Source organism: Dietzia massiliensis (genome assembly GCF_018390595.1).
GTDB lineage: Bacteria > Actinomycetota > Actinomycetes > Mycobacteriales > Mycobacteriaceae > Dietzia > Dietzia massiliensis.
Genome location: NZ_JAHBAV010000024.1, coordinates 1 through 46,120, shown reverse-complemented (window position 1 = coordinate 46,120; position 46,120 = coordinate 1). Strand labels below are relative to the sequence as shown.

Annotated in this window: 42 protein-coding genes, 1 pseudogene and 1 riboswitch; of the genes and pseudogenes, 22 read left to right on the top strand and 21 right to left on the bottom strand. The window is 72.2% G+C overall.

Annotated elements, in window-relative coordinates; all coding sequences use genetic code 11:
- Positions 1-133 precede the first annotated feature (133 nt).
- Positions 134-343, bottom strand: coding sequence for a hypervirulence associated TUDOR domain-containing protein (locus tag KHA85_RS08800; RefSeq protein ID WP_213185498.1), 210 nt, complete (start codon positions 341-343; stop codon positions 134-136).
- Between the two features lie 287 nt (positions 344-630).
- Between KHA85_RS08800 and KHA85_RS08795 the strand changes: the two genes are divergently transcribed.
- Complete coding sequence (locus KHA85_RS08795) at positions 631-972, top strand: transglycosylase family protein (RefSeq protein WP_007628931.1); 342 nt, start codon at positions 631-633, stop codon at positions 970-972.
- A gap of 173 nt (positions 973-1,145) precedes the next feature.
- A complete protein-coding gene (locus KHA85_RS08790; protein ID WP_213185497.1) occupies positions 1,146-2,504 on the top strand; it encodes an MFS transporter in 1,359 nt (452 codons plus the stop codon).
- 48 nt (positions 2,505-2,552) lie between these two features.
- On the opposite strand, the gene KHA85_RS08785 is transcribed toward KHA85_RS08790, so the two are convergent.
- The gene (locus tag KHA85_RS08785) at positions 2,553-3,140 is read right to left on the bottom strand and encodes a dihydrofolate reductase family protein (protein ID WP_213185496.1); all 588 of its coding nucleotides are present in this window, start codon (positions 3,138-3,140) and stop codon (positions 2,553-2,555) included.
- A 148-nt stretch (positions 3,141-3,288) separates the two neighbouring features.
- Between KHA85_RS08785 and KHA85_RS08780 the strand changes: the two genes are divergently transcribed.
- Positions 3,289-3,783, top strand: coding sequence for a glutathione peroxidase (locus KHA85_RS08780; RefSeq protein ID WP_213185501.1), 495 nt, complete (start codon positions 3,289-3,291; stop codon positions 3,781-3,783).
- A gap of 170 nt (positions 3,784-3,953) precedes the next feature.
- Entirely contained in the window at positions 3,954-4,703 is a 750-nt protein-coding gene (locus KHA85_RS08775) for an alpha/beta hydrolase (RefSeq protein WP_308936901.1), read from the top strand.
- A 165-nt stretch (positions 4,704-4,868) separates the two neighbouring features.
- Here the strand turns inward: KHA85_RS08775 and KHA85_RS08770 are convergent, their stop codons facing one another.
- Positions 4,869-6,101 (bottom strand): pyridoxal phosphate-dependent aminotransferase, encoded by a 1,233-nt coding sequence (locus KHA85_RS08770; RefSeq protein WP_213185495.1) that lies wholly within the window; start codon positions 6,099-6,101, stop codon positions 4,869-4,871.
- A gap of 96 nt (positions 6,102-6,197) precedes the next feature.
- Between KHA85_RS08770 and KHA85_RS08765 the strand changes: the two genes are divergently transcribed.
- The 4 genes from KHA85_RS08765 (at position 6,198) to KHA85_RS08750 (ending at position 10,517) form a co-directional block, all read left to right on the top strand.
- Complete coding sequence (locus KHA85_RS08765) at positions 6,198-7,646, top strand: aminotransferase-like domain-containing protein (RefSeq protein ID WP_213185494.1); 1,449 nt, start codon at positions 6,198-6,200, stop codon at positions 7,644-7,646.
- A 99-nt stretch (positions 7,647-7,745) separates the two neighbouring features.
- Positions 7,746-9,206: an FAD-dependent oxidoreductase gene (locus KHA85_RS08760; protein ID WP_213185493.1), complete on the top strand. Its 1,461-nt coding sequence runs from the start codon at positions 7,746-7,748 to the stop codon at positions 9,204-9,206.
- Positions 9,203-9,982, top strand: a complete 780-nt coding sequence (locus tag KHA85_RS08755) for a Crp/Fnr family transcriptional regulator (protein WP_043569104.1) — start codon at positions 9,203-9,205, stop codon at positions 9,980-9,982. Before KHA85_RS08760 ends, KHA85_RS08755 begins: the two co-directional genes overlap by 4 nt.
- Before the next feature lie 133 nt (positions 9,983-10,115).
- Entirely contained in the window at positions 10,116-10,517 is a 402-nt protein-coding gene (locus KHA85_RS08750; protein ID WP_007633773.1) for a cupin domain-containing protein, read from the top strand.
- Positions 10,518-10,583: 66 nt separating this feature from the next.
- Here the strand turns inward: KHA85_RS08750 and KHA85_RS08745 are convergent, their stop codons facing one another.
- A complete protein-coding gene (locus KHA85_RS08745) occupies positions 10,584-12,533 on the bottom strand; it encodes a heavy metal translocating P-type ATPase (protein ID WP_213185492.1) in 1,950 nt (649 codons plus the stop codon).
- Between the two features lie 239 nt (positions 12,534-12,772).
- Complete coding sequence (locus KHA85_RS08740; protein WP_007633765.1) at positions 12,773-13,006, bottom strand: heavy-metal-associated domain-containing protein; 234 nt, start codon at positions 13,004-13,006, stop codon at positions 12,773-12,775.
- Between the two features lie 195 nt (positions 13,007-13,201).
- Here KHA85_RS08740 and KHA85_RS08735 point away from each other — a divergent pair, with 195 nt between their 5' ends.
- Together KHA85_RS08735 and KHA85_RS08730 are read left to right on the top strand one after the other, a co-directional pair.
- Positions 13,202-13,795: a class I SAM-dependent DNA methyltransferase gene (locus tag KHA85_RS08735; protein ID WP_213185491.1), complete on the top strand. Its 594-nt coding sequence runs from the start codon at positions 13,202-13,204 to the stop codon at positions 13,793-13,795.
- Positions 13,796-13,863: 68 nt separating this feature from the next.
- Positions 13,864-15,120, top strand: coding sequence for a glutaminase (locus KHA85_RS08730; RefSeq protein WP_213185490.1), 1,257 nt, complete (start codon positions 13,864-13,866; stop codon positions 15,118-15,120).
- Positions 15,121-15,315: 195 nt separating this feature from the next.
- On the opposite strand, the gene KHA85_RS08725 is transcribed toward KHA85_RS08730, so the two are convergent.
- From KHA85_RS08725 to KHA85_RS08715, 3 genes are all read right to left on the bottom strand, one after another.
- On the bottom strand, positions 15,316-16,245 hold the full coding sequence (locus KHA85_RS08725; RefSeq protein ID WP_213185489.1) for a patatin-like phospholipase family protein: 930 nt from the start codon (positions 16,243-16,245) through the stop codon (positions 15,316-15,318).
- 184 nt (positions 16,246-16,429) lie between these two features.
- Complete coding sequence (locus tag KHA85_RS18470) at positions 16,430-17,671, bottom strand: alpha/beta hydrolase (RefSeq protein WP_213185488.1); 1,242 nt, start codon at positions 17,669-17,671, stop codon at positions 16,430-16,432.
- 2 nt (positions 17,672-17,673) lie between these two features.
- Entirely contained in the window at positions 17,674-18,108 is a 435-nt protein-coding gene (locus tag KHA85_RS08715) for a pyrimidine dimer DNA glycosylase/endonuclease V (protein ID WP_213185487.1), read from the bottom strand.
- 102 nt (positions 18,109-18,210) lie between these two features.
- On the opposite strand from KHA85_RS08715, the gene KHA85_RS08710 reads away from it, so the two are divergent.
- Positions 18,211-18,888 carry a DNA alkylation repair protein gene (locus KHA85_RS08710; protein WP_213185486.1) on the top strand — a complete coding sequence of 226 codons (678 nt, stop codon included), beginning with the start codon at positions 18,211-18,213 and terminating at the stop codon, positions 18,886-18,888.
- Positions 18,889-18,933: 45 nt separating this feature from the next.
- On the opposite strand, the gene KHA85_RS08705 is transcribed toward KHA85_RS08710, so the two are convergent.
- Positions 18,934-20,049, bottom strand: a complete 1,116-nt coding sequence (locus KHA85_RS08705) for a glycosyltransferase family protein (RefSeq protein WP_308936900.1) — start codon at positions 20,047-20,049, stop codon at positions 18,934-18,936.
- A gap of 59 nt (positions 20,050-20,108) precedes the next feature.
- On the opposite strand from KHA85_RS08705, the gene KHA85_RS08700 reads away from it, so the two are divergent.
- The 6 genes from KHA85_RS08700 (at position 20,109) to KHA85_RS08675 (ending at position 26,611) form a co-directional block, all read left to right on the top strand.
- Entirely contained in the window at positions 20,109-20,984 is an 876-nt protein-coding gene (locus KHA85_RS08700) for a WcbI family polysaccharide biosynthesis putative acetyltransferase (RefSeq protein WP_213185485.1), read from the top strand.
- Positions 20,981-21,997: a glycosyltransferase family protein gene (locus KHA85_RS08695; protein ID WP_213185484.1), complete on the top strand. Its 1,017-nt coding sequence runs from the start codon at positions 20,981-20,983 to the stop codon at positions 21,995-21,997. Before KHA85_RS08700 ends, KHA85_RS08695 begins: the two co-directional genes overlap by 4 nt.
- The gene (locus tag KHA85_RS08690; protein WP_236885401.1) at positions 21,994-23,346 is read left to right on the top strand and encodes a glycosyltransferase; all 1,353 of its coding nucleotides are present in this window, start codon (positions 21,994-21,996) and stop codon (positions 23,344-23,346) included. Before KHA85_RS08695 ends, KHA85_RS08690 begins: the two co-directional genes overlap by 4 nt.
- Before the next feature lie 129 nt (positions 23,347-23,475).
- Entirely contained in the window at positions 23,476-24,588 is a 1,113-nt protein-coding gene (locus KHA85_RS08685) for a glycosyltransferase (RefSeq protein WP_213185482.1), read from the top strand.
- Positions 24,585-25,748 carry a glycosyltransferase gene (locus KHA85_RS08680; RefSeq protein ID WP_236885400.1) on the top strand — a complete coding sequence of 388 codons (1,164 nt, stop codon included), beginning with the start codon at positions 24,585-24,587 and terminating at the stop codon, positions 25,746-25,748. The genes KHA85_RS08685 and KHA85_RS08680 overlap by 4 nt, the downstream gene beginning before the upstream one ends.
- Positions 25,745-26,611: a glycosyltransferase family 2 protein gene (locus KHA85_RS08675; protein WP_213185481.1), complete on the top strand. Its 867-nt coding sequence runs from the start codon at positions 25,745-25,747 to the stop codon at positions 26,609-26,611. The genes KHA85_RS08680 and KHA85_RS08675 overlap by 4 nt, the downstream gene beginning before the upstream one ends.
- On the opposite strand, the gene KHA85_RS08670 is transcribed toward KHA85_RS08675, so the two are convergent.
- The 4 genes from KHA85_RS08670 to KHA85_RS08655 form a co-directional block, all read right to left on the bottom strand.
- A complete protein-coding gene (locus tag KHA85_RS08670; protein WP_213185480.1) occupies positions 26,593-27,384 on the bottom strand; it encodes an ABC transporter ATP-binding protein in 792 nt (263 codons plus the stop codon). The genes KHA85_RS08675 and KHA85_RS08670 overlap by 19 nt on opposite strands.
- Before the next feature lie 2 nt (positions 27,385-27,386).
- Positions 27,387-28,394 (bottom strand): ABC transporter permease, encoded by a 1,008-nt coding sequence (locus KHA85_RS08665; protein WP_213185479.1) that lies wholly within the window; start codon positions 28,392-28,394, stop codon positions 27,387-27,389.
- A complete protein-coding gene (locus KHA85_RS08660) occupies positions 28,391-29,371 on the bottom strand; it encodes an ABC transporter substrate-binding protein (RefSeq protein ID WP_213185478.1) in 981 nt (326 codons plus the stop codon). The genes KHA85_RS08665 and KHA85_RS08660 overlap by 4 nt, the downstream gene beginning before the upstream one ends.
- 116 nt (positions 29,372-29,487) lie before the next feature.
- A complete protein-coding gene (locus KHA85_RS08655) occupies positions 29,488-30,291 on the bottom strand; it encodes a siderophore-interacting protein (RefSeq protein WP_213185477.1) in 804 nt (267 codons plus the stop codon).
- 182 nt (positions 30,292-30,473) lie between these two features.
- On the opposite strand from KHA85_RS08655, the gene KHA85_RS08650 reads away from it, so the two are divergent.
- From KHA85_RS08650 to KHA85_RS08645, 3 genes and pseudogenes are all read left to right on the top strand, one after another.
- Positions 30,474-32,981, top strand: coding sequence for an MMPL family transporter (locus KHA85_RS08650; RefSeq protein ID WP_213185476.1), 2,508 nt, complete (start codon positions 30,474-30,476; stop codon positions 32,979-32,981).
- Positions 32,974-33,087 (top strand): annotated as a pseudogene (locus KHA85_RS19450) (TetR/AcrR family transcriptional regulator); the annotation flags it as partial. The gene KHA85_RS08650 and the pseudogene KHA85_RS19450, both read left to right, overlap by 8 nt.
- Positions 33,088-33,191: 104 nt before the next feature.
- Positions 33,192-33,647: a hypothetical protein gene (locus KHA85_RS08645; RefSeq protein WP_308936902.1), complete on the top strand. Its 456-nt coding sequence runs from the start codon at positions 33,192-33,194 to the stop codon at positions 33,645-33,647.
- Here KHA85_RS08645 and KHA85_RS08640 read toward each other — a convergent pair.
- The 5 genes from KHA85_RS08640 to ggt all read right to left on the bottom strand — a co-directional run bounded on the left by KHA85_RS08640 (position 33,644) and on the right by ggt (position 39,647).
- The gene (locus KHA85_RS08640) at positions 33,644-34,489 is read right to left on the bottom strand and encodes an MBL fold metallo-hydrolase (RefSeq protein WP_213185475.1); all 846 of its coding nucleotides are present in this window, start codon (positions 34,487-34,489) and stop codon (positions 33,644-33,646) included. The two genes, KHA85_RS08645 and KHA85_RS08640, sit on opposite strands and share 4 nt — an antisense overlap.
- Positions 34,489-35,376, bottom strand: coding sequence for an ABC transporter ATP-binding protein (locus tag KHA85_RS08635; RefSeq protein WP_236885399.1), 888 nt, complete (start codon positions 35,374-35,376; stop codon positions 34,489-34,491). The genes KHA85_RS08640 and KHA85_RS08635 overlap by 1 nt, the downstream gene beginning before the upstream one ends.
- Positions 35,373-36,401 (bottom strand): FecCD family ABC transporter permease, encoded by a 1,029-nt coding sequence (locus tag KHA85_RS08630; RefSeq protein ID WP_213185474.1) that lies wholly within the window; start codon positions 36,399-36,401, stop codon positions 35,373-35,375. Before KHA85_RS08630 ends, KHA85_RS08635 begins: the two co-directional genes overlap by 4 nt.
- Complete coding sequence (locus KHA85_RS08625) at positions 36,398-37,312, bottom strand: ABC transporter substrate-binding protein (protein WP_213185473.1); 915 nt, start codon at positions 37,310-37,312, stop codon at positions 36,398-36,400. The genes KHA85_RS08630 and KHA85_RS08625 overlap by 4 nt, the downstream gene beginning before the upstream one ends.
- A gap of 113 nt (positions 37,313-37,425) precedes the next feature.
- Positions 37,426-37,486: riboswitch (cobalamin riboswitch) on the bottom strand.
- Positions 37,487-37,622: 136 nt separating this feature from the next.
- A complete protein-coding gene (gene ggt, locus KHA85_RS08620) occupies positions 37,623-39,647 on the bottom strand; it encodes a gamma-glutamyltransferase (protein ID WP_213185472.1) in 2,025 nt (674 codons plus the stop codon).
- Between the two features lie 149 nt (positions 39,648-39,796).
- Here ggt and KHA85_RS08615 point away from each other — a divergent pair, with 149 nt between their 5' ends.
- The gene (locus KHA85_RS08615) at positions 39,797-40,237 is read left to right on the top strand and encodes a carboxymuconolactone decarboxylase family protein (RefSeq protein ID WP_070722508.1); all 441 of its coding nucleotides are present in this window, start codon (positions 39,797-39,799) and stop codon (positions 40,235-40,237) included.
- Positions 40,238-40,338: 101 nt separating this feature from the next.
- A complete protein-coding gene (locus tag KHA85_RS08610; RefSeq protein WP_213185471.1) occupies positions 40,339-41,973 on the top strand; it encodes a long-chain fatty acid--CoA ligase in 1,635 nt (544 codons plus the stop codon).
- 313 nt (positions 41,974-42,286) lie between these two features.
- On the opposite strand, the gene KHA85_RS08605 is transcribed toward KHA85_RS08610, so the two are convergent.
- The 3 genes from KHA85_RS08605 to KHA85_RS08595 form a co-directional block, all read right to left on the bottom strand.
- A complete protein-coding gene (locus tag KHA85_RS08605; protein ID WP_213185470.1) occupies positions 42,287-43,654 on the bottom strand; it encodes a cytochrome P450 in 1,368 nt (455 codons plus the stop codon).
- Positions 43,655-43,755: 101 nt separating this feature from the next.
- On the bottom strand, positions 43,756-45,435 hold the full coding sequence (locus KHA85_RS08600; protein ID WP_213185469.1) for an acyl-CoA dehydrogenase family protein: 1,680 nt from the start codon (positions 45,433-45,435) through the stop codon (positions 43,756-43,758).
- 43 nt (positions 45,436-45,478) lie between these two features.
- The coding region (locus KHA85_RS08595) for an acyl-CoA thioesterase (RefSeq protein ID WP_213185468.1) at positions 45,479-46,120 on the bottom strand (642 nt) is incomplete at its 5' end.

Sequence of the window (46,120 nt, the reverse complement as noted above, 5' to 3'; positions counted from 1 at the left end):
CGGCGATCCGCCCCTCGGATCTCGATCCGCCCCCGGAACCCCGGGGGCGGATCGCATTCGGAGGGGCGGATCGCCGCGCCTGCCCCCGCCGCGCAACTATCGGACCCCGTCTTCGCCTCCGGCTCCGCCCGCCCTAGTCGATCTTCTTCAACGCCGAGCCCTTGTGCATGGCCAGGTGGCCGGTCTTGTCGCTCTCGATCTCGTACTGCGGCTCGTCCTTGCTGCACCTCCGCATGCGTCCCTTGAACTCGACGTCCTCGGTGTGGACATCGCGGATCACTCCGCGCACCATCCCGGCCTCGGAGTTCCACTCGACGTGGTCGCCCTTCTTGAAGTCGCTCATGACGCCAGTATGGGGGCCGGACGACGACAAGGTGAGCCATCTCACGCACTCGATCCCGCCCGCCGTCGGATCTGCCGGACCTGTGCCGTGCGCTGCACGCCTGCACGTCAGCGGTCGCCCCGTGCACCGGTCGGGCTGACCCCGGATCCCGCTCCGGGGGTTGCGGGGCCCCTCCCGCCTCTTCGTAGTGTCGGCGGCCGTCCGACAAACGACGTCGAAGCAGACAAACCAGAAGCAGACGAACGAGTCGTGGAGCACGACACGAGACCTTCAGGAGGTCACGAGGGATGCAGAAGAAGCTTGTCCGAACCCTGACCGGTGCGATGTTCGCGGGAGGGGTGGCAGCGGCCGGCGTCTCACTCGCCACCCCGGCTGCCAACGCGGCCCCGGCCAGCTCCTGGGACCAGGTGGCCCAGTGTGAGTCCGGAGGCAACTGGCAGATCAACACCGGTAACGGCTACTACGGTGGCCTGCAGTTCTCCGCCCAGACGTGGAGCGGGTACGGCGGCGGCGAGTACGCCGCGACGGCCGACCAGGCCACGCGTGAACAGCAGATCGACATCGGCGAGCGGGTGCTCGCGGGTCAGGGCGCGGGCGCCTGGCCGAACTGTGGTGGGCCGCTCGCCTGATCCGAGCGCCACACACGGATATGCGCATGACCGGCGTCGGGGCGATCCTCCGGCGCCGGTCTTCCGTCTAGCCGGGGTGATCCTCCGGCGCCGGTCTCGCGTCTCTACACCGGCGGCCCGGATCGGGCGGGTGGCGGAGTGCGAGACGGCGGAGGCGACTAGTCTTCTGAACGGTGACCACCGCCGATCGTGTCTACTCCCGACTCGTCACCCGCTCCGACGACGCGGAACACGAGCTCCCCGAGCCCGTCCGACGCGACCTGCCGCGCAACGGCCTGCGACTCGTCGCCGCCAACACGCTGCAGTCGTCGGGGGACCAGACCGTCAACGCCTCCACGGTGCTGCCGTGGCTGTTCCACGTCCTCGGGGTGCCCGCGGCGTTCGTCGGCCTGCTGGTGCCGATCCGCGAATCCGGGTCGATGCTGCCGCAGGCGTTCCTCACCCCGCTCGTGGTGCGGGTGCGCCGCCGCAAGTGGGTCTTCGTCACCGGCGCGGCCGTGCAGGCTGCGTCGGTGGCGGTGATGGCCGTGATCGCCGCGCTGGGCCGGGGGACCGCCGCCGGCGTGGGCGTCCTGGCCGCGCTCGTGGTGTTCTCGCTGGGCCGCTGTCTGTGCTCGATCGCGTCGAAGGACGTGCAGGGCCGCACCATCCCCTCAGGCGAGCGCGGCCAGATCGTCGGTCTCGCGACGTCGGCGGCCGGCCTGGTCGCCATCACCCTCGGCGTGCTCATCCGGTTGCTGGGCGGCGAGGATCTCGACCGCACAGCGCTGGCGATCCTGCTGGCCGTGGGCGCGCTGTTGTGGGCGCTGTCGGCGTCGGTGTACGCGCGGGTGCGCGAGCCGGCCGGCGAGGCCCGCGACACCGACGAACCGGCATCCGGGGCGGACGATCCCGCGTCCGACGAGTCGTCGCCCTCCTGGTTCGCGGACGCGGCGCGGCTCTTCCGTGAGGACGCCACGTTCCGCAGGTTCATCTCCGTGCGCGGCCTGCTGCTGGTGTCGTCGCTGAGCCCGCCGTTCATCGTGACGCTGTCGATCGCCTCGGGGACGGGCGCGCTGGCCGGGCTCGGCGGCTTCATCCTCGCCTCCGGCGTGGCGTCCCTGATCGGTGGGCGCATCTTCGGCCGGATGGCCGACCGGTCGTCTCGCCTGCTCATGGCGGGCGCGGCGACGGCGGCATCGATCGTGGCGGTGGCCCTGGTGCTGATCGAGTCGATCCCGGGCTTCGACGGCGGATCATTGCTCGGCGCCGCGGTGTTCGTCGGCGCGTACTTCCTGCTCACGCTCCTGCACTCTGGCGTCCGCGTGGGTCGCAAGACCTACGTGGTGGACGTGGCGGAGGGCGACACCCGCACCGCGTACGTCGCGGTCGGCAACACGATGATGGGCGTCATCCTGCTCGTGGTGGGAGGCGTCAGCTCGGCGCTGGCGGCGGTGAGCGTGGACTGGGCGCTGGTGTTCCTGGCGGTGCTCGGCCTCATCGGGGCGGCGTCGGCGATCTCGATGCCCGAGGTCTCGCGCGGCGCCTCCTGACGGGCCCGGGAGCGTCGGCTCGGGCCGCGCTCGCCCCGCCCGCGGCGCTCAGGCCTCGGGGTCGAACCCGACCACGTCGTAGATGAGCTTCTGCACGCCGTTGCCGTAGGCCTCGCTCTCGACCAGCTCGAGCTTCTGCCGCGGCTTGTCGGTGTCACTCCACATGCGTTTGCCGGCGCCGAGGATCCACGGGAACACCAACAGGTGGTAGCGGTCGATGAGCCCCGCGTCGGACAGGTTCCGGGCCAGCGTCGCCGATCCGTGCACGAGGATCGGGGCTCCCTCCGCCTGCTTCAGGGCCGCCACCTCGTCGAGGTCGCGCAAGATCGTCGTCGTCCCCCATTCGTCCACCAGGTCGCTCTCGGCGAGCGTCGTGGACACCACGTACTTCGGCATGGCGTTGTACTTCGGGAACTCGTCGGTCATCTGCGGCCACACGGCGGAGAACGCCTGGTAGCTGACGCGGCCGAGGAGCATCGAGCTGGCCTCGTCCTGCTCGCGGGCCTTGAGGCCGTAGACCTCCTCGAGGAAGTCCACGCCGAACGTCCAGCCGGTGTTGCGGTACCCGGGCTCGCCGCCAGGGGCCTCGACCACGCCGTCGAGCGAGACGAACGCGGTGTAGATCAACTGGCTCACGGAGGCCTCCTCGCACGGGAGTGCCAGAGTACGCCCGCACGTGCGGTCTGGGAGCGGTGACAATGGCAGCGGCGAGTGTCACCGCGGTGCCGCCGGTCCCGTGTGACAGCGGCGTGTACGACGACGAGTACGACGACGAGGAGTTCTCCTGCCCGACGACCAGACCACCCTCGCGGACTTCGAAGCCAGCCTGCTGGACGGGAGCGAGAAGGACCTGTCCGACTACCTGGGGCAGGTCGTCCTGGTGGTCAACACCGCGAGCAAGTGCGGGTTCACGCCGCAGTACAAGGGGCTGCAGGCGCTCTTCGAGGAGTTCCGCGACCGCGGCTTCGTGGTACTGGGGTTCCCGTGTGACCAGTTCGCGCACCAGGAGCCGGGCACGGACGAGGAGATCGGCGCGTTCTGCGAGCGCAACTTCGGCGTGGAGTTCCCGCTGTTCTCCAAGATCGAGGTCAACGGGTCGGGCGCGCACCCGCTCTACGACTGGCTGAAGTCTGAGAAGTCCGGGGTGTTGGGCGGGCGGATCAAGTGGAACTTCACCAAGTTCCTCGTGGGCCGCGACGGCCGGGTGATCGACAGGTTCGGGCCCAACCGCAAGCCCGAGGACCTGAGAGACGCCGTAGCCGACGCACTGCGGGGGTGAGCGGAGCGGTGCGCGGTTAACACCCCGAACTCAGTCGGGATTAAGGTTCCTCAGACACTACTCATCACTCTTTGGAGCCACATGTCTTTCGGACTCCGGGTCGGGGCGCCGATCACCAGCACCGGGTGGGCTCACCAGGCGGAGATGCCGACCGTCTCAGAGACGAGAACGTGCACGTGGTGAACCCGGCGGGCGCCTACGCGTCGTACTACACCGACTGGGAGGAGACGGACCCGACGCTCGGCCACAACAAGTGGGAGACGTTCCTCACCGAGGAGCTCCCCGCCGTCGTCGAGCAGCAGCTCGACACGACCGCCAAGGCCGCCGTCGGGGGCATCTCGATGGGCGGCCAGGCCGCGATGCACCTCGCCGCCGCGCACCCCGATGTCTACGACGCCGTGATGTCCTTCAGCGGCTTCTACTCCACCATGGACCAGCTCGGATACCAGACCGTGCGTCTGAGCGTGGAGACCCGCGGCGGCGATGTCGAGAACATGTGGGGCCCGCACCGCAGCAAGCGGTGGGCAGAGAATGACACCATCTCCCACCCGGAGGGCCTGCGCGGCAAGGCCGTCTACTTCTCGGCCGGCAACGCCGAGATCGGTGAGGCCGACCTCAAGCAGTACGGCGCGAACTACCAGAGCCTGCTCATCGGCCTGGTGCTGGAGAAGGGCGTGTACGAGAACTCCAAGGCGTTCGAGAAGGCCCTCGATCGCGCCGGCGTCGAGCACAGAGTGGACTTCTCCGACACGGGCCTGCACAACTGGCCGAACTTCCTCAAGAACTTCGACTCCGGCTGGGACCACATCAAGCCCGCCCTGTACGGCGGCGATGTCGAGTCCGGAACGGGGACCCCGGGTACCTCCGGTTCCGTGGGCTCGGCCGGGTCGTCGGGCTCGTCGAGCTCGTCCGGTTCCTGACCGACCGCTTCCGCGAGCGTGTAACCCCGGGCGTGTAACCCCGGGCGTGTAACCCATCGAGAAGACAGTTCCGCACACCGCCTCTCGGCCGATACGCGCTGAACTGTCTTCTCGATGAGGGCGGGGCCGTGCGGCCGCGGCGGTGGGCGGCGCTGGACCCGGCCCTCACGACACCGCGACCGTCAGCCGGCTCTCCAGATGGCGGGCGATCGCGCCGACCGCGCGCTCCAGCACACCGGCTTCGGGCAGGCAGACGATCCGGAAGTGATCGGGGCCCGGCCAGTTGAAGCCCGTGCCGTGTGTCACGAGGACGTGTTCCGAGCGCAACAGGTCGAGAACGAACTCCTCGTCGTCGTCGATCCCGTACATCTCCCGGTCGATCCGCGGGAAGCAGTACAACGCTCCGCGCGGCGCCACGCAGCTCACGCCGGGGATCGCGTTGAGCCTCTCCGCGGTGAGGGCCAACTGCCGCTCGATCCGGCCGTCGGGGTCCACGACCTCCGGGCCCCACGGGGAGTCCTCGGCCAGGGCGACAGGGATCGCGAACTGGCCGGGCACGCCGGGGCAGACCCGCATGTTCGACAGCAGCGTCAGCCCCTCGAGCAGGTCGGTGGCGCGGTCGAGCGGCCCGGTCGCCACCACCCAGCCGGCGCGGTACCCGCACACCCGGTACGCCTTGGACAGTCCGCCGAAGGTCAGGCACAGCACGTCGTCGCCGGCCGCGAGCGCGGCGTGGTGGTGCACGGCATCACCGAAGACCAGCTTCTCGTAGATCTCGTCGGACAGCAGCACCAGTCCGTACCGGCGGGCGATGTCGGCCATCCCGCGGACGGTCTCCTCGCTGTACACCGCGCCGGTCGGGTTGTTGGGGTTGATCATCACCAGCGCGGTGGTGCGCGGGGTGATGCGGGACTCGATGTCCGCCAGCGACGGGTTCCAGCCGTTCGCCTCGTCGGCCAGGTAGTGCACGGGCACCCCGCCGGTGAGATTCACCGCGCCGGTCCAGGTGGGGTAGTCGGGTGCGGGGACGAGGATCTCGTCGCCGGGGTCGACCATCGCCTGCAGGACGAGGGTGATGAGCTCGCTGACCCCGTTGCCGCAGAACACGTCCGCCGGCGAGACCCCGCGGACGCCGCAACGGCGGTAGTAGTCCGCGACGGCTTCGCGGGCCGCCGGGATACCGCGCGAGTCGGAGTACGCCTGCCCGTCCTCGAGGCTCCGCGCGACGGCGTCCACCAGCTCGGGCCGGGCGTCCAGACCGAACGGGCGCATGTTTCCGAGGTTGAGCCGGAGCACGTCGTGCCCCTCGGCCTCGAGGCGCATCGCCTCGGTGAGGATCGGTCCGCGCACGTCGTACCGGACGTCGCGGAGTCGGCGGGACTGACGGTAGGTCTGCATGGCGTCCATCTCAACCCGGAAGTGGCGCGCGCAGAAGATCCACTTCGCGCATATCCGCGGGACCACTTCGCGCCCGGCTCGCCTACGGTGGAGCGCATGGCCCGTCCCGCCGACCCCGCACGTCGCACCCGCCCCGTCTCCCTCGTCGTGGGCGAGGTGGCCGGCGCGGCCGACCTCGTGGACGGGATCATCGACCGCATCGCGGAGGGGGCGCTGGCCGACGGCGACCGCCTTCCCTCGACCCGCGCACTCGCCGAGCAGACCGGGCTCTCGCGCGGCACGGTGGTCCGCGCGTTTGACGAGCTCGCGGCGGCGGGCTTCGTCGAGTCCGCGCACGGCTCGGGGACTCGGATCAGTGCCGGTGCCGGGCTCGCTGCGCGGGCGGGCGCGCGCACCCGCGGCCACGCCGATCCCATCGCGCCGCCGACCCCCGAGCCCCGCCGGGGCCGCTCGCCGCGGGACCTCCGGCCCGGCATCCCGGACGCCACCCTCGTGGATCAGCGCGCGTGGCGGGCCGCGGTGCGGGCGGCCGCCGCGCAGGGGCTGGCCGGCCTCAACCCGTGGGAGGAGCCGAGTCCTTCTCTGCGGGCCGCGCTCGCCGGGCACCTGCGTCGTCACCGCGGCATCGCGGGCGCGGAGCCCCTGCTGTTCGACAGCTCGCGCTCGGCGATCGCGGCCCTGTGCGCGGCGTTCGCCGCCGCGGGCCCCGACCGGCCACCCGCGGTGTTCCATATGGAGGACCCCGGTTACCGCGGCGCGCGACTGATGGCCCGCGAGCAGGGCCTCGAGGCGCGCCTGCACCCCGCCGAGCCGGGCGGCCTCGACGCCGCGCGCCTGGGCTCCGAGCGCGCGATCGTGTTCACGACGCCCGCGCACCAGTTCCCGCTGGGGCACCGCATGAGCGTGGACAGGCGGGTCGCGCTGGTGGAGTGGGCGCGGCGGACCGGCTCGCTGGTGATCGAGGACGACTACGACGGCGAGTTTCGCTACGGCGTCGCACCCCTGCCGGCGCTGGTCACGCTGCCCGGCGCGGCGGATCACGTGGCGTACGTGGGCACGTCCTCCAAGTCGGTGGCGCCCGACCTGCGGGTGGCGTGGTGCCTGCCGCCCGCGTCGTTGCGGCGCGAGGTCGAGCGGTGGCTGGTGGTCCACCGCCGGGGCCCGTCGTCGTTGCCGGCCGAGGCGCTCGCGGCGTTCCTGGAGTCGGGGGCGATGGACCGCCACCTGGCGCGGGCGGCGCGCGTGTACGCCGATCGTCGCGGCCGCCTGGTGGCGGCACTCGCGCGCGAGTGTCCGGGACTGGAGGTGACGGGCGTCGAGGCGGGCCTGCACCTGTGCGTGGTGCTACCCGGATATGACGACGACGAGGTGGTCCGCGCGCTCGAGGAGACGGGGTGGCGCACCCGCCCGCTCAGCGGACAGGCGGAGAGCCACGCGGCGGCCGGACTCGTGCTGAGCTATTCGAGGCTCACCGCGCGGGACGCGGCCGCGTTCGCGTCGGACCTGCGGCGGGTGCTCGAGAGGCTCGGCTCCGGCTACTCCTGAGGCCCGCGCCCGCGCCTGCCGAGCGGGTGCGGGCACATACGGCCTGTCTTACAGTGAGCGCCAGCGACATCCGCGGCGAGAGCGCAGAGGAGACGCACCATGGGCACATCATTCTGGCGACGCACGACGATCGACCCCCCGGCGGCGGAGTTCTCCGAGGGCGAGCACGTGGACCTGGTGATCGCCGGCGCAGGGTTCACCGGCCTCATCACCGCCCTCATGGCGGCCGCGCGAGGCAAGTCCGTGGTGGTCTTGGAGGCGCACACCGTCGGCGCCGGGGCGAGCGGCGCGACCACGGCCAAGGTCTCGGTCCTGCAGGGCACGCGACTGTCGACGCTGCGGTCGAGGCACGGGCTCGAGACCGCCCGTCACTACGCCGAGGCCCATCAGTACGGGCTGGACTGGTGGGCGGAGTTCTGCGAGACGCACGGCGTGTCCGCCCAGCGCAGGCCCGCGCTCAGCTACTCGCGTGGCGCCCTGGGGACGGCATCGTTGCGCAAGGAGAAGCAGACGATGGACGACCTCGGTCTCCCCGCCCGGTGGCACGACCGACCGGATGTCCCGTTCCCCGCCCGATCGGCCGTGGAACTGCCCGACCAGCTGCAGATCGATCCCGTCCAGGCGCTGGCCGCGCTGGTCGAGGCCGTGGACGCGCTCGGGGTGCGCGTCGTCGAGCACTCCCGTGTCACCAAGGTGACCCCGCGCGGCGACGGCGCGGACGCCCACGCCGAGGTGCGCAGTGACCGCGGGATCCTCACCGCGCGCGACGTGCTCCTGGCGACGTCCGGGCCGTCACTGGACCGCGGCCCGACGGTGGCGACCATGGAAGCCGAACGCTCGTACTTGTGCGCGTTCGAATACGACGGCGGACTGCCGGAGGGCATGTACGGCTCGGTGGAGACACCGGTGCGCTCGCTGCGGACCGTGCCGACAGAGAACGGGGAGGTGCTCTTCGTGGGCGGCAACGGCCACCGCACCGGAACCGCCGCCCCCACCGGATCCAAGATCGAGTCGCTGCGGGAGTACGCGGAGAAGTACTTCCCCGGCGCGCGGATGACCCACGGGTGGTCCGCGCAGGACTTCCACCCGGTCGAGATGGTCCCCAGGTCGGGACCGCTGCCGTGGGGGAAGGGCCGCGTGCACTACGCCGGCGGCTACAGCAAGTGGGGGGTCAGCGGGTCCGCCGCGGCGGCGGGGATCATGGTCGACCGCCTCGAAGGGCTCGACCCGCGCGTGTCGTTCGGCAAGCCGTCGCTGACCGGCATGGTCAAGACCGCGCCCTCGATGTACGCCGATCTGCCCGTCCACATGGCCGCCGCCGCGGCGAAGTCGGTGGTCCGGAAGCCGCGGCCGAGCGTCCGACCGATGGGCGAGGCGACGGCCGATGACGGCGAGAAGTGCACTGTCGGCCTGCTGTGCCCGCACATGGGGGCCGTGCTCAGCTGGAACGACGTCGAGCGCTCGTGGGACTGCCCCTGGCACGGGTCCCGCTTCTCGGCGTGTGGTGAACTCATCGAGGGCCCCGCCACGAGCGACCTGAAGCGCCACGATACGACGTGACGGCGATCCCCGGACGCCGCCGGACACCGCTGCGACCGACCTGCGCACAACCTCACGCCTGCTCGATCGACGTGCGGCTCGCGGTCCTGCACCGCACTCCGTTTTTCGCCGACCTCGACGCCGACGGGATCGCTGAGGTGGACCGGCGTGCGGTGTCCCTGTCGTGGGGCTCCGGCGACGCCGTGTATACCGAGGGCGAGCGCTCCGGGTACCTCTACGTCATCGCCCACGGTCGCGCCAAAGCGTACCGGGACTCCGAGGACGGCCGGACCGTCGTCGTCGACCTGCTCGCACCGGGTGATTTCGCCGGTGGTGTCGACTCGCTCGGCACGCCGCGGTACGGCGAGACGGTCGAGGCGATCGACACACTGTGCGCGCTGCGGATCAGCGCCGAGGACTTCCGCGACCTCCTCACCCGATTCCCGCAGGTGGCGCTGCGCGTCGTCGACCACCTCACGGGGCTGCTCGAGGACGCGCGGACCACGGTGACGCACCACGCCACCCGTACCGTGGCGCAGCGGGTGGCCGGGACACTGCTGCGTGTCGCCGACAAGTTCGGTGAGGCCCGCTCCGGGTTCGGCGACGGCCGCGCGGCGGGAACGCTGCTGGAGCTACCGCTGACGCGATCCGACCTGGCAGGGATGACCGGGTCCACACCCGAGTCGGTGTCACGGGTGATGAGCAGGCTCCGGCGGGAGGGGATCATCGATTCCGGTCGCCGCTGGACCGCCGTGCTCGACCGCGAGCGACTGGCCGAGATCGCCGAGCCGCGCTGAGCGCCCGCGAGCGTTCGCGGGGCGTTGCACAGCCTGTCCTTGGTTGAAAGTGGCCCGGGAGTGACCGAAACTTGGGAGGACAACATCGGCCGCCGGCCACAGTGTGTACCCGCCTACGGAAGCAGGAGTATCGATGAGCCCCACTGACCAGGGTCCGAACCCGTTCGTCGTCGACATCGAGGACGCCACCCTCGCCAACGACAACTACCGGACCACCCTGTGGACGGGATCGCACATGCAGCTCACCGTGATGAGCATCCGCCCCGGGGACGACATCGGTCTCGAGGTCCACGACGACCACGACCAGTTCCTCCGCGTCGAGGCCGGCACGGGTCGGGTCGAGATGGGGCCGGCGAAGGACCAGCTCGACTTCGTCCGCGAGGTCTCCGACGACTGGGTAATTCTCGTGCCCGCCGGGAGCTGGCACAACGTCACCAACATCGGTGATGACGACCTCAAGGTGTACTCGCTGTACGGCCCGCCCGAGCACGAGCACGGCACCGTTCATCAGACCAAGGCGGACGACGACCACTGATCTGACGAGACACCGCGGGCCCGGGCCGGTCGATCTTCCGGTGCGGGCCCGCGGTGTCGCGTCAGGTCAGGCCGAGACCGCCTCGCGGTGCCGCCCCCGGCGATCCGGGTCGGCGACGGTGCGGTGGACGTCGACCCGCCGGCGCAGGAGACGCATCGCGTTGACGATGACCACCAGGACGGACGCCTCGTGGATGAGCATGCCGATCGACATGGTGACCCCTCCGGCGAAGACACCTGCCAGCAGCGCGGCCACGGTGATCATCGCGACCGCGATGTTCTGACGCATCACCGACACGGTGCGCTTCGCCAGACCGACGGCCTCCGGCAGCTTGAGCAGGTCGTCACCCATGAGTGCGATATCCGCGGTCTCCACCGCCACGGCTGACCCGGCGGCGCCCATCGCGACACCGATGTCCGCGGTGGCCAGCGCGGGAGCGTCGTTGACGCCGTCGCCGACCATGGCCACGGTGTGGCCCGCCCGCTGCAGCTCGGTGACCGCGTGCAGCTTGTCCTCCGGCAGCAGCCCCGCCCGGACCTCGTCCACCCCGGTGGCCGCGCCGACCGCCTCCGCGACCAGCGGGACGTCACCGGTGAGCATGATGACCTTCTCGACACCGGAACCGTGGAGCCGGGCGATCATCTCGGCCGCATCGGCACGGACGGTGTCGGCCACCGCGATGACGCCGGCCACCTCGTCGTCGACGGCGATGATCATGGGGGTCTTGCCGTCGCGGGCGAAGTCGTCGGCCGCCAGTGCCGCGCCGCCGTCGTCGGCGATCCCGAACTCGTCCAGCAGCGCCTGGTTGCCGATCAGGACGCGATGCCCGTCCACCTGCGCGGTCAGACCCTTGCCCGCGATAGGCCGGACCGATTCGGGAGTGTCGTAGGCGACCCCCTCGGCCGAGGCCGCCTCGAGGATCGGCCGGGCCAGCGGGTGTTCGGAGCCCGCCTCGCCGCCTGCCGCCAGGGCCAGCACGTCGGCGCGGGACCTGTCAGGGGCCAGCACGAGGACGTCGGTCAGTTCGGGTCGTCCCTCGGTGAGGGTTCCGGTCTTGTCCACCGCGACGACGTCGATCTTCGCGGAGGTCTCCAGGTACTCCCCGCCCTTGATGAGGATGCCGTTGCGGGCCGCCCTGCCGATGCCGGCGACGATCGCGACCGGGATCGAGATGACCAGTGCACCGGGGCAGCCGATCACCAGCAGGGTCAGCGCCAGCACCACATCGCCGCTGATCAGGCCGGCGACCAGCGCCAGGACCATGATGCCCGGGGTGTACCACGCGGAGAAGCGGTCGATGAAACTCTGGGTACGCGCCTTGGCGTCCTGCGCCTCCTCGACGCGGTGGATGATCCGCGCCAGGGTGGTGTCGGCACCGATGCCGGTCGCCAGGACGTGGAGGAATCCCCCGCGCGACACGGTGCCGGCGAACACCTGGTCGCCCTCGGACTTCTCCACGGGAATCGACTCGCCGGTGATCGAGGCCTCGTCGAGCGCACCGGAACCGGCCACGACCTGGCCGTCGACGGGGACCTTGGCGCCGTTCTTGACCAGTACGATCTCACCCTGGCGGACCTGGCCGGCCGGGACCTCCACCTGTTCGCCGTCACGCATCACCACCGCGACGTCCGGTGCCACGGCAACCAGCTCGGCCAGCGCGGAGCGGGTCTTGTTGAGGGTGGCCGACTCGAGGGCGTGACCGATCGCGAACAGGAAGGTGACCGCGGACGCCTCCCAGTAGTTGCCGATGATGATCGCGCCGATCGCCGCGACCGACACCAGCAGATCGATGCCGATGTGGCGGATGAGCAGGGCATCGACCGCCTTCTTGACGATGGGGGCTCCCGCGACGACAGCGGCGGCGAGCATCAACACGTCGGCGAGGACCGCGTTGTCCTCGAGCCCGCGGAAGTCCGAGCCGGCCACACCGGATGCGATGAAGGATCCGATGATGAGCAGCCCCGACAGGATCGGGACGAACCAACGCCCGTATATCCATTTACGGATGGTATTCATGACCTACTCCTCGATATCCGGGTCCAAATTTCGGTGCGGTGTTTCCGACACATCTCCTCGATCCGTCGGAATTACCATAAGAGCGTTCCGGTGAAGCGACCATGACGGTGATCAATTAACCGGCACGACCGGATACGGCAGGCCCGGCGGTGGGGGAATGTCCGGAAAACGCGGCTCCGCCGTCCCGGGCGAATCGGCGCGCGGGACGGCGGAGGGCAGGTGAAGGGTCACCGGTCCGGTCAGAAGGCGCTGGGACGTGCCCTGTAACCGGCCTTCGCCACGGCGGCCACGAGGTCATCGACGCTGGACACCCCCGGGTCGTGGTCGACCTCGATCCGCGAGGAGGCGAAGTGCACCTCCACCTTCTCGACACCCTCGAGTCGACCGACCTGCTTCTCGATCTTGGCCACACAGGACGGGCAGGAGAACCCCTCCGCGCGCAGGATGCTGTGAATGACATTCTTTACGGCCATGACGTTGTCCTTTCTTCTCGGTCCCGGTCGGCACCCGCCGCCGATTAATTCCCACGATAGAGACGGGCCGCTGCCGGAACATTGACGCGGATCACTTATCCGCACAATTCTTTCCGGTCGTGTCGCGGGGACTATTTCGAGGCGTGGTCCGCGTTGATCGACATGAGATCAAAGGAAAATGGGGGGATCAGGAACATGACATATGAGGACATCCCGAGCGCGTACGTGGCGCGGGCGGAGGTGCTGGCGGGCGTGCTGGGCAGGGAGGTCGCCCCGGACGATCCCGACCGCGAGGTCATCGAGGCGTGGGCGGGTGGTGTCCCCGGGCGCATCCTCGACGTCGGCTCGGGCACTGGACGGTGGGCCGGGCACCTGGCGGCGCTGGGGCACGCGGTGGACGGGCTCGAACCCTCCGGCCCGTTCGTCGACATGGCCCGGGAGAGCTTTCCGACCGTGGCGTTCCGGCACGGCGCGATCTCCGATCTGGACGGGACGGAGGAGCGGTGGGCCGGCCTGTTGGCCTGGTACTCGCTCATCCACATGGATGGACGGGAGCTCCCCGTGGCGCTGGCGACCCTCCACCGGGTTCTCGAGGCGGACGGGCAGCTGCTCCTGTCGTTCTTCACCGGACCCTGTCACGGTCGGTTCGCCCACCCGGCGGCCACGGCCTACCTCTGGCCGATGGACGGCATGGTCACCGCTCTGGAGCGCGCGGGCTTCAGGGTGACGGGCCGGCGTACGCAGCCGGGTGCGCCGCATGCCGTCGTGACCGCGCGGTCCGCCGCCTGACGGGCATCGCAGGCCCCGCGCCCGGGACTGATCGGCCCCCGCGCGGGCGGTCATGACACGCTGGTGACGTGAAGACGCCGGTACCTGACTATCTGCTCGAGATCCGCGACGCCTGCTCGGACGGCGGGGAGGGCCGGCTCGCCGACTACATCCCCGAGCTCGCGGCCGTGGACCCGGACCGGTTCGCGGTGGCCGCCTGCACGATGGACGGGGTCGTCTACACAGCCGGCGACGCCGACGCGGAGTTCACGATCCAGTCGATGAGCAAGCCGTTCGTCTACGCGCTCGCCCTCCGCGACCGCGGGATCGAGGCTGTCCTGGAGAAGGTCGAGGTGGAGCCGTCCGGCGACGCGTTCAACCAGATCTCCCTCAACCGGGACACCGGCCGGCCGCGCAACCCGATGATCAACATCGGTGCGATCACCACGCACACGCTCGTCGGCCCGCCCGGTGCCTCGGAGGACGAGCGCAGCGAGGTCATCGCGGACGGGTTGTCGGCGTTCGCGGGCCGGCGTCTCGAGGTCGACGGCGCCGTGTGCGAGTCCGAGCTGCGGACCGCGTTCCGCAACCGCGCGATGGCCAACCTCGTCCGGGCCGGCGGGATCATCGAGGAGGACCCCGACGAGGCCGTGCGCGGGTACACCCGGCAGTGCGCGTACCGGGTGACGGTGCGGGACCTCGCCGTCATGGCCGTCACGCTGGCCACCGGCGGCGTCAACCCGGTCACGCGCGAGCGGGTCGTGTCGGCGCCGGTCGCGCGGCAGGTCCTCGCCGTGATGGCGACGTGCGGGATGTACGACGCCGCCGGCGACTGGATGTCCACGGTGGGGATCCCGGCGAAGAGCGGGGTGTCCGGGGGCATCCTCGGCGCGCTGCCCGGTCAGGTGGGGCTGGGGGTGTTCTCGCCGCGGCTCGACGAGCACGGACACAGCGTCGAGGGCGTGCGCACCTTCGAGCGGCTGTCGCAGGACCTCGAGCTGCACCTCATGAACACCACGGTCACCGAGGTCGAGGCCGTGCGGTCGGTGCGGTTCGACGAGATCTCCGGCCGACGCACGTTCCGCCTGCAGGGCCCCATGACCTTCGCCAGCGCCGAGCAGGTGTTGCGGCGCCTGGCCGAAATCCCCGAGGGGCCGGGCGAGGTGACGCTCGACCTCAGCCGCGTGTCCTCGGTCAACGCGAGCGCCCGGCGGATGCTGCTCGAGGCGATGCGGCGGCTGTCCGCGGAGGGGCACACGGTGGGGCTCGCGGACCCGGGGCGGCGCCTGCCGGAGCCGGACCTCGGCGACGGCACCCGCCCGGTCACCCGCCGGGCTGCCCGCTGACGGTCCCCGTGGTGCTCACCCGCCGTTGAGCCCGCTGACCGGTGCGAACTCGTGCCCCCCGCCGGCGGCGCGCGACGTTCCAACGTCCCGTAGCGACTAGCGATCACCAGGGGGTCGTGACGCGGACGCGGTCGGGGGATAGAGGGTGACAGCCGGCGTCGAGAGGTTCAGTCGCATATCGCTGAGTCGGCCCAGTCACACCCCGGCCCCGTTGGCGGCGAGCGCGGCTCGGACCGTGTCGGGGGCGGTGGTCACGGAGTGTTCGAACGCCTGCGTGCGGCGCGCGCCGTTCATGAAATGCGCGCTCAGGCCGGCGAGGTCGGCGTGGGTCGGCAGGATCGGCACGACGGTCGTGCCGCGGGCGCGGACGGTGGCGATCTCGGCGTGCAGGACGGTCGACATCGGGCGGCGGATCATCCGGTACTCGAGCGAGCCACCGGGGCCGGGGATGCGGACGCCCGGTGCCGACGCCATCGGGGCGATGACGTAGATGAGGTCCGCTTCCTCCGGACCGATGAGGTCGACCGAGGCGGTCGAGCCCATCCCGCCGTCGACGAAGATACGGTCCCCGATCGGCACCGGCGGCATCCAGCCGGGGGTCGCCCAGGACGCGCGCAGCGCCTCGCCGACGGTCGCGTGGGGCGACCCGGGTGCGCCGAACACGACCCGCTCCCCGGCGCGGACGTCGTAGGCCACCATCCGGGCCGCGGGGTGGGGGAGCCAGGCGCCGACCTCGAACTGCTCGGCGAGTCGCTGCAGCCACCCCGCGTCCGCGCGCCCCGTGGGGGCGATGCCGGTGAGGCCCGCCAGCCCGGTGCGCTTGCGCAGGAGGCCCGGGTTGAGCAACGGAAGCCGCGGCAGCGGCGGCACGCTGGGCGGAGTGGAGGCGATGTGGTCCCGCAGCCTCGGGTCGGTGGCCCGGCCGTACTGCATGTCGACCAGTTCGGAGACGGAGACGCCGCCGGCGAGCATGGTGACGAGTTCGGCGCCCGCGGAGGTGCCGAGCATGACGTCGGCCTCACGCGGGTCGAAACCGGTCTGCTCGCCCAGGGCGTGCATGGCCGCGATCGCCCAGGCGGCCCCGATGGTGCCGCCGCAGCCGAGCACGATCGCCGTCCTGCTCATGCGTCGGACTCCTGAGGTCTGCGACTCACGTCCGCGCCCACCATTCGTCGCGCTCGGCGCCGGTGACCTCGCGCGCGGTGTAGTCGCCGACCCGCGGGGGTTCGTATCGTCCCGTCAGCGGCATGGAGTCTCCTCGGATCGGCGATGTCCTGGCAGTGAGTGGAACCTTACGCGGCCGGAGCGCTCAGGCGTAACGGTCCGTGAACCGGGCGACCGCGTCGACCACCGCGAGGTAGCGCGGCGAGCACACCGCGTCGAAGCCGTGCTGCGCGCCCGGCAGTTCGGTGTAGATCACCGGGTTCGGCGACCCCGCGCGCAGGTGCCGTACGAGCCGCCGCGAGCCCTTGACCGGCGTGTACGTGTCCAGCGTGCCGTGGATGATCGCCACCGGCGGCGCCCCGGAGGCCGGATGCCGCACGGGGTCCGAGACGTCCCTGGTCGCACTGCCCAGCCGGCCGTAGTACCCGTAGAGCCCGACCGCTGCGGCCAGCGTGGTGTCGACGTGCTCGAAGCCGGGCTGGAATCGGGGATCGTTCGCGGTCAGCGCGGTCATCATCGCGATGTGGGCGCCTGCCGAACTGCCCGCGACGACGATCGGCGCATCGGCCGGGATGTCATGTGACGGGCCCTCGACGCGGATCCAGTGGAGGAGCCGCTTGATGTCCACCAGGTGCTGCGGGAAGCCCGCCTCGGGGGTGGGCGACAGGGTGTAGGTCGCGCTGAGGGCGGCCCAACCGCGACGCGCGTGGTCGAACAGCATCGCGCGGGACTCGCGGCTCGGTGCGCCCGCGCGGAAGTGACCGCCGTGGATGTGTACGAGCACACCGCGGACCCCGTCCACCCCCGCGCCGAACTCACCCGCACGGGACCCGGCCCCGCCGTCGCCACCAGGGCGGAGGTCTGCACGGGTGTAGAGATCGAATCGGTTCGCCACGGGGTCCGGACCGTAGACCATGCCCCGGCGGGCCCGCACCCCGTGCGGCGGCAGCGGCCACGGACGGACCAGAACCGTCGGCCAGGGCGTGCGGTGGCGTGGGGCGGAGCTCGTCGTCGTCGCCGTGCCGCGCCCCTCCGTGCCGGCCTGCAGCGCACCGTCCCCCGGCGCCCGCTCCCGCAGCGCGCGGTCCAGGACGGGCCGCGCGGCGAGGTGGCGCGCGAGCACGACCCCCAGCCCCGTGCAGGTCAGCGCGGCCATTCCCGCGCCCACCACGTCGGACGGTCGCCGCTCCCGGCGGCCCAGCGCGGTCGCGGTGGCCGCGCCCACGAGTGCGCCGATGTGCAGCGGCACCTCGAGCGCCGGCAGGCTCATCACCCACCCCGCGGTGGCGGCGGCGAACGGCCGACGGATCGGGCGCAGGGCGAGCGCCGTGGACACCGCGGCGGGCGCGACGAGCGCGGGCAGCGGGACGCGGGTGGGACGTGGCACGGTCACTCCTCGGGCAGGTCAGCGCGTTCCCAGGCCGCGACCGGGCCCGGGATCAGGTCGAACATCGGGTGCGGTCGCGGGGTGACGAGCCGGTCCAGCCACGGCGGGTCGCGCTCGATCACCTTGGCGCGCAGGTGCGCCCACTCCAGCGCGAGTTGGCCGTCGGTGAGCGGCAGGCGCTCGGGCCCGGGCGGCAGGACGACGCGCGTGCGGTCGAAGCGGTAGCCGCGCGCGTCGGCGGCGTCGGCGAGACCGTGCAGCCATGTGGCGATCCCCGCGACCGGGTCGGCGAGGGTGCGGAACCGCTCGAGCTGGGGATGCGCGCGATAGCCCTTCGTCATCCCGCGGAGTACCTTCTGGGCCAGGAGCCCCTCGCGCCAGCCGGCGATGAGCGCGGCGCGGTCGAGCAGGTCGGGATGGATGCTCCACAGGCGCACCCCGGCGAGTATAGGGACGCGCCGCGTGGCGGGGGCCGGCGCGCGTGGCGGCGGGCCGACAGGTGGCGCGGCGGGCGCGCCCGGAGGGGAAGGGACGAGACCATGACGACGACGACAACGCCGACGCTCGACGAGGTGATGGCCGAGCTCGCCGGTCTCGAGGACGCCCGGATCCGGGAGGTCAACGCCCGGCACGGTGACGACCACGGGGTCAACCTCACGGCGTTGCGGGCGGTGGCCAAGCGGGTGAAGAAGAACCAGCCCCTGGCGGTCGAACTGTGGGCGACCGGTGACTCGGCCGCGCGGCTGCTGGCGATCCTCGTGTGCCGGCCGAAGGAGTTCTCCGCCGACGAGCTCGATGCCATGCTGCGTCAGGCGCGCACCCGGAAGGTCCACGACTGGCTGGTGGGCTACGTGGTGATGAAGGGCCCGCACGCCGAGGACCTGCGCGTCGCGTGGCTCGACGATGCCGACCCGGTCGTGGCCTCCGCCGGCTGGGCGCTCACCGCCGACCGCGTAGTCAAGAAGCCCGAGGGGCTGGACCTGCCCGGGCTGATGGACGTGATCGAGGCCGAGATGGCCGACGCCCACGAGCGGCTGCAGTGGGAGATGAACACCTGCCTGGCGCAGATCGGCATCCACCACCCGGAGCTGCGCGCGCGGGCGCTGGAGATCGGCGAGCGGCTCGGGGTGCTGCGCGACTACCCGACGCCGCGCGGCTGCACCTCGCCGTACGTGCCCGAGTGGATCGGCGAGATGGTCCGCCGGCAGGAGGGCTGACGCCGCGCACTCTCGGCGAGTGGTCACAGACGCCGATTCCCGGCGTCAACGTCCTGGGTGAGTTCCAGTGGTCAGCGCTGCGCGGTAGATCGCGGCGTGGGCGGCCGCGACGGCGGCGTCCTCGGCGTCCGGCGAGCGCGCGGGAGCCGGCGGGCTCCCGAGCGCGGTGCCCAGTGCTTCACGGAGCCCGGCGGTGTCAGGTGATCCGGCGTCGTACGAGGCGACGTCGTGGCCCCACTGCTCGACCAGATAGCCGATGCGCGGGATGACGGGCGGCAGACCCAGGTCGCGGCACAGCTCCAACCAGCCCGAATGCGTGCCGTGGCGGTGTGGGAGCACGAGGGCGTCGAACCCGGCGAGGGCAGCACACAGATCGGACTCGGGCAGGTGGTCGTGCGCCCGCACCTCCACCTCGGGGCGGCTGGCGAGACGGTCGAGCACGAGCGCGGCGGCATGCCGCGGGTGGCCGGGATCGCGGGCGGCGGCGAGGGCATCGGCGCGGATCATCACGATCAGCCGGGTGTGGGGCGGGAGCGCGTCGGCGAGCGCGGGCAACAGCTGCTCGGCCGCGACGCCTGCGCGCAGTGAACCGAGCACCACCCCGACCGTGCGGACGCGACCGGGGCGCCGGCCGTCGTGGCCGGCTGAGGCGCGGGCTCGGCGCAGCGGCTCGGTGACCGCGGCCGACACGAGGCGAGGATGCGGGATGACCTGCGCGTCGACGCCCCACCGCTTGCGGATCTCTGCGGCGGCGCCGACGGTCAGCGTGAGGACGGCGAAGGCTCCGCGAACGAGATGACCGGTGCGCTCGAGATGGGCGGTGGGGTCGGGCTCGTGCGGGTTGGTCAGGTCGTGGACGGTCACCACCAGCGGCATCGCCCGCGCCCGTAGTGTCGCGACGAACTCGGCGATCTGCTCGGGCGAGCGGTGCTCGTACCCGAAATGCACGTGCACGAGGTCTGCGTCGTCGAGGACCTCGGGTCGCTCGGCCGACTCCAGCGCCGGATGGGGCCACCACCGGGCGGGGTCGGCCGGGTCCAGCACCGGGTCGTCGAGCACGACGACATCGGTGGCGGGTCCGAGGGCGTGGCGGACGTAGTCGTGCCCGGCGGGCACCGAGCGGACCCGCATCGTCGGGGCGGGGGAGGCGCCAGAGTTCACCTCGACACCGTGCCATGCGCCCCCGGGGCATCGACCCCGGGCCTACTACTGTCGACGCGGTGAGCACCCCCGACCGGCCGACCGTCATGGTGATCGGCAACTGTCAGGCCGACGTCTACCGCGACCTGCTGCGCGCCTCGGATGAGGTCCGGGTCGTGGACGTGCGGCCGGTGTACGAGATGACGGCCGCCGACCTGCCCGCCCTGCACGCCGACCTCGCGCGCACGGACGTGCTGATCGTCCAGCCCGTCCGCGACGACTACCGCGACCTACCGCTCGGGCATCGCCAGCTCGCCGCGCATCTGCCGCCCTCGGCGACGGTCGTCCTCGTCCCCGTCCTGCGCTACGCCGGTCTGCACCCGTACCAGGTGTTGGTCCGACCGCCCCACGACCGGTCGCTGGTCCCGCCGCTCGCCCCGTACCACGACCTGCGCACGATCCTCGCCTCCGCGACCGGTGACCGCGGTGTGCTCGAGGCGGCTCCGACCGCCGGGCAGGCCCTGGCGGCCGCCCGCGACTCGGTGGAGGCCCTGCGGGTCCGTGAGCAGGCGCACGGCACGCTGACCGCCTCCGATCTGCTCGACGGATTCCCGCGCTGGCACACGATCAACCACCCCGACCGGCACACGCTGGCCACGGTGTTCGAGCGCATCCTCGAGCGGCTGCCCGCGGGGATGCTGACCGACCCGCCGCGGATCGGAGACCGAGAGCCCCTCGGCGCCACCCGCGCGCCCGTGGAGCCGGCCGTCGCCCGCGCCCTCAACGTGACCGGGCTCGACGTCACCGCGCCGGGCGACTGGCTCGTCGACGGCGCGCCGGTGCGCACTCAGGACATCATCGACGCGCATCTGGCCTGGTACGCGGCCACGCCCGGCGTGGTCGAGGAGGGCCTGCGCCGCCACGCCGACCGCATCGACCTGCTGGGGCTGCGATGACGGCCGCGGACCCCGGAGCCCCGCTGACCATCGCCCTCGGCCCGCCCGAGCACGGGGTGACCCGCTTCGCCGTGGACAGCGCGCGCGCCGCGGGCACGCCGGTCCTCGAGGTCGAGGAGGTGGCCGCGCTTCCCGCCGCGCTGGCCGGGTGGGGGCGCGTGCCCGTGCACCTGCACATCACCGACCCCCTGTTCGGCCGCACGCCGGACAAGGCCGCTACGGCTGTAGAAGCTGTGGCCGCTGACCGGCCCGTCGGCGTGACCCTCCACGACGTGCCCCAGCCTGCGGAGGGAGTCGAGCGGTGCCGTCGCCGCACGCGGACCTACCAGCGCATCGCGCGCGCCGCGGGGCTCGTCGTGGTGAGTTCCGAGCACGAGCGGCGCCTCTGCGCGGCCGCCGGCATCGCCGTCGACGCCGTCATCCCGCTGCCCGTCCCCGACCTCGGGCCGCCCGCCGACCTCACCCCTGACGAGCGGTCGGTCGGGGTGTTCGGGTTCCTGCACCCGGGCAAGGCCGTCGACGTGGTCGCCGAGGCCGTCGCCGCCCTGGCCGCTGGGGGTGACGCCGACATAACTCTACGGCTGTTGGGCGCCCCCGCTGACGGGCACGACGACTACGTCGACGCCGCGCTACAGACCGTCCGCGCCGCCGGTGGGCGCGCCGAGGTGACGGGACGGGTCGACGACGAGGACCTCGCCCGCGTGCTCGGCGAGGTGACGGTGCCCGTCGCCCTGTTCCGCAACGTGTCGGCGTCCGGGTCGCTCGGCACGTGGGCCGCGGCCGGCCGGCGCCCCCTGGTCTGGGACTCGGACTACATCCGCGAGATGGAACACGACCGCCCCGGCTCCCTGCTCATCACTGACGGCACCGACCTCGCCGGCGACCTTCGGCGACTGCTCGACGATCCCTCGCCCACACGCATCCCGCCCCCGCCGCCGGGAATCGAGGAACTCGGACGCGCGTACCGCGCGGCGTGGGCGCAGTGGCCGGCGGGAACCAGGGGGCCCGCATGACCCCGAGTACCTCCGTGCGCGGTGGCATCGACGTGGTCATCCCGTACTACCGCGACCAGCGCATGCTCGACCGGATCCTCGCCGCCCTCCGCGGCCAGACCGGACTCGACCACCGGGGCGCGCTGCGGGTGATCGTCGCCGACGACGGCTCGCCCACCCCGCCGACGGTCCCGCCCGACGTCACCGTCGTGCGGCAGGACGATCGCGGTTTCCGTGCCTCCGCCGCACGCCACCTGGGGGCGCGGGCCGGGGACGGGGAGCTCCTGCTCTTCCTCGACGGGGACACCGTGCCCGGGCCGGGGTACGTCGCCGCGATGTGTGAGGCGCTGGAGGGTCGACCCGATCTGCTGGTGGTGGGGCGGCGTCGGTACGGGCGCTTTCCGCACCCCGCAGAAGAAGTGGAGCCCGCCGAGATCCTCCCGGACCCCGAGTGGCCGGCCGCCTACTACGCCGAGACCGCGAACCTCACCCGGGGCGAGGACCTGTGGCGCGGCGTGCTGTCCGCCGTGTGCGGCCTGCACCGCCGCCTCTACGACCTGGCCGGCGGCTTCGACCCCGCCATCATCGGCTACGGCGGCGAGGACTGGGACCTCGCTTGGCGCTGCGAACAGGCCGGAGGCCGCCTGCTGTACGTCCCCGACGCCGTGGCCTGGCACGACGGCCCCGACTGGTCCGGCCGCGCCGACGCAGGGGAGCGATCCGAAACCGGCCGCACCGGCGCGGACGGGGAGCGGGAGGCCGCCGACCACCTCGCCCAGAAGAACGCCGAGACCGCGCGCCTGGCCCCGCTCATCGCCTCACCGCTCACCCGGCCGGCCGGCGGCATCTACGCGCTGCCCTCGATCGCCGTCCACGTCCACGCCGCCGACCAGGCGTTCAGCGGGACCGGCACGGCCGCCGCCACCAGCGCATCCCTGCTCACCTGGGGTGATGTCGCGGTGACCGTCGACCCCGCCACATCCGACGCCGCCGTGATCGCCGAGCTCTTCGCAGACGATCCACGCGTGGACCTCCGCTCGCGCAGCCCGTGGTGGCTCCCGGGGACGCCGGGGGCGGGTCCTCGTCGTCGTCCCCCCGTCCTCGTCGACATCCACCGTCCCTGCGCGCTCGGGCCGCTCGACGCGCGGCGGCTGCGCGCCCTGTGCCCACCCGAGGGGAGCGTGATCCTGGACGACGACGAGGGGCGCACCCTCGCGCGGATCCGCAGCTCCCGGGCCCTGGCGCGCGAGCAGGAGTGGGGCGAGCGGCCTCCCGCTGCGCAATCGATCGCCGCGTCGGGCGTCGGGGTCCGCAGCCTCGGAGGCGATGGCGCCGGTGTACGGCTCGAGCGGATCATCGCGGGCTGGTGACGGTCGGCCGGTGCGACGGGGGTGACGCGCCGACGACGCAGCGGTGGCGCGGGGGCCCCCGACAGGACACTATTCAATGTTCTGGCAGCGCCCGGACCGGTCGGGTGCCACGAGAGGACGAGGGGGGCTGTGGACGCCCGTAGCGAGCAGCGTCTGGACATCGCCGTGATCGGGCCGTCCCGGTTCCCCATACGGGAGCCGTACGCCGGTGGGCTCGAGGTCGTGGTGGCCAAGGAAGTCCGGGCCCTGCGCGCCCGCGGCCACCGGGTGACCCTGTACGCCGCCGCCGGCAGCGAGGGGCACGACCCGCGCTTCGAGTTCACCGCCATGGCCACCGCCACCGGCCGCGGCGACAGCTACTACCCGCCCGGCGGCTACGAGGCGGACTCCGCCGAGTTCGAACGCCTCATGGACCACGTCGCCGTGGCCGGGTACGACGTGGTGCTCAACCACAGTCTCAGCCACGTCCCGCTCGTGCGCGCCGCCGAGATGGACACGCCCATGATCACGACGCTGCACTGCCCGCGGCTCGAGCCCATGCAGGAGGCGTTCGATCGGCTCGGCGAGGCCACCGGTCATGTGCTCGCCGTGAGCAGATCCGTCCTCGGTACCTGGCGCGTGCCGCAGGGGGCCGACGTCCTGCCCAACGGCGTCGACCTCGCCACGTGGCGCCCCGGGCGCGCGACCGGATCCCTTCGCGCCGCGCCGCACCGTGCGGTGTGGACCGGCCGGATCGTGCCCGAGAAGGGCCCGCACCTGGCCGTCGAGGCGGCCCGGCTCGCGGGCATGCCGCTGGACCTCGCCGGCCGCGTCGGCGACGACCGGTACATGCGTCGAGTCCTGAGACCCCGGTTGCGCGAGGCCGGCGACCTCGTGCACCACCACGGCCCGCTGGGGCGCGACGCGCTGGTGCCGCTGGTCGCGAGCGCGGCCGTCGCCCTGGTGACCCCCTGCTGGGAGGAGCCGTTCGGACTCACCGCCGTGGAGGCGCTCGCGTGCGGCACCCCGGTCGTCGCCCTGGCGCGCGGCGGCATCCGCGAGATCCTGCGCGGGCAACCCGGCGTGAACCTCGTCGACCCCGGTGACGACCCGGCGTCCGCGCTGGCCGCCGGCATCCCGGCCGCGCTCACGCTCGACCGGGCCACCACCGCCCGCGCCGCCGCGGCCGCGTTCTCCCACGACGCCCGCATCGACGCCCTCGAGGAGCGACTCCGGGCCCTACTGGTGGGCGTGGCGTCATGATCGGGATCTACGCCCACCACCACGGCAGCGGCCACGTGCAACGGGCGCTGTCGGTGGCCGCCGCGCTCGACGACGAGGTCACCATCCTTACCTCCGCCCGCATCCGCGACAATGCTGTTCCCGATTCCGGGCGCGTCCGGGTCGTCTCGCTGCCGCTGGACGTCGGAGGGTCAGCGGACGGCGCGGCGTCGGATCCGACCGCAGGAGGGCGCTTGCACTGGGTCCCGCTGCGCAACGCCGGGCTGCGCCGCCGGATGGCCGTGCTCGCCGAGTGGATCGACCATCACGCGCCGACCGTGTTCTGGTCGGACATCTCCGTCGAGGTGACGCTCGGCGCCCGGCTCACCGGCACGCCCGTGGTCTCCACGGTGCTGCCGGGCCGCCGTGACGACGCCCCGCACCTGCTCGCCCACGGGGTCTGCTCGGCGTTGGTCGCCGGGTGGCCCCGCGCGGCCGGCGCGCCCGTGCCCGCCGGGGCCACGCGTCCGCTCGTGCCCGTCGGCGGCGTCTCGCGGTTCGCCGGTCGGGACCCGGGCCCCGGTGCCGGCCGGGTCCGGGGTCGGGGGGAGCGGCCCCGCGTGCTGCATCTGCGCGGTTCAGGCGGGGACGGCCACGACGGACGGTGGGATGCCGTGCGCCACGAACTGGGCGAGGTCGACTGGGTGTCCCTCGGCGGCCCCGGCGGCCGTTGGGTGGCCGACCCGTGGGACGAGCTGTGTCGCGCCGACGTGGTGATCAGTGCGGCCGGGCAGAGCTCGATCGCCGACCTCGCCGCCGCTGACGCGCACGTCGTCGTCGCACCAGAGGAACGGCCCTTCGACGAGCAGGACGCCACCGCGGCCACCCTCGCCCGGCTGGGCCTGGCCGAGGTCGTGCGCCGCGATGACCCGGTGGGCCAGCTGGTGGAGGCCGTCCGGCGCACCCTCGAGGTCGCCCGCTGCGCGCCGGGCGCGGGCTCCGGGCTGCGACAGGCGTGGGAGGTCGACGGCGCCGCCGAGCGGCTGGCCGGTGTCCTCGAGGCGGTGGCCGAGGGGCGGGAGGACGGAGTCGAGCGGCGCGGGCCGGAGTTCGCCGGGCGCGAGCGCGGGCGGGAGCCGGAGCTCGCCGGGCACGGGCTGGGCGCGCCTTCCGCGGAGTCGACGGTCGGAGCGGCGCGATGACCACCGCGGCGTCGATCGCCGTGGTGACGGTCTGCACGCCGGGCCGCGCCGAACACCTGACGTCGCAGCGCCGCGCGATGGCCGCGCACCTGCCCGGTGCCCGGCACGTGCTGGTGCTGCCCGACAGGCCCGGGAGTCGGGAACTGGCCGCCGAGCTCTCCGCCGAGGGCGTCGAGATCGTGGAGCTGCCGGCCGGGCCCGACCTGCCGATCGCCCGCAGCCGTAACCTCGGTGGCGACCGGGCGGCCGAACTGGGCGCCGATCTGATCGTCTTCCTCGACGTGGACTGCATGCCCGGCCCGGAGCTGGGGCGGCGGTACTCCGAGATCCCCGACGGCGTCGTGGGGCTCGGACCGGTGACCTACCTCCCGGAATCCGCCGGCGCGCCCGATCCGGCCGACCTGCCCGCGTTCACCGACCCGCACCCGGCCCGACCGTTCCCCTCCCGCGGGACGCGGCGCCTGGAGCCCGACGAGTTCGGGATGTTCTGGTCGCTGTCGTTCGCCGTGCGGCCGGACCTCTGGCTCAGGATGCGCGCGGACTTCGGTGGGTTCGACGAGGACTTCACCGGATACGGCGCCGAGGACACCGATTTCGGCCGCAGGCTGCTCTACCGGCGCGTGCCGGTGGTCCTGGTGGCCGGCGCGCACGCGTATCACCGGTGGCACCCGGTGGCCGATCCACCGGTCGACCACCTGGCCGACCTGCTGCGCAACGGCGCGCATTACGCCGCGCGGTGGGGGGACTGGCCCGCGCCGGGCTGGTTCGAGAAGTTCGAGCGGATGGGTCTGGTGCGCAGGAGCGGCGACGGCTGGGAGGCCGTGCCCGGCGCGTCGCCCGGCGGTCAGCCGAGGAAGGCCTGATCCGACAGGGTCGCGCCCTTGATGTTGGTGAACTCGCGCAGCAGGTCCTGCACCGTGAGCTTGGATTTGGTCGCGTCATCGGCCTCGTACACGATCCGACCCTCGTGCATCATGATGAGCCGGTTGCCCAGGCGGATGGCCTGCTCCATGTTGTGCGTGACCATGAGCGTGGTGAGACCGCCCTCGCGGACGATGCGCTCGGTGATCGACGTGACGAGTGCCGCCCGCTGCGGGTCCAGGGCCGCGGTGTGCTCGTCGAGCAGCATGATGCGCGGCTGCGTGAAGCCCGCCATGAGCAGCGACAGCGCCTGCCGCTGACCGCCCGACAGCAGCCCCACCTTGGCGGTGAGACGGTCCTCGAGGCCCAGTTCGAGCATCGCGAGCTGCTCGCCGAACCGCCCGCGCCGCTTCTTGCTCAGCCCACGCCCGAGACCGCGACGCTGACCACGGAGCAGCGCCAGCGACAGGTTCTCCTCGATGGTGAGGTTCGGGGCGGTCCCGGCGAGCGGGTCCTGGAACACGCGGCCGATGTACTTGGCGCGCTTGTGGTCGGGCAGACGGTTGACGCGCACGCCGTCGATGTCGATCGCGCCGGTGTCGACCGGAAGCTTGCCCGACACGGCGTTGAGCAGCGTCGACTTGCCCGCGCCGTTGGAGCCGATCACGGTGACGAAGTCGCCCTCGCCGAGCGTCAGTGTGAGGTCGTTGAGCGCCCGGCGCTCGTTCGCGGTGCCCGGGAAGAAGGTCTTGGACACTCCGGTGACGGACAGCATCGTCAGACCTCCTTGGTGCCGGGGGCGGTGGAGTCGGGCCCGGCGGACCCGGTGGCGACCGCGTCGGCAGCCGTGCCGGGACCCGGATCGACCGCGGCGCCGACCCCGGCCACGGCCCGCTCGTTGGCGGCGACCGGTGTGGTCGGCTTGCGACCGAACCGGCCGCCCACGGACTTCCAGCGGGGCAGCAGCAGCGCGATGACCACGAGCAGGGCGGTGATGGCCTTCATGTCGTTGGGGTTCAGGCCCACCTCGAGCGCCGCGAAGATGATGAGGCGGTACAGGATCGCGCCCACGACCACGGCGAACACGGCCAGCCACAGGCGACGCTGGCCGAGGATCGCCTGACCCAGGATGACCGACGCCAGGCCGACGAGGATGAGGCCGATGCCCATCGAGATGTCTGCGAAGCCCGAGTACTGCGCGATCAGCGCACCGCACATGCCCACGAACCCGTTGGACAGGGCCAGGGTGAGCGTCTTGGTGAAGTCGGTGGAGACACCGAACGACGAGATCATCGGCCCGTTGTCGCCGGTGGCGCGGATCGACAGGCCGAGGTCGGTGGTGAGGAACCAGAGCACGACCAGGCCGAGCAGGATGACGGCCACCGCGAGGACGGCGACGCCGCCCCAGGTGCCGAGGATGCCGGCCTCACGCAGCGGCGTGAACGCCGTGTCCTGCCGCAGCAGCGGGACGTTGGCCCCGTCCATGATCCGCAGGTTGACCGACCACAGGGCGATCATGGTGAGGATGCCGGCGAGCAGTCCGTCGATCCGACCCTTGGTGTGCAGCAGGCCGGTGACCATGCCGGCCAGGAACCCGGTGCCGAAGCCCGCGAGCGTCGCGAGCACCGGGTTCCAGCCGGCGAGGAGCCCCATCGCCGCGGTGGCGGCGCCGGTGGTGAAACTGCCGTCGACGGTGAGGTCGGGGAAGTTGAGCACGCGGAAGGTCAGGAAGACCCCCAACGCCATGACCCCGTAGATGAGGCCTACCTCGACGGCCCCGATCACTTGCGCTCAGCCTCGGCGAGGATGTCCTCGGGGATGGTCACGCCCTGACGCTCGGCGGCGGCCTCGTTGACCACGTAGGTGAACTCGGTCGCGGTCTCCACCGGCATGGTGGCCGGGTCCTCGCCGTCGCGCAGGATGCGCAGCGCCATCTCACCGGTCTGGCGACCCAGCTCGGTGTAGTCGATGCCCAGGGTGGCGACGGCGCCGCCCTCGACGGTGCCCTCCTCCGCTGCGATCACCGGGATCTGCTTGTCCTCGGCGACCTGGACGAGCGAGGCGATGCCGGCCACGACCATGTTGTCGGTCGGCACGTAGATGGCGTCGACGTCGCCGAGCGCCTCGACGGCCTGCTGGATCTCGTTGACGGTGGTGACGGTCTGGGTGACGATCTCCAGCCCGAGCGGCCCGGCGGCCTCCTCGGCCTGGTCCACCTGGACCTGCGAGTTGACCTCGCCGGAGGCGTAGACGACGCCGACACGCTCGGCGTCCGGGACGAGCTCCTTGAGCAGCTCGAGCTGCTCTTCGATGGGAGCGGCGTCCGAGGTGCCGGTGACGTTGGAACCCGGCTCCTCCATCGAGTCGACCAGCTCGGCCGAGACCGGGTCGGTGACCGCGGTGAACAGGAGCGGGATGTTGATGATGTTCTGGGCCATCGCCTGCGCGGCGGGCGTGGCCACCGCGAGGGTGAGGTCCAGGTCGTCGGCGGCGAACTGCTGGGCGATGGTCAGCGCGGTGGCCTGCTCGCCGTTGGCGTTCTGCTCGTCGAACTCCACCTCGACACCGGCCTCGGAGAAGGCCTCCTTGAACCCCGCCGTGGCCGAGTCCAGAGCCGGGTGCTGGACGAGCTGGTTGATGCCGATGCGGTAGGACTCGCCGCCATCGCCGGCGGTGTCGTCACCGCCGCCCGAGCAACCTGCGAGGACGAGAGCCGAGGTGGCGACCAGTCCGGTGAACAGCTTCGCGCGAGTGAATGCCATGTGCCATGCCTTGTCTGTGCCGTCTGGGCCTCCCGGGTGGGTACGCGAGGGGCCGGATGCGTGAACGGTGCTGGCACATGAGGGTACCGGGTCGCCCCGACACGATGAGCCCGGACTCACCTGACGGGCTGCGGGCCCTCCTCCGACTCGGCCAGTTCGCGCTTCCAGGTGCGGAAGCCCTCCTCGGTCCGGCCGCGTCGCCAGTAGCCCGAGATCGACGCCCGGGCGGCGGGCACGCCGCGCTCGCGTCGCAGGTACGGCCGCAGGTGCTTCATGACCGTCTCGGCCTCGCCGTGCACGAAGACCTGCACGTCGCCGCCCGGCCACGGCAGGTCACGCACCGCGCCGACCAGCGGGGCGTCGCCGTCGATCAGGCCCGGGCCCGCGTCCGTCGAGGGGGTCCCGCGGTGGATCCACGTGACCTCCATGCCCGCCGGCGCGACGAGGTCGACCTCGTCGTCGTCGCCCCCGACCTCCAGGAACACCGCGCCCACGGCGTCCTCCGGCAGCGACTCCAACGCCGCGGCGACGGCCGGCACCGCCGTCTCGTCCCCGGCCAACAGGTGGAAGTCGGCCTCCGGGTCCGGACGGTAGCCGCCGCCCGGGCCGCGCAGCGCGACCCGCGTGCCCGGGGTGACCGAACGCGCCCACGGGCCGGCCACTCCGGCGTCACCGTGCACGACGAAGTCGATCCAGATCTCCCGCGCGACCGGGTCGCACCGCCGCACGGTGTACGTCCGCACGACCGTCTCGCCTGCGTGGGGCAGCTCGATCTTGACGTAGCTGTCCGTGTCGGCGCGGGCGGCGAACGAATCGAAGCCCTCGCCACCCAGGACCACCCGGACGAGATGGGCGGTCACCGTCTCGGTGCGCAACACCGTCAGGACGGTCGGGGCGGGGGGCTGGCGATCGCGGGCCACTCATACTCCTTCGACGGGGGTTAGGTGACCCTATCCTCCCAGAGAGTCGCCCCGCGCGGCCGGGGACGACCGCGCGGGGTGTCGTCCGCCACACAACCTTGCACGGGCTGTGCAATCGTGCAGTGTCCGTGCAAAACTGCGGGGGTTCGCGAGTCGCACCCACGCCCCGAGGAGCCAAGCGCATGGCGTCATTTCTCTACCGGATCGGCCGATCGGCCTACCTGCACAGGTGGAGGTTCATCGTCGCGTGGTTGCTCATCATCGCGGGCATGGGCACGGCCGCCGCCACCCTGTCGCAGCAGACCACGAGCAGCTTCGAGATCCCCGGCCTCGAGTCGATCGAGACGCAGGAGGAGATCCAGGAGCGGTTCCCCGGCTCACCCAGCCAGCTCGACGCGCCGACGGGCACCGTCGTCATCCGGGCGCCCGAGGGCAGCACCCTCACCGACCCGGCCGTGGCGGAGGACGTCGACGCCTTCCTCGCGGAGGTGCGCGAGCTCGACTTCCTCACGGGTACCGAGGCGATCGTCAGCCCGGTGATGGCCGCTGAGGGCATGCGTCAGCAGATGACCGAGGCCAAGGCCGCGCAGGGCATCCCGCAGGAGCAGATCGACGCCGACTTCGCCGCGCTCAGCCCCCTGAGCGAGGACGAGACGACCGGCACCGTCCAGCTCCAGTTCGCCGCCGAGACCACCATGAACGTCGAGGCCGAGGACCGCGAGGCGTTCGCTGACCTCGTGGCCGAGCACCAGGACGGCCTGACGATCGCCTACTCGGGCAACGCGTTCCAGACCTCGGAGATCAGCGCGACCGGCGAGATCATCGGTATCGCCGTCGCAGCCGTCATCCTCACCATCACCTTCGGCTCGCTCATCGCGGCGGGACTGCCCCTGCTCGTCGGCGTGGTGGGCGTGGGCATCGGCATCGCCGGCATCTTCGCCGCCACCTCCTTCACGGACACGATCAGCAACTTCACGCCGACCCTGGCGTCGATGATCGGCCTCGCCGTGGGCATCGACTACGCCCTGTTCATCGTGTCGCGCTTCCGCACCGAGCTCGTCAAGCACATCGGCGGTAACGATCTCGAGCCGAGGGAACTGGCGCAGCAGCTCAAGACGATCCCGTTCCGGGAGCGAGCACACCTCGCCGGGCTCGCGGTGGGCAAGGCCGGTTCCGCCGTGGTGTTCGCCGGCCTGACCGTGCTCATCGCGCTCGCCGCGCTGTCGATCATCAACATCCCGTTCCTCACGGCGATGGCGCTGTCCGCCGCCGCGACCGTCGCGATCGCCGTCCTCGTCGCGATCACCCTGCTGCCGGCCGTCCTCGGCGCCGTCGGCACCAAGGTCTTCGGCGCCCGCGTCCCGGTCGTCAAGGCGCCGGACCCGGAGGACGAGAAGCCGACGATGGGCCTGACCTGGGTCCGCCGCGTTCGCAAACACCCGATCCTGCACGCCGTGGTCGCCGTGGTGCTCCTGGGCCTGCTCGCGATCCCGGCCGCGCAGCTGCGGCTCGCCATGCCATCCGACGGCACGATGTCGCCCGGCACCCCCAACCGCACCGCGTACGACCTCACGGCCGAGGCGTTCGGCCCCGGCCGCAACGCGCCGATGATCGCCCTCGTCGACACCCTCGACGTCCCGGCGGAGGAGCGTCCGGCCGCGTGGGCCACCGCGGTCGAGGACATCCAGGCGGTGGACGGCGTCCGCAACGCGCAGATCATCGAGTCCAACGAGGCCGGCGACGCCGCTCAGGTGCTCATCACGCCCGAGTACGGGGCGACCGACGAGCAGGCCGCGACCGTGCTGGACAACATCCGCGCGGGCATCGGCGCGTTCGAGCAGGAGACCGGCGGCACATACTCCGTCACCGGCGTCACCCCGATCTACGAGGACATCTCCGAGCGACTGTCCGAGGTGCTCCTGCCGTACGTCGGCATCGTCCTGGCGCTGGCGTTCATCCTGCTCATGCTGGTGTTCCGCTCCATCTGGGTGCCGCTCATCGCGGCGCTGGGCTTCGGCCTGTCGGTGGCCGCCACCTTCGGCCTCACCGTCGCGCTGTGGCAGGAGGGCTGGGGCGGCATCATCTCCGATCCGCAGCCGATCATCAGCTTCCTGCCGATCATCCTCATCGGCATCGTGTTCGGCCTCGCGATGGACTACCAGGTCTTCCTCGTCACCCGCATGCGCGAGGGCTGGGTCCACGGCAAGACCGCGCAGAACGCCGTGTCCAACGGCTTCAAGCACGGTGCGCGCGTCGTCACCGCGGCCGCGCTCATCATGACCAGCGTGTTCGCCGCGTTCATGACGATCGACGAGCAGTTCATCAAGGTGATGGGCTTCGCGCTGGCCGTGGCCGTGCTGTTCGACGCCTTCGTCGTCCGCATGACGATCATCCCCGCGGTGATGTTCCTGCTCGGCGAGCGCGCCTGGAAGATCCCGCGCTGGCTGGACCGGATCCTGCCGTCCGTGGACGTCGAGGGGTCGGCGTTGGAGGACGTCGGTGCGGACGGTCCCCGCGGGACCGGGGACCGGGCCGGGTCCGGTGATGACGACGAGGTGGTCGATCCCGACGCGTTGGCAGAGGGCCGGCATTCCGCGGAGACCGTTGCCGCCCAGTCCCTGGGCGCCGGCAAGCACGAGCTCGGCGGCGACCGGGCCGACGGTGGTGGTGCCGGGCGAGCCGATGCCTAGCCTGCGCGAGCGGAAGAAGGCCGACACCCGCACCCGTCTCTCGGCGGCCGCCGTGGAACTCCTGGTCGCCGAGGGGGTGGAGGGCGCGACCGTGTCGGCGATCGCCGGGCGGGCGGGGGTCTCCACCCGGACGTTCCACAACTACTTCGCCCACCGCGAGGACGCGTTCGTGCACTTCTGCGCGAGCAGATCGCCGAGTTCGTGCGGCAGGTGGACCAGGCGGACGCGGACCTCACCCCCGTGGACATCTTCCGCACGATGTTCCGGGAGCTCTACGGGCGCTCGTCGGACGATATCGAGGCCGCCGACAACCTGCTCGTCGCCGGGGAACAGATCGGTCTGATGCTCTCCAGCGACGCCCGGTCGTGCATCGCCGAGCGGATCCTCGACCCGTTGTACGAGGCGATCAGCCGCCGGGAGCCGCAGCTCAGCGACTTCCGGGTCCGCGTGCTGGTGGACCTGAGCCTGGCCGTCGGTGCGTCGGTGCTGCGCCACCGCCCGCGCAGCGGTCAGGCGCCCGACGACGCCGAGCAGATCGGCACCGACCAGCTGCACGGCAACGGCGAGCAGAACGCGCTGAAGAGCCGCGCGGCCTACCTGGACGAGGCGTTCGATGTCCTGGAGAACGGCGCGGGCAACCTGCTGCGGGGCGACGGGCGCCGCTAGCGCGAGTCGCGGTCGCGGTCATTGGGGGCCCGGCGGCCGCGACCGCAGCAGACCACCTCGCCGTCGACACCGGCCCGGGCGCCGAGCCCGCGCAACCGCGCGGCCAGGACGTCGGGCGGCGGGTTGTGGTGGCCCAGGTGCACGGCCACCACCTCGGTCTCATCGACCACCGCGCCCACATCGCGCAGTCGCGCGAGCATGCAGGCGAACCGGGACAGGCCCAGGTGCGCGGGGGAGAGCTCCTCGCGGTCGCCGAGGGTCTCATCCATGAAGACCGCGTCGAAGCGGGCGTCACGGACCGCGGCGAACCAGTCGTCGTCCCACGGACCGGTGTCGGTGGCCCACAGCAGCCGCGCGCCGTCGGGTCCGGTGAGGTCGTAGAGCACGGCGTCGCCGTCGCGGAAGACCCGGTGCCGGGCCGGCAGCACCCGGACGTCGTAGCGGCCCACGGTGAGCCGGTCCCCGGCAACGACCGGGAGGAAGCGCACTGGGTCGTCCGGACCGATCCACGGCCGGCACACCTCGAGCGCGTCGGCGGGACCGACCACCTCGAGCCCGCCCACCCCCGGGACCCAGGAGCGGTAGAGCAACGCCTGCGGACCGAGATGGTCGGCGTGGGCGTGGGTGATGAGCAGATGTCTGACCGACGCCAGGGTGCGCCCGAGCCGCACCGCCGCGCCGGGGGCCTCCGGTCCGCAGTCGATGAGCAGCTCGTCGTCGACAAGCACGCAGGTCTGGCCGCGCACCACGCCGAGCCGACGTGCCTCGCCGCACGACGTGCACCGGCAGAACGGGTTGGGCCAGCCGTCGGCCGCGCCCGTGCCTAGCAGCACGACCTCCATCACGGCGCGCCTTCCCCGGGCTCCGCGCGCCCGGGCGCGCCCTCCTCGCCGGGCCCCGCTCCCGCGCCGCGCAGGGGCAGCACCGCCGGGCCGTCGGGGCGCGCCAGGACCTCGACGCGCGCGCCGTACACCTGCGCCACCCGCTCGGCGGTGAGGACCTCCTCCGGCCGACCGTCGGCCACGACGCGCCCGCCGTCGAGCAGCACCAACCGCTCGCCGTAGTGCGCGGCCGAGGTGAGGTCGTGCATTGCCGCGACCACCGTCAGCCCGCTCTCGCGGCGCATCGAGTCGACCAGGTCCAGCACCTGCTGCTGGTGACCGATGTCGAGGGCGCTGGTGGGCTCGTCGAGCAGCAGCACCCGCGGCTCCTGGGCGAGGGCCCGGGCCAGCACCACCCGCTGGAGTTCGCCGCCCGACAGGGTGGTCGCGGTGCGCGCGGCGAGGTCGTGCAGGTCCAGGCGGTCGATGACGCTCTCGACCATCTCGTGGTCGCGGGCGCTCTCGGTCCCGAAACGGGCGATGTGCGGCGTGCGGCCGAGGTGGATGAGCTCGCGCGCGGTGACGCCCTCCGGCACCACCGGGCGCTGCGGCATCATCGCCACCGTCCGCGCGACGCGGCGGCGACCAGCGCGGCGCGGCGCGAACCCGTCGACCTCGATGCCCCCCGACGCCGGGATGAGGCCCGCGAGCGCGAACAGCAGGGTGGTCTTGCCGGAGCCGTTGGGGCCGACCAGCGACACCCAGGACCCGGCGGGTACCGAGAGGTCGATGCCGTGCAGGACCGGCGTGCGGTCGCGGGCCACGTGGAGGTCCCGGCAGGACAGGGCGGGGCGACGCGGGTCGGCCGGGCTCGCGGGCTCCCGGCGGGCGGGGCGGGCCGGGCTCATATGTGCCCCCGGCTGCGGCGCAGGACCACCAGGAAGAACGGGGCGCCGATCGCGGCGGTGACCACGCCGATCGGCAGCTCGGCCGGGCTCATGGCGGTGCGCGCGACGACGTCGGCGAGGATGAGGAACGTCGCCCCGGCCAGCAGCGACGTGGGCAGCAGCAGCCGGTGACCGGGGCCGATGAGCATGCGCACGGCGTGCGGGATGACGATGCCGACGAACCCGATGAGGCCCGAGACCGAGACGACCGCCGCCGTGCCGAGGGTGGCGACGCTGATGAGGATGAGGCGCACGCGCGCGGGCGCGATGCCGAGCGTGGCGGCCTCGACGTCGCCGACCGCCATGACGTCGAGCATGCGGCGGAACAGGGCGATCACCGCCACAGAGACCAGCACGTACGGCAGGACCGTCCGCACGTCGGCCCAGCCGCTCGTGGTGAGGCGGCCGAGCATCCACGAGTACACCTGCCGCAGCGTGTCGTCGTGACGCTGCATGAAGAAGGTCTGAATGGCGCTCGCGAACGCGGCCACCGCGACGCCGGCGAGGATGATGACGACCTCGCCGCGGCCGCCGCCCACGCTGCGTCCCAGGGCGTACGTGGCCATCACGGCGATCATGCCGCCGGCGAATGCGGCGGGCGGAACCATCGCCGAGCCCATCGCGCCGCCGACGACGATCGCCAGCGTCGCGCCCAGGCCGGCGCCGCTCGAGACACCCAGCAGGTAGGGGTCGGCGAGCGGATTGCGGAAGACGCCCTGGTAGGTGGCGCCCGCGATCGCCAGCGTCGCGCCGACGATCGCGCCCAGAACGACGCGCGGGATCCGGATCTCCCACAGGATCACCTGCTGGCGCTCGGTGAGGCCGGAGTCCACCGCGATGAGCGGCAGGCGGTCGAGCAGGTCGAGCAGCACCCCACCGGCGGTGAGTCCGGCCGGGCCGATGAGGGTGCCCAGCAGCATCGCCGCTCCGAAGAGCAGCGTCGCCCCGCCCAGCACGAGGGCGTGGCGGGGCGACGGGCGTGTCACGGGGTGGGCTGGGTCGCGGGTTGGTCGGCGGGGATCTGCGCGACGATCGTGGCGACCTCGCGCATGAAGTCCACGATGCGCGGGCCCCAGCGGCTGGCCAGGTCCTCGTCCACCACGTGGACGCGGTCCTCGCGCACGGCGGTGAGCCCGTCCCAGCCGGGACGCTGCGCCACGGTCTCCGCGGTGACGCCACAGCACTGACCGTCGGCCAGGAAGATGAGGTCCGGGTCGGCCTCGAGGATGAGTTCCTCGGACAGCTGCGGGTAGGCGTCGTCGCCGGTGGCGATGGAGGTCAGGCCGAGCATGGAGTAGACCTCGCCGACGTAGGTGGCGTCGGTGACGGTGTAGTAGGTGTCGTCCAGCTCGTGGAAGTACGTCAGCGGCGTCTCGCGCTCGGGCACGGAGGCGACGATCTCGTCGATCTCGGTCTGCATTTCCGACACCAGCTCGGCGGCCTCGCCGATGTTGCCGGTGGCCGCGCCGACCTGCTCGAGCTGGGTGTACGTCTCGTCGAGGGTCTGGGCGGCGGGCAGCTGGAGCACCTCGACGCCCGAGCGCTCGAGCCCGGCCACGATGTCGGCGTTGTCGTCGGTGAGCACCACCAGGTCGGGGGCGTAGCCCAGGATCGCCTCGAGGTTGGGCGTGTAGCCCGACAGGTCGGTGACGGGCGCGTCCTCCGGGAAGTCGGACCGCTCGTCCACCGCCACCACCTGGTCGCCCGCGCCGACGGCGTAGAGCATCTCGGTGGTCGTGGGGCTCAGGGACACGATGGCCTGCGGCTCGTCGGCCGCCGCGCCGGTCTGATCGGCGGGGGCGGCGTCCTCGCCGTCGGAGCCGCTGCACGCGGTGGCGACGAGCGCCAGGGCGGCCAGCGGCGCGATCAGCAGGGAACGGGCTCGTGGGTGGGGCATGGCATCCTCCGCGGCTCGGAGGACGAAAACAGCTCGGGCCGCGGCGGTGGGCCGCTGCACGCGACCGTCCTTCGTCCGAGGTCAGTACGTACGGCTACCGCGGCACCGGCCGACCTGGCTCGCCCGTCCGGGGACGGGATCACAGTTGCGGGACAGCGTCGGATTCACACCGACTTCCGCCGAGTTGCCGCGGGGCGCCCGGCGCAGGTGGCCGGACCTCTCGAGGGTAGCCGAGCAGGTGCGGCGGGCAGAAGCCGCCGCCGCGCCGACCAGCGCCCCGCCGCCGAGCGCCCGAGCCGACGGCGCCGCGTCACCCGCCCAGCACGACCCCCTCGCGCCGCGGGTCGGCGCCGCCGATCAGCGTGCCGTCGGACTGACGCAGGATCGCCGAGAGGCCCGACGACTGCTCCTCGGTGGAGACCTCGTGGCCGCGCTCGGTGAGCCACCGGGTCAGCTCAGAGTCGCCGGTCACCGCCGGGTGCTCGTCGCCGATCGCGGTCTCGGGCGAGTTGATCGCCCCGAACGACGGGGAACTCACGGCCTGCTGCGGGTCGAGGTCCCAGTCGAGCATCCCGACGAGCGTCTTGACGACGAACTGGATGATCCGCGACCCGCCGGGCGACCCGACCACCGCCCGCAGTTCACCGCGCGCGAGGGGCGTGCCGTCGAAGACCAGTGTCGGCGCCATGGAAGACCGCGGCCGCTTGCCGGGCTGGACGCGGTTGGCCTGCAGCTGCCCGGCCTCGTCGCGCGGCTCGGCGGCGAAGTCGGTGAGCTGGTTGTTGAGCAGGAACCCCTCGACCATCTGGAAGGAGCCGAACGCGGACTCGATGGTCGTGGTGAGCGCGGCGGCGTTGCCCTGCGCGTCGACGATGCTGATGTGGGTGGTCCCGTGTTCGGGGCCGGTGAACACGCCGCGGGCGTCGAAGGGGAAGTCGCCGGGCTCGGCCTCGCCCATGGAGCGTTCGGTGTCGATGAGGCCTGCGCGTCCGGCGAGGTAGCCGGGTCTCAGGAGGGTCATCGCGGAGCCCAGCGGCGGCGGCACGAACCGGGGGTCGGCGATGTAGACGTCGCGGTCGGCGTAGGCGAGCCGTTCGGCCTCGGTGACCAGGTGCACGGCCTCGGGCGCGGGCAGGCCGCCGTCGGGGCCGACGTCGGTCGGCGGGAACGCGGCGAGGTCGGACTCGGCGAGCATGGCCAGGGTCGAGGCGACGGCGGTGCCCCCCGAGGACGGCGGCGCCATGCCGCACACGGCGTGGTCGCGGTACGGGCTGCACACGGGGTCGCGCGTGACGGCCTCGTATCCGGCCAGGTCGTCGAGGGTCATGGCGCCGGGGGTGATGCCCTCGCGCTCGGTGCTGACCTGCTCGACGATCGCCTCGGCGATCGCGCCGGTGTAGAACGCGTCGGCGCCCTCGGTGGCCACTGAGGACATGGTCTTGGCATAGGCGGGGGTGGTGAGGCGCGTCCCGGCGGGTTTCGGCGCGTCGCCGTCGAGGAAGTACCCGGCGGCGTCCGGGTCGCGGGCGAGGTCCTCGGCGGACGCGGCGATCGACTCGGCCAGGCGTGGGCTGATTTCGAAGCCGTCGTCGGCCAGCAGCACCGCGGGGTCGAACAGGTCGCGCCACTCGCGCTCGCCGTGGTCGGCGTGGGCCGATTCGAGCAGGCGGAGGATGCCGGGCACCCCGATGGACCGCCCGCTGCGCCGGGCGTCGGGCCGCGGTGCGGCGGTGTCGTCAGGCGAGATGTGCCGGAGGTAGTCGACGGTGGCGGCGGCGGGTGCGGTCTCGCGTCCGTCGTAGGTCTCGACCTGGCCGAGGTCGGCGTCGTAGTGCACGAGGAATCCGCCGCCGCCGAGTCCGGAGGACTGCGGTTCGACCAACCCGAGGACGGCCTGGGCGGTGACCAGGGCGTCGGCGGCGGTGCCACCGTCGGCGAGGACCTCGCACGCCGCCCGGGTCGACAGCGGGTGCGCGGTGGAGACCGAGTACGACGCGGTGGCGACGGGCCGCATCCCGGTTCGGAACCCGGTGGCGACCTCGGGATTCAACGAGATGGGCCCCTCGGGGCCGGCCTGGCCGTCGGTGGTCCGGCCCACGGGCGTGCCGCCGCCGTCCTGTGCGCACGGCGCCGTGTCCTGCACGGGGAGGGGCTCGCCGCCGAGCGAGCCGGGACGCGCGGAGGTGGTGCGGTCCGGGGGCGACGACGACGAGGTGGTCGTCGCGTTCTCCTCGGCACCTCCGGGCTCGGTCGAGCAGGCCGACAGCGCCAGGGCGGGCGCGAGTCCGAGGGCGAGGACCGCGCGTGCGATTCGTCGGGTTGTCCGAGAGTGCATGGCGGGCCGCCTTCCCGAGCCGGATACCTGACCCCCACAGTGCTCTGCCGGCGGGGTGGGCGTGGCGCTTTCGGCGGAGACGGGACAGGGGAGGATGGTCGGTGCCTCACGAGGCACTGACGGATGACGCCCAGTGGAAGGACCAGCAGATGACGACGACGAGTTCCGCCGATGACGGGCCTGCGGCCCGGGACCTGCGCGAGCAGGGATTCGCGACCAGGCGGGAGGTGATGGGGGACGCCTTCGTCGACCGGGCGATGGACCGGGCGGCCGGGACGGCGTCGGAGGCCATCCAGTACGTGGTCACCGAGAACGTGTGGGGCAACATCTGGGACCGGCCGGGCCTGGGTCGGCGGGACAGGAGTCTGCTCAACATCGGCATGCTGGTGGCGCTGCGCGCGAACGCCGAGCTGGCCGGCCACGTCCGCGGGGGCCTGACCAACGGGCTGACGCGGGAGGAGATCACCGAGGCCGTCATCCACGCGTCGGGGTACTGCGGGGCGCCCGCCGCCCTGTCGGCGATGAAGACGGTCCAGGAGGTGTTCGACGCCCTCGACGCCGAAGCGGGCGATTCCCCCCTGAGCGGGTAGGGCGGAAGGGGTCGGGAGTAGTCTCGACCTTCAGAGTGACCTACGGCATACACACGTGTCCCGTCAGGTCACGCACGCCCCGCGAGTAAGGAGTCCCGCCCATGCGCAGCACGATGATGCCGGAGCAGCTGAACATCAGCACTATCCTGCAGTTCGGTTCGACCGTCCACTCCGATGCCGTGGTCACCACCTGGACCACGGAGGGGCCGCGCAAGCTCTCGTTCGGCGATCTCGGCAAGCGCGCTGCGCAGCTGGCCCACGCCCTGCGGTCGCTGGGGATCGACGGTGACCAGCGGGTCGCCACCTTCCAGTGGAACAACTCCGAGCACATGGAGGCCTACCTGGCCATCCCCTCGATGGGCGCGGTGCTGCACCCGCTCAACATCCGGCTGTTCCCGGACCAGCTGGAATTCGTGGCCAACCACGCCGAGGACAAGGTCGTCATCGTCGACCCGAGCCTGATCCCGTTGCTGCAGCCCCTGCTGCCGCGGTTCTCCACGGTCGAGCACGTGCTCGTCACCGGTGGCGCGGCGGACTCACTCGAGGCTCCCGAGGGGATCACTGTCCACGACTACGAGGCGCTCCTCGCCGCCCAGCCCACCGAGTTCGACTGGCCGGAGGTCGACGAGAACTCGGGCGCCGCGATGGCGTACACCTCGGGCACGACCGGCGACCCGAAGGGCGTCGTCTACTCGCACCGCTCGATCTACCTGCACTCGATGCAGGTGTGCATGTCCGACGGTATGGACATCTCGGTGGACGACAACGTCCTGGCGATCGTCCCGATGTTCCACGCCATGTCGTGGGGCGTTCCGTACGCCGCGTTCATGGTGGGCGCCTCGCTGCTCATGCCGGAGCGGTTCCTGCAGCCCGAGCCGCTCGCCGCGATGATCGCCTCCGAGCGTCCCACGCTGGCCGCCGCCGTGCCGACCATCTGGATGGCCCTGGACGCCTACAGCGTGGACCATCCCGTCGACATGTCGAGCTTCCGCGCCGTGGTGGTGGGCGGCAGCTCCTGCCCGCCGGAGTTGATCCGCAAGTTCAAGGAGCGCTACGGGATCAACATCACCCACGCCTGGGGGATGACCGAGACCTCGCCCATCGGCACGCTGTCGCGGCCCAAGGCGGAGCTGCCGGAGGAGACGCAGTTCCAGCTGCGGACCACCCAGGGTCGTTTCCTCGCTGGCGTCAAGGCGCGGATCGTCGACGACGCCGGCAACGAGTTGCCGTGGGACGGCGAATCCGTGGGCGAGCTGCAGGTCCGCGGCCCGTGGATCACCGGAAGCTACTACAAGGTCGACAACTCGGACTCGTTCGATGACGGCTGGCTGCGCACCGGCGACGTGGGTTACGTGCGGCCCGAGGGCTTCCTCCAGCTGACCGACCGCGCCAAGGACATCATCAAGTCCGGCGGCGAGTGGATCTCCTCGGTCGAGGTGGAGAACTACCTGCTCGAGCACCCGGCCGTGGCCGAGGCGGCCGTCGTCGGTGTGCCGGATCCCAAGTGGGACGAGCGCCCGCTGGCCGCGATCGTCGTCAAGGAGGGCATCCCCGATCCGGACGTCGAGGAGCTCCGCGCGCACCTGGCACAGCGGATGGCCAAGTGGCAGGTGCCGGAGCGCTTCGCCTTTGTCGACGAGATCCCCAAGACCTCGGTCGGCAAGCTGGACAAGAAGCGCATCCGTGCCTCGCATTCGGAGGGCGAGCTCGAGGTGATCAACGCCCTCGAGAACTGACCGCCGCCCCGCCCCGCCGGGCGGCGGTTCGCCCATCGAAAAGACGGTTCCGCACGTGCTCACTCGGCCGACGCGGGCGGAACCGTCTTTTCGTCTGACAGCGGGGCTGCCGGCCGCCCGCCCGGCGCTCAGCTCACCTATCGGATCTCTCGCCACCTACCAGATCCCCACGCCGCCTATCGCGATCTGCGCCACCTAGCGGATCCGGTAGGCGGCGCGGAATCGGATAGGTGGCGCTGGCGCGGGCGACTCTAGCTGCGCACATGCCCGCGCCCGCACCCGGAGCAGGTGCGGGCGGGTGGGCGGCGGCGGGTCAGGCGTGGACGCGCGAGAGCGGGCGCAGCGACACGGGCAGCCCGTCGCCGGGGTAGGGCAGCGAGTCGTTCTTCATGGGCGGGGAGTAGTCCAGCGGCACCGACCACTCGAAGTGGCGCAGCAGCGCGCTCAGCACGAGCTTCGACTCGAGGTTCGCGAAGATCATGCCGAGGCACTTGTGCACACCACCGCCGAAGGGCTCCCATGCGAAGCGGTGCGACTTGTCCTCCCGCCGCTCCTCGGAGAACCGCTCCGGGTCGAAGATCTCCGGGTCCGTCCAGTACTCGGGCATGTGGTGCGAGTACAGCGGCATCACCGAGATGAGCCGGCCGGCCGGGATCTCCACGCCCAGGATCTCGGTGTCCTTCACCGTCTTGCGGGCCAGCACCGGAACCGGCGGGTGCAGACGCAGCGTCTCCTTCATCACCAGCGCGAGGTCGGGCAGCTCCTCCAGCTCGGCCAGGCTCGGGCCGGGGCCCAGCGCCAGGCACTGCCGACGCAGCCGCTCCTGCCATTCCACGTCGCGGCCGAGCTCGTAGACCATCGACGTCACCGTGCTGGTCGTGGTGTCATGCGCGGCCATCAGGAGGAAGATCATCTGGTTGATGATGTCGTCGTCGTCGATCCCGCCGGAGGCGTCCGCCACCTGGCACAGGGCGGAGAACAGGTCCTCTCCCGGATTCGCGCGGCGGGCCGGGAGATGGCGGCGGAGGAACTCCTCCAGCAGTCGGCGGCCACGGGTGGCGCGGCCCCACTTGGTGAACGGCACCGGCACCGTCGACCGGACGTACCCGTTGGCCGCCTGCACGCAGTCGACGAACGCCGTGTTCACGCGGTCGAGTTCCCCGGGAGCGGCGTACTCGGCGCCGCCCATGAACACGTCGGTCGCCAGGTCGAGCGTGTGCGACTTGAGTGCGGGGTAGATCTGGAACGCCCGGTCCGGGGACCAGGCCGAGATCCCCGCGTCGACCAGGGGCGCGAGCGTGCGGGTGTAGCCCTCGAGCCGGGGGCGGGTGAACGCCTCCTGCATGATCTGCCGGTAGTGCTTGTGCTCCTCGAAGTCGAGCAGCATCAGCCCACGGTTGAAGAACGGCCCCACCAGGTATCCCCAGCCCGGTCCGTTGGCGAACGCCTTGTCGCCGTTCTGCAGGGCGGCCTGGCACGCGTCGGGCCCGATGAGCGCCGTCCAGGTGCGGCCGAGGAGGTTGATATCGGAGACCGGTCCGTGGTCGCGGTAGCGCCGGGCCATGGCGGACAGCGGGTCGTGCACGTATTCCAGCGTCTTGCCCAGCACCGGCAGATGGGAGCGCAGTGGCGCGGGTCCGGGGCGGAAGACCTTCTCGCGCGGATCACCGGGGATCGACATACAGCACCTCGTTGTCGGGATGTCCCCAGTGTGTGACACGGCTCACGCATTGTCACGCGATTTCCGAAACCGGCGGTGTCGTTTCTCCGCCGCGCGCCGGGTCAGGCCCGGTCGACCAGTGCGCGGATGTCGACACCGTCGGGCAGGGCGCCGTACTCGGCCGAGCGGTCGTCGCCGAGGCGGGCCAGGCAGAACGCCTCCGCGACCGGGGCCGGGGCGTGGGCGAGCAGGACCGCGGCCTGCTGGGCCAGCGCCATCGATTCGACCAGCCGGCGGGCGATCCCCGGCGCGGCGCCCGGGTCGGCGGCGGCCCGGCCGATGAGCCCGCGCACCCGCTCGACGTGCCGGTCATACAGCTCGTGCGAGCCCAGCTGCGCTGCCAGCTCGGCGTCGAACGCCGCCACCGACTCCGGCTCCCGCGCCATCGCTCGCAGTACGTCCAGGGCGATGACGTTGCCCGAGCCCTCCCACACCGCCAGCACCGGCTGCTCCCGGTAGCGGCGCGCGAGCGGGAACGCCTCGGTGTAGCCGTTGCCGCCCAGGCACTCCAGCGACTCGTAGGCGTGGTTCGGCCCGCGCTTGCAGACCCAGTACTTCGCCACCGCGGTGGCCAGCCGACGGTAGGGGGCGAACTCCTCGTCGTCGTACGCCGACGCCAACCTCAAGGCCGTCCACGTCGCGGCCTCGGACTCGAGCTGCAGGTCGGCCAGGACGGCCGCCATCGCAGGCTGGTCGACGAGCGTCGCGCCGAACGCCGCGCGGTGCCGGGCGTGCCACGCGGCCTCGGCCACCCCCTGCCGCATGCCGGCCGCCGCACCGAGCACGCAGTCCAGGCGCGTGCGGCCGACCATCTCGATGATCGTGCGCACGCCGCGGCCGGGCTCGCCGACCAGCCAGCCGAGCGTGCCGTCGAACTCCACCTCGGAGGAGGCGTTCGACTTGTTGCCGAGCTTGTCCTTGAGCCGCTGCACGAGGAATGGATTGCGCTCGCCGCCGGGGAGCACGCGCGGAACGAGGAAGCAGCTCAGCCCCTCCGGCGCCTGCGCCAGCACGAGGAACGCGTCGGACTGCGGCGCCGAGCAGAACCACTTGTGGCCGCGCAGGACGTGGCACCCGGAGTCGCCCGCGCCCACGGAGCCGCCGGCGGTGACGGGCTCGGCGGTCGTGGTGTTGGCGCGCACGTCCGAGCCGCCCTGCTTCTCGGTCATCGCCATCCCGAACAGCACGCCCGACTTGGTGGCGGGGTCGCGCAGCTCCGGGTCGTAGACGCGGGAGAGCAGCGCCGGCTCCCACTCGGCGGCCAGTTCAGGGCTCAGCCGCAGCGACGGGACCACGGCGTGAGTCATGGACAGCGGGCACCCGTGCCCGGCCTCGATCTGCGAGACCAGCATGAACCCGGCGGCCCGCTCGACGTTCGCGCCCTGCCCGGGGTCGGCCCACGCCGAGGTGTGCAGCCCGTGGGCCACCGAATACTCCATGATGCGGTGGTAGGAGGGGTGGAACTCGATCTCGTCGACCCGGTTGCCCCACCGGTCGTGAGAGTGGTGCACGGGCGTATGGATGTTGGCGAGCTCGGCGTCGTGTTGGTACTGCGCGGTGCCGACGTGCCGGCCGATCTCGTGGAACCCCTCGACCCGCGCGTGCGGCGAGAAGGTCGCGACCGCTCCCTGCAGCGCCGGGTTGAGGGCGAACTCGTCCACGTCGACCCGCGGAGGCGCCTGGTTGAGGACCTCGTGGGTGGAGTGGTGGCGCTGGCTGGTGTGATCGAGCGACGTCGTCATGGCGGCGGCTCCTAACTCTTGAAGTACTCAGCTCTTGAAATGCTCAGCCCTTGAAATACATAAGCTGCGTGCCCGTCGCCAGCAGCGTCCCGTCGCGGCCCCACAGGCGCGCGGCCTCGTCGTGGTAGTTGCCGTGGAAGCGGTGCGAATGCACGCTCCCCAGCAGGAAGTCGGTGCCCTGGGCGGCGATCTCGTCGGCGGTGGCCAGGAAGTGGATCGTCAGCGTCACCGTGCCCGCGGGGACCGGCCGACCGAGCCGCAGGAATGCGCGCGGGAAGAACGAATCGCACATGGCCGTCAGCGCGAGATGGTCGAGTCCGCGGGCCGGGGCGTCGCGGATCCACATCGTCGTCGTCGACCCCGGGCTCTCCTCGCCCGCCGCGACGGCGTCCCATCCCCCCTCCACGAACCGCATGTCGTAGTTCTCCACCCACTTCACACCGCGGTCGGCGCCGGCGGAGGGCAGCTCCTCCGGCGCGGGCACGGCGGGCGCGGCGGCCTCGGTCTCCGACCACGTCTCGCGCCGCAGCCCGGTGATGGCCGTGGCAGTGGTGACCACGTCGTCGCCCTGGCGCATCTCGATCCACCAGTGCTGGTTCGAGCGGTTGGTGCGGGCGGGGCGCGCCTCGATGAGGAACTCGCCATCCGTGACGGGTCCGGCATAGTTGAGGGTCAGCGCGAGCGG

Coding starts and splice junctions, on each gene's coding strand:
- KHA85_RS08800 (WP_213185498.1), bottom strand. CDS start 343: ATGAGCGACTTCAAGAAGGGCGACCACGTCGAGTGGAACTCCGAGGCC.
- KHA85_RS08795 (WP_007628931.1), top strand. CDS start 631: ATGCAGAAGAAGCTTGTCCGAACCCTGACCGGTGCGATGTTCGCGGGA.
- KHA85_RS08770 (WP_213185495.1), bottom strand. CDS start 6,101: ATGCAGACCTACCGTCAGTCCCGCCGACTCCGCGACGTCCGGTACGAC.
- KHA85_RS08765 (WP_213185494.1), top strand. CDS start 6,198: ATGGCCCGTCCCGCCGACCCCGCACGTCGCACCCGCCCCGTCTCCCTC.
- KHA85_RS08760 (WP_213185493.1), top strand. CDS start 7,746: ATGGGCACATCATTCTGGCGACGCACGACGATCGACCCCCCGGCGGCG.
- KHA85_RS08750 (WP_007633773.1), top strand. CDS start 10,116: ATGAGCCCCACTGACCAGGGTCCGAACCCGTTCGTCGTCGACATCGAG.
- KHA85_RS08745 (WP_213185492.1), bottom strand. CDS start 12,533: ATGAATACCATCCGTAAATGGATATACGGGCGTTGGTTCGTCCCGATC.
- KHA85_RS08740 (WP_007633765.1), bottom strand. CDS start 13,006: ATGGCCGTAAAGAATGTCATTCACAGCATCCTGCGCGCGGAGGGGTTC.
- KHA85_RS08735 (WP_213185491.1), top strand. CDS start 13,202: ATGACATATGAGGACATCCCGAGCGCGTACGTGGCGCGGGCGGAGGTG.
- KHA85_RS08725 (WP_213185489.1), bottom strand. CDS start 16,245: ATGAGCAGGACGGCGATCGTGCTCGGCTGCGGCGGCACCATCGGGGCC.
- KHA85_RS08710 (WP_213185486.1), top strand. CDS start 18,211: ATGACGACGACGACAACGCCGACGCTCGACGAGGTGATGGCCGAGCTC.
- KHA85_RS08695 (WP_213185484.1), top strand. CDS start 20,981: ATGACGGCCGCGGACCCCGGAGCCCCGCTGACCATCGCCCTCGGCCCG.
- KHA85_RS08690 (WP_236885401.1), top strand. CDS start 21,994: ATGACCCCGAGTACCTCCGTGCGCGGTGGCATCGACGTGGTCATCCCG.
- KHA85_RS08680 (WP_236885400.1), top strand. CDS start 24,585: ATGATCGGGATCTACGCCCACCACCACGGCAGCGGCCACGTGCAACGG.
- KHA85_RS08675 (WP_213185481.1), top strand. CDS start 25,745: ATGACCACCGCGGCGTCGATCGCCGTGGTGACGGTCTGCACGCCGGGC.
- KHA85_RS08670 (WP_213185480.1), bottom strand. CDS start 27,384: ATGCTGTCCGTCACCGGAGTGTCCAAGACCTTCTTCCCGGGCACCGCG.
- KHA85_RS08660 (WP_213185478.1), bottom strand. CDS start 29,371: ATGGCATTCACTCGCGCGAAGCTGTTCACCGGACTGGTCGCCACCTCG.
- KHA85_RS08650 (WP_213185476.1), top strand. CDS start 30,474: ATGGCGTCATTTCTCTACCGGATCGGCCGATCGGCCTACCTGCACAGG.
- KHA85_RS08640 (WP_213185475.1), bottom strand. CDS start 34,489: ATGGAGGTCGTGCTGCTAGGCACGGGCGCGGCCGACGGCTGGCCCAAC.
- KHA85_RS08635 (WP_236885399.1), bottom strand. CDS start 35,376: ATGAGCCCGGCCCGCCCCGCCCGCCGGGAGCCCGCGAGCCCGGCCGAC.
- KHA85_RS08625 (WP_213185473.1), bottom strand. CDS start 37,312: ATGCCCCACCCACGAGCCCGTTCCCTGCTGATCGCGCCGCTGGCCGCC.
- ggt (WP_213185472.1), bottom strand. CDS start 39,647: ATGCACTCTCGGACAACCCGACGAATCGCACGCGCGGTCCTCGCCCTC.
- KHA85_RS08615 (WP_070722508.1), top strand. CDS start 39,797: ATGACGACGACGAGTTCCGCCGATGACGGGCCTGCGGCCCGGGACCTG.
- KHA85_RS08610 (WP_213185471.1), top strand. CDS start 40,339: ATGCGCAGCACGATGATGCCGGAGCAGCTGAACATCAGCACTATCCTG.
- KHA85_RS08605 (WP_213185470.1), bottom strand. CDS start 43,654: ATGTCGATCCCCGGTGATCCGCGCGAGAAGGTCTTCCGCCCCGGACCC.
- KHA85_RS08600 (WP_213185469.1), bottom strand. CDS start 45,435: ATGACGACGTCGCTCGATCACACCAGCCAGCGCCACCACTCCACCCAC.